54 protein-coding genes and 1 other RNA gene (1 of these 55 cut by a window edge) are annotated in these 57310 nt (G+C 67.9%); 32 read left to right on the top strand and 23 right to left on the bottom strand.

The window, feature by feature from the left end:
* A protein-coding gene (locus tag ACIRA7_RS01655; protein ID WP_396219049.1) for a TonB-dependent receptor domain-containing protein crosses the window boundary here: on the top strand, window positions 1–1350 show its 3' portion. 1008 nt of this gene lie to the left of the window's left edge; only the last 1350 of its 2358 coding nucleotides appear in the window; its start codon lies beyond the left edge, outside the window; it ends in the stop codon at window positions 1348–1350.
* 160 nt (window positions 1351–1510) lie between these two features.
* Here the strand turns inward: ACIRA7_RS01655 and ACIRA7_RS01650 are convergent, their stop codons facing one another.
* From ACIRA7_RS01650 to ACIRA7_RS01640, 3 genes are all read right to left on the bottom strand, one after another.
* Window positions 1511–3688, bottom strand: coding sequence for an alpha/beta hydrolase family protein (locus ACIRA7_RS01650; protein WP_396219048.1), 2178 nt, complete (start codon window positions 3686–3688; stop codon window positions 1511–1513).
* Window positions 3689–3748: 60 nt separating this feature from the next.
* Window positions 3749–4216 (bottom strand): hypothetical protein, encoded by a 468-nt coding sequence (locus tag ACIRA7_RS01645; protein ID WP_396219047.1) that lies wholly within the window; start codon window positions 4214–4216, stop codon window positions 3749–3751.
* A 137-nt stretch (window positions 4217–4353) separates the two neighbouring features.
* Window positions 4354–5160: a DUF2490 domain-containing protein gene (locus ACIRA7_RS01640; protein WP_396219046.1), complete on the bottom strand. Its 807-nt coding sequence runs from the start codon at window positions 5158–5160 to the stop codon at window positions 4354–4356.
* 104 nt (window positions 5161–5264) lie between these two features.
* Between ACIRA7_RS01640 and ACIRA7_RS01635 the strand changes: the two genes are divergently transcribed.
* The 8 genes from ACIRA7_RS01635 (at window position 5265) to ACIRA7_RS01600 (ending at window position 12843) form a co-directional block, all read left to right on the top strand.
* Window positions 5265–5723 (top strand): hypothetical protein, encoded by a 459-nt coding sequence (locus ACIRA7_RS01635; protein WP_396219045.1) that lies wholly within the window; start codon window positions 5265–5267, stop codon window positions 5721–5723.
* Between the two features lie 167 nt (window positions 5724–5890).
* Window positions 5891–7057, top strand: a complete 1167-nt coding sequence (locus ACIRA7_RS01630; protein WP_396219044.1) for an NAD(P)/FAD-dependent oxidoreductase — start codon at window positions 5891–5893, stop codon at window positions 7055–7057.
* Window positions 7058–7069: 12 nt separating this feature from the next.
* Window positions 7070–7984 carry a hypothetical protein gene (locus tag ACIRA7_RS01625; RefSeq protein WP_396219043.1) on the top strand — a complete coding sequence of 305 codons (915 nt, stop codon included), beginning with the start codon at window positions 7070–7072 and terminating at the stop codon, window positions 7982–7984.
* A complete protein-coding gene (locus ACIRA7_RS01620; protein ID WP_396219042.1) occupies window positions 7981–8430 on the top strand; it encodes a DUF1499 domain-containing protein in 450 nt (149 codons plus the stop codon). Before ACIRA7_RS01625 ends, ACIRA7_RS01620 begins: the two co-directional genes overlap by 4 nt.
* Window positions 8431–8444: 14 nt before the next feature.
* Window positions 8445–8930: a GNAT family N-acetyltransferase gene (locus ACIRA7_RS01615; protein ID WP_396219041.1), complete on the top strand. Its 486-nt coding sequence runs from the start codon at window positions 8445–8447 to the stop codon at window positions 8928–8930.
* Between the two features lie 2 nt (window positions 8931–8932).
* Window positions 8933–9811 carry a sugar phosphate isomerase/epimerase family protein gene (locus tag ACIRA7_RS01610; RefSeq protein WP_396219040.1) on the top strand — a complete coding sequence of 293 codons (879 nt, stop codon included), beginning with the start codon at window positions 8933–8935 and terminating at the stop codon, window positions 9809–9811.
* 181 nt (window positions 9812–9992) lie between these two features.
* Window positions 9993–11582, top strand: coding sequence for a 4-coumarate--CoA ligase family protein (locus ACIRA7_RS01605; protein WP_396219039.1), 1590 nt, complete (start codon window positions 9993–9995; stop codon window positions 11580–11582).
* Between the two features lie 22 nt (window positions 11583–11604).
* The gene (locus tag ACIRA7_RS01600) at window positions 11605–12843 is read left to right on the top strand and encodes a Gfo/Idh/MocA family protein (protein WP_396219038.1); all 1239 of its coding nucleotides are present in this window, start codon (window positions 11605–11607) and stop codon (window positions 12841–12843) included.
* A 1-nt stretch (window position 12844) separates the two neighbouring features.
* Here ACIRA7_RS01600 and ACIRA7_RS01595 read toward each other — a convergent pair whose 3' ends face one another.
* From ACIRA7_RS01595 to ACIRA7_RS01585, 3 genes are read right to left on the bottom strand one after another with little or no spacing between them, the layout of a single operon-like run.
* Window positions 12845–14467 (bottom strand): beta-N-acetylhexosaminidase, encoded by a 1623-nt coding sequence (locus ACIRA7_RS01595; protein ID WP_396219037.1) that lies wholly within the window; start codon window positions 14465–14467, stop codon window positions 12845–12847.
* A gap of 13 nt (window positions 14468–14480) precedes the next feature.
* A complete protein-coding gene (locus ACIRA7_RS01590; protein ID WP_396219036.1) occupies window positions 14481–15140 on the bottom strand; it encodes a copper homeostasis protein CutC in 660 nt (219 codons plus the stop codon).
* A gap of 9 nt (window positions 15141–15149) precedes the next feature.
* A complete protein-coding gene (locus ACIRA7_RS01585) occupies window positions 15150–16373 on the bottom strand; it encodes a nucleoside permease (RefSeq protein ID WP_396219035.1) in 1224 nt (407 codons plus the stop codon).
* Window positions 16374–16511: 138 nt separating this feature from the next.
* On the opposite strand from ACIRA7_RS01585, the gene ACIRA7_RS01580 reads away from it, so the two are divergent.
* Window positions 16512–16898 (top strand): rhodanese-like domain-containing protein, encoded by a 387-nt coding sequence (locus tag ACIRA7_RS01580; RefSeq protein ID WP_396219034.1) that lies wholly within the window; start codon window positions 16512–16514, stop codon window positions 16896–16898.
* A gap of 85 nt (window positions 16899–16983) precedes the next feature.
* Entirely contained in the window at window positions 16984–17526 is a 543-nt protein-coding gene (locus ACIRA7_RS01575) for a YfiT family bacillithiol transferase (RefSeq protein WP_396219033.1), read from the top strand.
* Between the two features lie 9 nt (window positions 17527–17535).
* Here ACIRA7_RS01575 and ACIRA7_RS01570 read toward each other — a convergent pair whose 3' ends face one another.
* On the bottom strand, window positions 17536–19614 hold the full coding sequence (locus tag ACIRA7_RS01570; RefSeq protein ID WP_396219032.1) for a WD40/YVTN/BNR-like repeat-containing protein: 2079 nt from the start codon (window positions 19612–19614) through the stop codon (window positions 17536–17538).
* Between the two features lie 110 nt (window positions 19615–19724).
* Between ACIRA7_RS01570 and ACIRA7_RS01565 the strand changes: the two genes are divergently transcribed.
* A complete protein-coding gene (locus ACIRA7_RS01565; RefSeq protein ID WP_396219031.1) occupies window positions 19725–21692 on the top strand; it encodes a M28 family peptidase in 1968 nt (655 codons plus the stop codon).
* Window positions 21689–22603: an Ig-like domain-containing protein gene (locus ACIRA7_RS01560; RefSeq protein ID WP_396219030.1), complete on the top strand. Its 915-nt coding sequence runs from the start codon at window positions 21689–21691 to the stop codon at window positions 22601–22603. The genes ACIRA7_RS01565 and ACIRA7_RS01560 overlap by 4 nt, the downstream gene beginning before the upstream one ends.
* 84 nt (window positions 22604–22687) lie before the next feature.
* On the opposite strand, the gene ACIRA7_RS01555 is transcribed toward ACIRA7_RS01560, so the two are convergent.
* From ACIRA7_RS01555 to ACIRA7_RS01490, 14 genes are all read right to left on the bottom strand, one after another.
* Window positions 22688–23998 carry a DUF1501 domain-containing protein gene (locus ACIRA7_RS01555; RefSeq protein WP_396219029.1) on the bottom strand — a complete coding sequence of 437 codons (1311 nt, stop codon included), beginning with the start codon at window positions 23996–23998 and terminating at the stop codon, window positions 22688–22690.
* 31 nt (window positions 23999–24029) lie between these two features.
* Window positions 24030–25589, bottom strand: coding sequence for a DUF1800 domain-containing protein (locus ACIRA7_RS01550; RefSeq protein ID WP_396219028.1), 1560 nt, complete (start codon window positions 25587–25589; stop codon window positions 24030–24032).
* Window positions 25590–25761: 172 nt separating this feature from the next.
* The gene (locus tag ACIRA7_RS01545; RefSeq protein ID WP_396219027.1) at window positions 25762–27048 is read right to left on the bottom strand and encodes a type II secretion system F family protein; all 1287 of its coding nucleotides are present in this window, start codon (window positions 27046–27048) and stop codon (window positions 25762–25764) included.
* A complete protein-coding gene (locus tag ACIRA7_RS01540) occupies window positions 27045–28577 on the bottom strand; it encodes a GspE/PulE family protein (RefSeq protein ID WP_396219026.1) in 1533 nt (510 codons plus the stop codon). Before ACIRA7_RS01540 ends, ACIRA7_RS01545 begins: the two co-directional genes overlap by 4 nt.
* Window positions 28574–30379, bottom strand: coding sequence for a secretin N-terminal domain-containing protein (locus tag ACIRA7_RS01535; protein WP_396219025.1), 1806 nt, complete (start codon window positions 30377–30379; stop codon window positions 28574–28576). Before ACIRA7_RS01535 ends, ACIRA7_RS01540 begins: the two co-directional genes overlap by 4 nt.
* Window positions 30376–30939 (bottom strand): hypothetical protein, encoded by a 564-nt coding sequence (locus tag ACIRA7_RS01530; RefSeq protein WP_396219024.1) that lies wholly within the window; start codon window positions 30937–30939, stop codon window positions 30376–30378. The genes ACIRA7_RS01535 and ACIRA7_RS01530 overlap by 4 nt, the downstream gene beginning before the upstream one ends.
* A complete protein-coding gene (locus ACIRA7_RS01525) occupies window positions 30936–31511 on the bottom strand; it encodes a GspMb/PilO family protein (RefSeq protein WP_396219023.1) in 576 nt (191 codons plus the stop codon). Before ACIRA7_RS01525 ends, ACIRA7_RS01530 begins: the two co-directional genes overlap by 4 nt.
* Entirely contained in the window at window positions 31508–32656 is a 1149-nt protein-coding gene (locus ACIRA7_RS01520; protein ID WP_396219022.1) for a PilN domain-containing protein, read from the bottom strand. The genes ACIRA7_RS01525 and ACIRA7_RS01520 overlap by 4 nt, the downstream gene beginning before the upstream one ends.
* The gene (locus ACIRA7_RS01515; RefSeq protein ID WP_396219021.1) at window positions 32653–33519 is read right to left on the bottom strand and encodes a hypothetical protein; all 867 of its coding nucleotides are present in this window, start codon (window positions 33517–33519) and stop codon (window positions 32653–32655) included. The genes ACIRA7_RS01520 and ACIRA7_RS01515 overlap by 4 nt, the downstream gene beginning before the upstream one ends.
* Window positions 33516–34133 (bottom strand): type II secretion system protein J, encoded by a 618-nt coding sequence (locus ACIRA7_RS01510; RefSeq protein ID WP_396219020.1) that lies wholly within the window; start codon window positions 34131–34133, stop codon window positions 33516–33518. Before ACIRA7_RS01510 ends, ACIRA7_RS01515 begins: the two co-directional genes overlap by 4 nt.
* On the bottom strand, window positions 34130–34423 hold the full coding sequence (locus ACIRA7_RS01505; RefSeq protein WP_396219019.1) for a hypothetical protein: 294 nt from the start codon (window positions 34421–34423) through the stop codon (window positions 34130–34132). Before ACIRA7_RS01505 ends, ACIRA7_RS01510 begins: the two co-directional genes overlap by 4 nt.
* On the bottom strand, window positions 34420–34854 hold the full coding sequence (locus tag ACIRA7_RS01500; RefSeq protein ID WP_396219018.1) for a prepilin-type N-terminal cleavage/methylation domain-containing protein: 435 nt from the start codon (window positions 34852–34854) through the stop codon (window positions 34420–34422). Before ACIRA7_RS01500 ends, ACIRA7_RS01505 begins: the two co-directional genes overlap by 4 nt.
* A gap of 65 nt (window positions 34855–34919) precedes the next feature.
* Entirely contained in the window at window positions 34920–35675 is a 756-nt protein-coding gene (locus ACIRA7_RS01495; RefSeq protein ID WP_396219017.1) for a hypothetical protein, read from the bottom strand.
* A gap of 81 nt (window positions 35676–35756) precedes the next feature.
* Complete coding sequence (locus tag ACIRA7_RS01490; RefSeq protein WP_396219016.1) at window positions 35757–37208, bottom strand: S41 family peptidase; 1452 nt, start codon at window positions 37206–37208, stop codon at window positions 35757–35759.
* Between the two features lie 218 nt (window positions 37209–37426).
* Between ACIRA7_RS01490 and tal the strand changes: the two genes are divergently transcribed.
* The 8 genes from tal to ACIRA7_RS01450 all read left to right on the top strand — a co-directional run bounded on the left by tal (window position 37427) and on the right by ACIRA7_RS01450 (window position 46554).
* Entirely contained in the window at window positions 37427–38587 is a 1161-nt protein-coding gene (gene tal / locus ACIRA7_RS01485) for a transaldolase (RefSeq protein ID WP_396219015.1), read from the top strand.
* A gap of 7 nt (window positions 38588–38594) precedes the next feature.
* Complete coding sequence (pyk, locus tag ACIRA7_RS01480) at window positions 38595–40079, top strand: pyruvate kinase (RefSeq protein WP_396219014.1); 1485 nt, start codon at window positions 38595–38597, stop codon at window positions 40077–40079.
* A 46-nt stretch (window positions 40080–40125) separates the two neighbouring features.
* Window positions 40126–40917, top strand: coding sequence for an MBL fold metallo-hydrolase (locus tag ACIRA7_RS01475; RefSeq protein ID WP_396219013.1), 792 nt, complete (start codon window positions 40126–40128; stop codon window positions 40915–40917).
* A gap of 50 nt (window positions 40918–40967) precedes the next feature.
* Entirely contained in the window at window positions 40968–42356 is a 1389-nt protein-coding gene (locus tag ACIRA7_RS01470; RefSeq protein ID WP_396219012.1) for a glucose-6-phosphate isomerase, read from the top strand.
* A gap of 181 nt (window positions 42357–42537) precedes the next feature.
* Window positions 42538–43956 carry a class II fructose-bisphosphate aldolase gene (locus tag ACIRA7_RS01465; protein ID WP_396219011.1) on the top strand — a complete coding sequence of 473 codons (1419 nt, stop codon included), beginning with the start codon at window positions 42538–42540 and terminating at the stop codon, window positions 43954–43956.
* Between the two features lie 90 nt (window positions 43957–44046).
* Entirely contained in the window at window positions 44047–44568 is a 522-nt protein-coding gene (locus tag ACIRA7_RS01460; protein WP_396219010.1) for a YtxH domain-containing protein, read from the top strand.
* Window positions 44504–45511: a YihY/virulence factor BrkB family protein gene (locus tag ACIRA7_RS01455; protein WP_396219009.1), complete on the top strand. Its 1008-nt coding sequence runs from the start codon at window positions 44504–44506 to the stop codon at window positions 45509–45511. Before ACIRA7_RS01460 ends, ACIRA7_RS01455 begins: the two co-directional genes overlap by 65 nt.
* Window positions 45508–46554 (top strand): threonine aldolase family protein, encoded by a 1047-nt coding sequence (locus ACIRA7_RS01450; RefSeq protein WP_396219008.1) that lies wholly within the window; start codon window positions 45508–45510, stop codon window positions 46552–46554. Before ACIRA7_RS01455 ends, ACIRA7_RS01450 begins: the two co-directional genes overlap by 4 nt.
* Window positions 46555–46631: 77 nt before the next feature.
* Here the strand turns inward: ACIRA7_RS01450 and ffs are convergent.
* Window positions 46632–46728: signal recognition particle sRNA small type (gene ffs, locus ACIRA7_RS01445), an RNA gene on the bottom strand.
* Window positions 46729–46794: 66 nt separating this feature from the next.
* On the opposite strand from ffs, the gene dnaX reads away from it, so the two are divergent.
* The 11 genes from dnaX to ACIRA7_RS01390 all read left to right on the top strand — a co-directional run bounded on the left by dnaX (window position 46795) and on the right by ACIRA7_RS01390 (window position 56723).
* The gene (dnaX, locus tag ACIRA7_RS01440) at window positions 46795–48633 is read left to right on the top strand and encodes a DNA polymerase III subunit gamma/tau (protein WP_396219007.1); all 1839 of its coding nucleotides are present in this window, start codon (window positions 46795–46797) and stop codon (window positions 48631–48633) included.
* Between the two features lie 16 nt (window positions 48634–48649).
* On the top strand, window positions 48650–48964 hold the full coding sequence (locus ACIRA7_RS01435) for a YbaB/EbfC family nucleoid-associated protein (protein WP_396219006.1): 315 nt from the start codon (window positions 48650–48652) through the stop codon (window positions 48962–48964).
* 10 nt (window positions 48965–48974) lie between these two features.
* Window positions 48975–49565: a recombination mediator RecR gene (recR, locus tag ACIRA7_RS01430; protein WP_396219005.1), complete on the top strand. Its 591-nt coding sequence runs from the start codon at window positions 48975–48977 to the stop codon at window positions 49563–49565.
* Window positions 49566–49804: 239 nt separating this feature from the next.
* Complete coding sequence (locus tag ACIRA7_RS01425; protein ID WP_396219004.1) at window positions 49805–50293, top strand: roadblock/LC7 domain-containing protein; 489 nt, start codon at window positions 49805–49807, stop codon at window positions 50291–50293.
* 13 nt (window positions 50294–50306) lie between these two features.
* A complete protein-coding gene (locus ACIRA7_RS01420) occupies window positions 50307–50984 on the top strand; it encodes a GTP-binding protein (protein ID WP_396219003.1) in 678 nt (225 codons plus the stop codon).
* Window positions 50985–51030: 46 nt separating this feature from the next.
* Window positions 51031–51705: a CDP-alcohol phosphatidyltransferase family protein gene (locus ACIRA7_RS01415; RefSeq protein ID WP_396219002.1), complete on the top strand. Its 675-nt coding sequence runs from the start codon at window positions 51031–51033 to the stop codon at window positions 51703–51705.
* Between the two features lie 54 nt (window positions 51706–51759).
* A complete protein-coding gene (locus tag ACIRA7_RS01410) occupies window positions 51760–53040 on the top strand; it encodes a competence/damage-inducible protein A (protein WP_396219001.1) in 1281 nt (426 codons plus the stop codon).
* A gap of 96 nt (window positions 53041–53136) precedes the next feature.
* Window positions 53137–53679, top strand: coding sequence for a nucleotide exchange factor GrpE (locus ACIRA7_RS01405; RefSeq protein WP_396219000.1), 543 nt, complete (start codon window positions 53137–53139; stop codon window positions 53677–53679).
* Between the two features lie 13 nt (window positions 53680–53692).
* Window positions 53693–54835, top strand: a complete 1143-nt coding sequence (locus ACIRA7_RS01400; RefSeq protein ID WP_396219055.1) for a DnaJ C-terminal domain-containing protein — start codon at window positions 53693–53695, stop codon at window positions 54833–54835.
* Window positions 54835–55383 (top strand): hypothetical protein, encoded by a 549-nt coding sequence (locus tag ACIRA7_RS01395; RefSeq protein WP_396218999.1) that lies wholly within the window; start codon window positions 54835–54837, stop codon window positions 55381–55383. The genes ACIRA7_RS01400 and ACIRA7_RS01395 overlap by 1 nt, the downstream gene beginning before the upstream one ends.
* Before the next feature lie 47 nt (window positions 55384–55430).
* A complete protein-coding gene (locus ACIRA7_RS01390; RefSeq protein ID WP_396218998.1) occupies window positions 55431–56723 on the top strand; it encodes a dicarboxylate/amino acid:cation symporter in 1293 nt (430 codons plus the stop codon).
* Between the two features lie 146 nt (window positions 56724–56869).
* On the opposite strand, the gene ACIRA7_RS01385 is transcribed toward ACIRA7_RS01390, so the two are convergent.
* The coding region (locus tag ACIRA7_RS01385; protein ID WP_396218997.1) for an aminomethyltransferase beta-barrel domain-containing protein at window positions 56870–57310 on the bottom strand (441 nt) is incomplete at its 5' end.

Raw genomic sequence — 57310 nt, 5'->3', positions numbered from 1 at the left:
ACGGTCACGTTCAACAATGACACCGACGAGAATCGTTTCGAGAACTCGCGCGTGGTGGCCCCGCAGCAGGACCAGTACTTCTCGGGGCTGATCTGGCAACGCACGCTGTCCAAGGGGCTGCTCACCACCACGCTGGGGCGCACCTTTACGCGTTACACCACCACGCAGAACGACTCCGGTGGTCCGGGCCGCCCGCCGTCGGTGGTCTTTGCGGCCAACACCACCGAGGGGGAGCAGTCATTGCGCACCGATCTGCAGTGGCAGCTCGCACCGCGCGTGGAGCTCGAGACCGGGGTGGTCGCCAAGTACGGCTCCGATCTGCGCTACGATCTCACGGTGCCCGGCGCCTTCCGTCGCGATGCGGCCTTTGTCGAACGGCCGTTGCGCCGCGATACGTCGTTCACCGCCACGCGCGGAGCGCTCTACACCCAGGCGACGTCGCGCCTTGGTGAGCGGCTGCGCCTCACGCTCGGTGTTCGCGGCGATTGGTACGGCTATCTCAGCAACGCCGTGCGCACCGCGCCCCGCGCGAGTGCCGTCTGGCAGCCCAGCGCGCGTACCACGGCATCGGTGTCGGTTGGGCGCTACTGGCAGCCGCCGCAGCTCATCTGGCTGGTGGGTGATACGACCAACGCGTCGCTCAGGCCCTTTGCCGCCGATCAGGTCATTGCCGGTATCACGCGCACGCTGCGCGACGATGTGAAGCTGCAGGTCGAAGTGTACGGCAAGCGCTATCGGCAGTATCCCGCGCGACGCTTCCGTCCGCAGGCGGTGCTGCAGCCGTCGGGCTTCGACGACGCCACGAATGACATTCCCTTCGGGCTCGAGCCGCTGGCCAATCTCGGTCGCGGCACCGTGATCGGCGCCGAGCTCCTGTTGCAGAAGAAACTCTCGCAGGTGCCCGTGTACGCATTGCTCACAGTCAGCGCCAACCGCACGCGGTTCGCCGCCGTGGATGGCGTGGAGCGTCCGGGCGCCTTCGACGCGCCGGTGGTGGCCAACGTGCTGCTGGGCTGGCGTCCGACCGCCAAGTGGGAGCTGTCCACGCGCCTGCGCACCGCCACGGGGCTGCCCACCACGCCCTTCGTGAGCACGGGTGTGCGCGAGGGCACGCTGGACTTCACCCGGTACAACGCCGGGGCGCGCTTGCCGCAGTTCTTCTCGCTCGACACGCGCATCGATCGACGCTGGCAGATCGGGAAGTCACAGCTGATCACCTATCTCGACGTGCAGAACGCCACCGCGCGCCAGAACGTGAGTGCGGTGGCATGGAACGCGCGGTTGCGATCGCCCGAGCGTCAGACGTCCATCGGCGTGTTGCCGAGCATCGGGATCGATTGGACGTTCTAGGTTTGGTGCGCTCAGCGGGCATCGCTGAAACGATCACGCGGAGAAGCAGAGAGCGCAGAGCACGCAGAGAAAAGCAAGACACTGCTTTTTCACTCTGCACCTCTGCGCTCTCTGCGTACTCAGCGTGATCTTTTCAGCGAACTCGCTAAACGCGGCGAGCCTACATCGTCGTCACCTTCGGCTTGGTACCGGCGTTCTTCACGTACTTGTCCAGCCACGCCACCCAGCGCGCCCACTGGTCGAGCACGGTTTCGCGGGCCACGGGGCCGTGGTCTTCGTACGGGTACATATAGAGCGATGCGGTCTTGCCGAGTCCCTGCAGGGCGTGGAACATCTTGATCGAGTTGATCGGATCGGTGCCCACATTCTGGTCTTCGGTGCTGTGGTACATCAGCAGCGCACCGTTCAGTTGATCGGCGTACAGGAACGGTGACATCTCGAGATACGTCTGGCGCCCCTGCCACAGGTCTCGGCGCTCGCTTTGGAATCCGTTCGGTGTGAGGGTGCGGTTGTACGCGCCATCGCCGGCGATGCCGGCCTTGAAGAACGGCGTGTGTACCATCGCGTTCACCGTGCTGAAGGCGCCGTAGCTGTGGCCGCCGATACCGAGGCGCTGGCGGTCCACGATGGCCAGCGTGTCGAGCGCATCGATGACGGCCGCCAGGTTGTTGCGCAGATCGACCACGTAGTTGTCGTTGGGCAGCTGTCCTTCGCTGGCGAAGATCGGGGCGTCGGGCTCGATCAGCGCGTAGCCCTGCGTCACGATAAACGCGAGTGAGCGCGGGCCGTAGGTCGGGAAGCGATTGGCCGCGCCGGCGCCTTGCGTGAGACTGCGGTTGTAGGCGTCCTGGTTGTCGTACTCGCGCGGATAGAACCAGAACATCGCGGGAAGGCGCGTGCCGTTCTTGTAGTCGGCCGGCAACGTGACCTTCACGTTGAACGAGTAGCCGTCGGCCCGTCGCGCCACGATGGTCTTGCGCACCGCCTTCGTGATCTCGGGCATCAGATCCACGTTGGTCGTGAGCTGCTTTACGTCGCGCGAGGCCAGCGTCAGCACGTACGACTGCGGCACCACCGTGGGCGACTCACGCTGAATCACCGCGCGCGTAAAGTCATCGTCGAGCGGGGCGTTGATCGTTTCGAACACATCGGCCGCGCTCTCGTAGATGCGGCTGCGCGTGCCGGTGCGGATCTCGATCTTCTCCACGAACGCGCGCGGCGTCTTGCCCGCGCTGTCGGGCGTGGTGCCCTGCGTGAACACGTACTTGCCATCGGTGGAGACCACGACCACCGGCACCCCACGGCGACCGGGGCGCGTGACCAGCTCCGACGTGCGCGCACCGCGACCGCCGGGGCCACCGGCAAGCGGCGCGACAGCCGGAGCGGCAGCCCGTGCCGTGCTGTCCGCCCCGCGGCCGCGCGCCCGCGGCGCCATCACGGTGAACTTGGCGTTGTTCTCGTCGAGGAAGATGGCGTGTTCGAAGGTGCCGCCCGTGCCCGTCTCACTCACGAACATGATCTTGCCGTTGTCGCTGAACTGCACGCTCGCAATGCGATTGGCCGTTTCATAGAGCGTCGTGCCGCCGGTCGAATCGAACGGCGCTTTCCAGTGCATGAGGCGATCGGCGCGCCGCGCGGCCGCGGCAGCAGTGGCGACGGAATCCGCTCGAGCCGCTCCAGCCGGCGCCGGCGCGATCTGCGCGTACAACAACCCGTCAGCAAACGGATGCCAGATGATGTTGCGCTTGCCGGTGTCCACGGGGGCGGCGCGTCCGGCGGCACCCACGCCTGTGGGAGCCGCCGCGCGCGGCTGCGGATCGGTGGGGTCGGCCGGCGCTTCGCCCTCGCGCAACGGGCGCTTCACCAGCTCACGCAGTACCGTGCCGGCGCTGTCGATCACCACGTCGCGCGTGCCGTAGCTCGCCACCGGCAGCAGGTACGAGAACGGCTTCTCCACGTACGTCACGCGGAAATACTGTCCATCGGGTGACGGATCGATGCTGCGAATCAATCCGGGCGCGCCAACCGGCCTTACCGCGCGCGTCTTCACGTTCACGACCGCCAGCTGTCCGGTGGTGTGGTATTCCAGCAGCGCCTTCTCGTACGCCGATACCAGCAGATCCGGATAGGTGCGCGTCTTGAGCTTGTTGTTCTCATTCAGGCGCACCATCGGACCAGTGGCCAGCTTCGGCTCGGTGGGTTCTGGGCCGCGTGCGTTGGGCACCAGCACCGTGACGATGGACGTGCCGTCGGCGGTCCATGCCGGCGCCGTGACGCTGGTCGACAACGTGGAACGCGTGGTCACCGCGCGTGACTTCCCGGTCGTGGCGTCAGCCACGTAGATCTGTGTGGCGTCGTCGAACAGGGCGAGAAACGCGAACTGCTTCCCGTCGGGTGACTATACCGGGCTGCTTACGCGCGCGCCCGCAGGGATCAGCACCGAAATCTTGCGGCCGCTCGCCCACTCGGTGATCTCGAAGCCGGCGCTGCTGCGCATCGTCAGCGCGCGATCGCGGTTGCCGCGATAGTCCACCTGGAAGCCGCCCAGATTGTGGTGCTCCTTGCCCACGTTTCGCAACGAGGGGAGCCCGTCTCCGACGGTGCGCAGGAAGAACTGCCGACTGCCGGGATTGGGCGCCGTGAAGTTCACATTCTGCTCGCGCGGCGCCGCGACCAAGCGCGCAATCGACGGCGGCGGTGTGACATAGCCTTCGTCGGCCAGCGGGTTGGGCTCTGCCGGCTTGGCGTCGGCGGTCTTCGGTCCCCGGTTTTGCGCGGAGACCGCGGCAAGCGGCAGGAACATCCCAGCCGTCAGGATTCGTGCCAGTAACGCGGAGCGTCGCGCAGCAACGGGAAGGATGCGCATCAGTGGGCTGCCTCGGGTGGGCGGTCGGATGTCAATCTGTGGGTCGCCACCGCATCGGCCGGAGCGACGCCCTCAGCCATGCTACGCGCCCCCCATCCGTAATGCAACGCATCGCCGAAACACTCCCCCGGCGAGACCTACCGCGCTCTCCCCGTGTGATTCAGCACGATCCAGAGCGTGCGATTGTTCTCGCTGGCGCGGGCGCGCGACACGGGGATCCACTGCTGCAGCCAGAGTACGTCGAGGCGCTTGGTGGTTGTCAGCGGCAATCCTGCCCCGAACGAAAAACGGTTCTGGTCGACCGCCACCCCGCGATCGGTGCGCGAGAGTCCCACGAACAGCTCGTTCTGCATGATCCCGATTACCGGCTGCGTGCGGAGCGTGAGCCCGCCCAGCGGCCGCGACCCGCGCAGCTGGTAGCGCGCGCGCAGCGCAAAGCGTGAAGCGCTCAGGGAATCCTGGCCCGACGCATCGGCGAGTACATCGGCCAGCCAGCGGTTCTCGAACCGGTAGCGCTGCATCACGTCGGTGCCACCAAGCTTCTGGTTGATCTGCGCGATGTAAAAGATCTGTCGGTCACGCAGCGGGCGCGCCGACGGCAGCTCGCCATAGGGCGCCGTGGCGACGTAGTTGACGCCCGCGCCCAGCCGAAACCCCGGGGTCAGGCGATACGTGATCGACCCGCGGGTGAGCAACTGCTGAGGATTCCGGCCCGCGTCGGTGCGACGCCATTGCACGTCGCCGAGAAACGCCCAGCGCGACGTGATCGGCTGATCGACGAACGTCGCCAGCCACAGATGGTCCTGACGAATAGTCCGCCAGGGTGTCGTGGATTGCGCCGTGGTGGCGCGCGGTCCGATCGCGCACAGGACCAGGACGAGCGTCGTGAGCGAGTGCCCGACGGCCCGAGGACGGCGCGGAGCGGGAGCGTGGTCGATGAGCATGCCGGAAGTATCGCGGGGGCGCCGACACCGGCGAAGTGGTGGCGATATCTTTCAGAAAGCCCACACCGTCTCACGCGCGCCCGCGGGCGCCTTCCAGGATTCGCATGACCGACCAGCCTTCCGATTTCGCTCACGACCGGCCGCCGTCGCACATCGAGGTGCCCGTGGCCACCGCGACCGACCTCCGGCGGCTCGACACCGTGCGGAACGACCTGCTCCGGGTGCATCGCGGCCTGCTCGAAGCCGAGCGCAACCGCTACGAGAAGCAGCATGGCCGGATCGCCAACAACAGCGTCTTCCTGCAGCTCGTCATCAACGATCCCTGGTTCGATTGGTTGCGCCCGATGGGTCAGATGGTACTCCTGATCGACGAGCGGACGTCGGACAAGAAGCAGCCACTGGGGACCGTCGAGGCGAACACACTGTTCGAGCAGTCGCTCGGGTTGCTCAAGGCCGACGCCGAGGGGGACACCTTCCAGCGGCTCTTCTTTCAGTCGCTCCAGAGTTCTCCGGAGCTGGCCGTGCTGGTGCGCCAGGTCGCCAAGGGCATCGCCGGTCTGTAGTCCCACCAGCGCACTGTCCCGCACGCGGCCATGCGCTGGGAGCCGGAACGCAACGACAGTGTCCGTGATCCGCTCATCGATGCGGCGGTGGGATTGCTGGGAGAGCGCAACGGCGTGTACCGTATCGCTCCTGCGTCTTCGCACGACACGCGCCATTGAGGTACGTCATGACGACCGAGACCACTGAGAACCAGCCCGTCTGGGACGACGGCTTCTGGACCGCCTTCCCGTCGCTGCAGGGCACCGTGACCACGGGTACCTGTGTGATCGGCCTCGGTGGGAGCGGTCTCACGGTGATCGAGGAGCTGCTGGCCCGCGGTGAAGCGGTGGTCGGGCTCGACGCCAGCGACGTGGCCGCCGGCGCGGCGGGTCGCAACGGCGGCTTCCTGCTGGCCGGTGCATACGACTTCTACCATGACGCCGTGCGCAAGCATGGTCGCGACCGCGCATTGGCGATCTATCACGCCACGCTCGTGGAGATGCAGCGCATCGCCGAGGCGGCCCCGGCCACCGTGCGCTTCGTGGGGTCGCGCCGCATCGCTGCCGACGAATGGGAAGTCGGTGATTGCCGAGCGCAGATGGAGGCCATGCAGGCCGACGGACTCGCCTGCGAGTGGTACGAGGCGGCCGATGGGGTGGGGCTCACTTTTCCCGAGGACGCGTCGTTCAATCCGCTCGCCCGTTGTCGCGTGCTGGCGCGGAAGGCCGCGCAGGCGGGCGCACAACTCTACGGGCACTCGCCGGTGACCGCGGTGCAGGGCACGCGCGTGGAGACCGCCGAGGGGACGGTGCACTGTCGGCGCGTGATCGTCGCCATCGATGGGCGGCTCGAGGTGATCCTGCCGGAATTGACCGGGCGCGTGCGGACGGCGCGTCTGCAGATGCTGGCCACCGCGCCGACCACCGAAATCACGGTGCCGTGCCCGATGTATTACCGCGAGGGCTACGAGTACTGGCAACAGTTGCCCTCCGGATCACTCACGATCGGCGGCTTCCGCGATCAGGGCGGACCGGGGGAGTGGAGCCTCGACGCCCGCCCCATGGCGCCGGTGCAGGAGTTGCTCGAAGCGTTCGTTCGCACCCATCTGGGCGTGTCGGCTCCCATTACGCACCGCTGGGCCGCCTGCGCCGGCTACACGGAAAGTGGCCTGCCGGTCCTGGAGCAGGTCCGTGAGGGTGTCTGGGCGCTGGGGGGATACTCGGGGACTGGCAATGTGATCGGGGCCCTCAGCGGCCGCGCGGTCGTCGCCGCGGCCCTCGATGACAATCCGGCGCCGGCTCGCGTGCTGCACGGCCCGCAATGGAGGGCAACGGTGACCGGTGGACGCGGCTAGATTGCTCCGCAGATGCTGACCCCCCAGCCTGCGGTCATGATTCCCGCCGTTCGTCGATTCGTCGAGGCGCTCGCGTTGAGTGCCGCCTGTGCCGCGACGTCGGTGCTGCCCGCCCAGACCACGCGCGGCGCCACGGGTGGCGCACAGGCCAACGCCGCAGCGGCGCCTCAGCCACCCGCGCAGAAGCTGCCCGAGTTCACGAAGGTGCCCACCACCTTCGAAGGGCTCTTCGCCGAACGCGAGTCTCGCGCGGTGGATGTGCTCGGCTATCTGCGCTGCCTCGAGGGCACCGTGAATGCGCTGCGCGCCGGCGCGCTCGGCGGCGTGGAGCGCGGCTGGTCGCTCACCTGCATCAAGCAGAACAACGAATGGCGCGGCATCTTCGGCGAACTCATCGACGGGCCGCCGGGCATGCGCGTGAAGGTGCAGTTCGCGCTCCGCAATCCGGGACCGACCCCCAACACGCGCAGTGGCATGGTCGTGCGCGATCCGGTCGATACGGCGATGGCCAGCGGCACCGCGCGCGCGTTGCTGCGCGGGCTGGCCGCCACCGCGCCGGGCAACGGGCTCGGCCAGTTCGTGCCGGTCACCCTGTCACAAAAGAACTTCACCGAAGTGTGGTTCGTGCCCTCGGCGAACAGCCCCGAGCGCGCGGTGATCGGCGGCGACTCGCTGATCCAGATGTCGCGTGACGGTATGCGCGAGCTCGGACACGCGTCGAGTACGCCGAAGATGCGCGTCGTCTCCATCCCGGTGGGCGGCACGACGTACACCCTGGAGAGCAGCGAGGTGCGCATCCCTCTGCTCACGGAGTTGATGTTGGCCCATCTTGCCATCGATGTGCTCCCGGAGGTGCGGGTGCGGACGCGTGAGTACGATGCGATCCTCACACGCGCCACCCGCACGTGGACCTTCGTCAAGCGATGATGCGCCCCCTCCTGCTGGCCTCGCTCGTGACCTCCCTCGTGACGATGGCGTGGCCTCCCTCTCTGCATACCGGTGCCGACCCGATGTTGCCCCCCTGTCCCGATACGCCGAATTGCGTGTCCACCGAAGCGACGCGTGCATCGCAGCGCGTACCAACGGTGCCGTTCCGTGATGCGCCGGCGGCGGCGCTCGCACGCGCCAAGTCGGCGCTGCTGGCCGAACCCCGCACGACGGTCACCATCGAGCGCGACGGTCATCTGCACGCCGAATGCCGAAGCTTCCTGTTCCGCTTTGTCGATGATGTCGACATCGTGGTCGATCCCGTGGCGCACGTGTACCACTTTCGGTCGGCCTCGCGCGTTGGGCGCAGCGATCTCGGCGTGAATCGCCAGCGTATCGCACGGATCTCGGCGCGTCTGGCGCTGCCCCCGGCCACCTCGGACTGACGGAGTCGCGCCCCATGTCGTTGGTACTCCGCGCCGCTGTTCAGGCTGACGTTCCCGTGATCCGGGAGCTCATCGAAGGATTGGCCGACTACGAGAAGCTGCGTCACGAGTGCATCGCGACCGACGCGTTGCTCGACGCGGCGCTGTTCGGGGCGCGACCGTATGCCGAGGTCGTGATCGCCGAGTGGCATGGCGCGTCGGCCGGTTTTGCGCTCTTCTTTCACAACTTCTCGACGTTTCTCGCGCGCCCCGGGATCTATCTCGAGGATCTGTTCGTGCGTCCGGCGTATCGCGGCCATGGAATCGGCAAGGCGCTGCTGCAGTATCTCGCGCAGCAGGCGGTGACGCGCGATTGCGGACGTCTCGAGTGGTCGGTGCTCGATTGGAACGTCGACGCCATCGGGTTTTACGAGAAGTTGGGCGCGCGCCCGCAGGATGAATGGACCGTGTACCGCGTCACGGGAGACACCCTGACGCATCTCGCCAACGGAGCACTCTGATCATGGAACCGTCTGCTGCCAGCGGGTCGCCGCTCTCGCGTCGCGAGGCCTTGCGACTGCTCGCTGCCGGTGTGGCCGGCAGCACCGTCTTGCCGGCGTTGGCAACGGCGTCGTCGTCTCACGCGAACGTGCCTCGCCGCATCGACCGCATTGGGCTGCAGTTGTACACCGTGCGAACGGCGTTGTCGAAGGATCTCGAGGGGACGATCGCGGCCGTGGCGGCGGCGGGCATCACGGAGCTCGAGTTCGCCGGCTACTACAACAAGACGCCCGCCTGGTGGTCAGCACTACTCAAAACGCACCACCTCACGGCACCGGCGACCCACGAAGCGCTCCCCCTCACCGATGACGGCTGGTCCGCCATTCTCGATCGGGCGAAGGGCGTGGGCCACGACATCGTGATCGTGCCGTTCGTGGGCCCGATGTATCGGGGCACGCGCGACAACTGGATGAAGCTGGCTGAACGCCTCAACACCGGCGCCCAGCAGGCAAAGGCGGCGGGGCTGCAGTTTGCGTATCACAACCACGACTTCGAGTTCGCGCCGGTCGGGGACACGACCGGCTACGAGATTCTCACGGCGAACACCGACGCGTCGCTCGTGAAGCTCGAGCTCGATATGTACTGGGCGGTGAAGGCGGGACGCGACCCGCTGGAGATCATGACGGCGCACAAGGGGCGCGTGATCTGCTGCCATGTGAAGGATGCGAGTGCCGCACCCGAGCGGACGATGCTCGATGTGGGCGCTGGCACCATCGACTTCAAGACGCTGCTGGCCAAGGGCCGCGCGCTCGGTCTCAAGCACTGGTTTATCGAACACGATCAGCCGGCCGATCCGCTGGCGTCGATCAGGGCCAGTGCCGCCGCCATGCTCCGGTACTGAGTGATGCATCGGGCCATGACGCGATTCACCGTCGGCATGCTGGCCGACCTCGTGATCATCGACGGCAACCCGGCGGCCGATATCAGTGGCATCCGTAAAGGGCACGGTTGGCTTGTGGTCGCCGCGTGAGGCTGTAGCTTCGTCACACGCACCTCCGTCCCCCCGCCTGTCGGAGCCATTCATGCACGAAGCCAAGATTCTCCGCAGTCCGCATCCAGACGTCGACATTCCCGACATGCCCCTCGTGCCGTTCGTGCTCGGGCGCGTGGCGGAGTTCCCCGATCATCCCGCGATCACCTGCGGTGTCTCGGGAAAGACCTATACCTATGCGCAGCTCGACGATGCCGTACGGCATGTCGCGGCTGGACTACACGCGCGTGGCATCCGGAAGGGCGACGTGGTCGGGATCGTAAGTCCCAACCTTCCCGACTTTCCGGTGGTGTTCTACGCGGCGGTCTCGATCGGCGCGATCGCGTCCACCGTCAATCCGATCGCGACCGCGGAAGAAATCGGCGCGCAGTTCGCCGACAGCGAAGCGGTACTGATCGTCACCATCCCCGAACTGTTCGAGAAGTGCGCGGCCGCCGCGCGGCTCGCCAGCACCGTGCGGGAGATCATCGTGTTCGGCGAGGCCGACGGCGCAACGCCGTTCCGGGAGCTGTTCGCGCACGGCAACACGCCACCCGTGGTAGAGATCGACCCGGTCACGGATGTGGCCGCGCTGCCGTACTCCAGCGGTACCTCGGGCATCCCGAAGGGCGTGATGCTCACGCATCGCAACCTCGTGGCCAATCTGCAGCAGATGCAGGCGATCACCGAGGTGATCGACAGCAACAGCCGCGCGCTGGGGGTGCTGCCGTTCTTTCATATCTACGGTATGGTCGTGGTGATGGGCGGCGCGCTACGAGAGGGCGCCTGCATCGTGTCCCTCCCGCGCTTCGACCTCGAGCAGGTGCTGAAAGTGCTCCAGGACCACAAGATTCGCATGGCCAACATCGTGCCGCCGATTCTGGTGGCGCTGGCAAAGCATCCGCTCGTGGCGAATTTCGACTTGTCGTCGCTCAAGTACCTGTTCAGCGGGGCGGCGCCGCTCGGGGCCGAGCTCGCCACGGCCTGCCAGGAACGTCTCGGGCTCAGGGTGCGGCAGGGGTACGGGCTCACCGAGACGAGCCCCGTCACGCACTTCCATCCCATGGACGACCGTCGCGTCGTGCTCGATTCGGTGGGACCGGCGGCGCCGAACACCGAATGTCGCCTGGTCGATCCCGCCACGGGCGATGACTGCGCGCCTGGCGAACGCGGCGAACTGTGGATACGCGGCCCGCAGGTGATGAAAGGCTACTTCAACAAGCCTGAGGCGACGGCCGCGTGTATCACGGAAGACGGCTGGTTCAAGACCGGCGATGTCGCCGTCGTGGATGAACTCGGCTGGTACAAGATCGTCGATCGCGTGAAAGAGCTCATCAAGTACAAAGGCATGCAGGTCGCGCCGGCGGAACTCGAAGCGTTGCTGCTCGGGAATCCTGCCGTGGCCGACGTCGCTGTGATTCCCGTGCCCGATCCCGACGCCGGGGAGATCCCGAAAGCCTTCGTCGTGCTGCGTGCGCCGCTCACCGCCGACGAGGTCATGGCGTTCGTCGCCGAACGCGTTTCGTCGTACAAAAAAGTGCGTCAGGTCGAGTTCGTCGACGCGATTCCGAAGTCGCCGTCAGGTAAGATTCTCCGTCGGCTGCTCGTCGAACAGGAACGGCAGCGCGCGCGCACCACTTAACTCTCACTCCACGCGCAACGTCATGGCTTCTCCCCGTCTCGGTATCGGATTCATCGGATCCGGTTTCAACACACGTTTCCATATGCAGGGCTTTCGGCAGGTGCGGGATGCCGACGTGCTCGGCGTGTGGAGCCCCAACGCGAAGAACGCCGCCTCGGCCGCGAAGTACGCCCGTGAGCTCGATGTCGGACACTGCAAGGCCTACAAGTCCATCACCGATATGGTGTGCGACCCCGACATCGACGCGATCTGGTTGAATGGGCCGAATCATGCGCGTATCGAGAATGTCGAAGAGGTGTGCGCGGCGGTCACGTCGGGCAAGGCCACGCTCAAGGGCATCGCCTGTGAGAAGCCGCTGGGGCGCACGGTGGCCGAAGCGAAGCACATTCTCAAGCTCGTGGAGAAGGCCGGCATCATGCACGGCTATCTCGAGAATCAGTACTTCTCGCCGCAGGTGAGCGTCGGCCACAACCTCATCTGGAAGCGTGGCGCCGCCAATACGGGCCGTCCGTATCTGGCCCGCGCCGCCGAAGAGCACAGCGGTCCGCATATGCCGTGGTTCTGGAACGGCGAGCAGCAGGGCGGTGGGGTGCTGAACGATATGATGTGCCACTCGGTGCTCGTGGTGCGACAGCTGCTCACGCCGCCGGGCGAGTCGCTCACCACGCTCGTGCCCAAGCGCGTGACCGGTCACATCGCCTCGCTCAAGTGGTCGCGCAAGGAGTACGCGGCGCAGCTCAAGAAGACGATGGGCGTCGACTATCTCAAGAAGCCGTCCGAAGACTTCGCCAGCGTCACCATCGAATTTGAAACGCCCGATGGCGGCATGGCCATCGGTGAAGCCACCACCAGCTGGAGCTTCGTCGGACCCGGCCTGCGTCTCAGTGCCGAGTTGCTCGGCCCCGAGTACTCGATGAAGTGGAACTCGCTCGACTCGGGGCTCGACCTGTTCTTCTCGCGCGCCGTGAAGGGCAAGACGGGCGAGGACATTGTGGAAAAGCAGATGGCCGAGTCGGGGCAGATGCCCGTGGTGGTCAACGAAGCGATCGCCTACGGCTACGAGGCGGAAGACCGCCACTTCGTGCGCGCGTTCCTCGGCAAGGAGAAGCCGGCGCTCACGTGGCATGACGGACTCGATGTGGTGAAGCTGCTCATGACCGCATACATGAGCGCGGAGCAGGGAAAGACCATCGAATTCCCGCCCCGCCACATCGACAAGTTTGTGCCGCAGGTAGCCCAGGGCACGTGGAAGCCGCGGTAGTCTACTTTCGGTAGTTCACATCGAGGGCGTCCAGCCGCGCGAGGTGCGTGGGCAGGCGCCCTCTGAAGTCTGCGAAGTCCCGTCGCGTCTTCGCACTCCACAGTACCTCCGACAAGGCGACCATGCGTGGATACGCCATGTACTCCATGTGCTTGGCGTTGGGAATGTACTCGGACCACAGCTGCGCCTGCGCACCGAGCACATGCTTCGCTTCGGTGGCGGTGAGTTGCGGCGGCACCGGCTCGAAGGCGTACACACTGTCGATCGGCGTGAAGCCACCAATGGCCAGCGGCTCCGTGGCCTTGTCGCGCGACTGGTAATGATCGAAGTACGTGTGACTGCCCGGCGCCATCACGACATCGTGGTTGGCCTTGGCGGCCGCAATGCCGCCGTCCATGCCGCGCCATGACATCACTGTCGCGTTCTCGGCGAGACCGCCCTCGAGGATCTCGTCCCAGCCGATCATGCGTCGGCCGCGCGCCGTGAGGAACGTGTCCATCTGCCGGATGAACCAGCTCTGCATTTCGTGCTCGTCCTTGAGGCCGAGCGCCTTGATGCGCGCCTGAATCTGCGGGTTCGCCTTCCACTGCGCCTTGCCCGCTTCGTCGCCGCCGATGTGGATGTACGGGCCCGGGAAGAGGGCGAGTACCTCGGTCAGCACATCCTGCATGAACGCCACCGTGCTGTCGGTGGGGTTCAAAATGAAATCGCTCACGCCCCACACCTGCAGCACGCCGGGGCTCGAGTCGGGCCGGCTGGAGAGGCGCGGGTAGGCGTGAATCGCCGCTTGCGAATGCCCCGGCATTTCGATCTCCGGCACCACCGTGATCATCCGCTCGGCGGCGTACGCCACCACTTCGCGCACATCATCCTGCGTGTAGAAGCCACAATGCCGCTTGCCGTCGAAGTTGCTTGGCTTGGGATTCGTGATGTACGGACCAATCAGCGTCTGCTCCCGGCAGGAGCCAAGCTCGGTCAGCAACGGATACTTCTTGATCTCGATGCGCCATCCCTGGTCTTCGGTGAGGTGCCAGTGAAAGCGATTCATCTTGTGACGCGCGAGCAGGTTGATGTACTTCTTGACGAATTCCTTCGACTCGAAGTGACGCGCGACGTCGAGATGCGACCCACGCCACGCGAAGCGCGGCGCATCTTCCACGTGCACGGCGGCGGCGCGCCACGTGGTGTTGCCCAGAGGAGCGTCGCGGTAGATGGCGACCGGCAGCAGCTGCTTGAGCGTTTCGAGCCCGTAGAAGGCGCCGGCCGGTTCGCTGGCCTTGATCACCACGCCCGTGGCCGACACGTCGAGCGTGTACGCCTCGGGGCCAAGGGTCGGCGTGCGAACCAAGGCGATGCCTCCAGAGGCGGCGCTGCCCGCCGTGGCGCGACGCACGACCGTGAGATCAAAGCCGGTGGGATTGGCCACATCCCGCGCGAACCGACGCGCCACGGTGGTGAATGCCGGGTCGGCATGCACCACCGTACGGGCCGTGAGCGTGAAGGTGCCACTTCGCGGTGTGAGCACGACCGGACGCGGAATGATTGCGTACGTGCTGCTGTCGGCGGGCATCGCGTGGGCGGCCGTGGGCAGCGCCAGCAGCGCCGCCAGAATCAGATGACGCATGTCGTTCCTTCGGCTAATGGGTGGCCAATGCCTGCACGACGTCGCGAACGATCGTGGGATCGGTGCCACGCGCGTGCACCTCACGCACGTGGCTCTGCTCGATGAGGCGCTGTACGTTCTCGGCGCGTACGGTTCCACCGGCCAGCACGACCAGCCGGTCGCCCGCGTGCGCCTGCAACGCCTGCAACCGGGACGCGCCGTCCAGGGCGGTGCGGCTGTGTCCCGACGTGAGGATGTAGTCCACGTCGAGCGTCAGCAGCTGCTCCAGCGCCTCGAGCGCGTCCGGCGTGCGATCGAATGCCCGATGGAACGTCACCTTCATCGGGCGGGAGAGGGCTGCCAGCTCGGCAACCTGCCGGGTGTCGATCGTGTGGTCGCCGTGCAGCGGCCCGAACACGACGCCGTTCACCCCCAGCGCCTTCGCGGCAATGATGTCGTTGCACATCACGTCCATGTCGTCTTCGTCGTACGAGAAGCTGTGAGTGTGTGGACGGATCATCACATGCAGCGGGATGGTGAGCTCATCCCGGCAGCGCGCGATCAAGCCAAGCGACGGTGTCGTGCCGCCATCTCCCGGACCGCACAATTCCACCCGGCCGGCACCGAATTGCTGTGCCGCGCGTGCTGTCTGCACCGAATCGCAGCACGCTTCCACCAACGGTAGCGGAGTCATACGCGGCCCTCAGTGTGCGGCCGCCGCCGCGCGATCGACACTGGCGGACGGACGGAAGAGCAACAGAAACACCGCGAACACCGCCACGGCCCCGATCGCGGCCACCTGCCACACCTGCAGCCAGTCGTGCGTGGCCGCACCGGCCGTACTGCTGGCATAGCGGTTCACGACACTGCCCGAGACCGACGCGCCCACGAAGTAGCCTACCCCGTTCGTCACGAGGTTGAGGAAACCCTGAGCAGCCGCCCGCACCTTCGGACCCGCCACTTCGTCGGTGTAGATCTGGCCGGCCACGAAGAAGAAGTCGTAGCACACGCCATGCAGCAGGATGCCCGCGTAGATGAGCCACATGCCTGCGCCCGCGTCGCCACGGCTGAAGGCGAAGTAGCGCACCCCCCACGCCAGCATGCCGATCAGCATGATCCACTTGATGCCGAGCTTCCGCAGCGCAAAGGGCAGGAGGAGCATGAACCCCACTTCCGATGCCTGACCGAAGGACATGATGCCCGCGGCGTTCGGCACGCCGATCTCGTTCATGAACGGGTTGGCGAACGCGTAATAAAACTGCAGCGGGACGCACAACAGGAACGAGCCGAGCACGAAAATCACGAAGTCGGGGCGCTTCAGCAGCTGCAAGGCGTCGAGGCCGATGGCGTCACGCATGCTGAACGGCGCACCGGCCGCGCGCGGCGGCGTATGCGGCAGCATGAATGCGAACAGGCCCAGCGCGATCGATCCGGCGGCCGAGATCTGCATCGGCACCGCGAGCTTGTCGGCGTGCAGCACGAAGCCCACCAGAATGCCCGAGGACACGATCCACCCCACGGTGCCGAACACGCGGATGATCGGGAAGTCGCGCGTGGAATCCTTCACATTGTGCAGCGAGATCGAGTTGGTGAGCGACAGCGTGGGCATGTAGCAGAACGCATACGCCAGCAGCATCGGGTAGAAGCTGCTCCACTCGGTTTGCTGCGACATGAGATACATGAGCACGGCGCCGATGAGGTGCAGTGCCGCGAGCAACTTCTCGCTGGCGAAGAACCGGTCGGCCACGATGCCCATGAAAAACGGCGACACGATGGCCGCGATGGCCGTTGCGCCGTAGGCCGCGCCAATTTGCGTGTCCGTGAAGTGCAGCGTTTGGCCGAGATACGTGCCCATGGTGACGAACCATGATCCCCAGACGAAGTACTGGAGGAACATCATGATTGACAGGCGTCCCTTCGTTCCCATTATGGCAGCTCCCAGAGGCGGATATATCGGAATACGATGCGGCCGGCGTGGTCGTCCGGGCGATGCAGCCCCGGGTGGCGCGAACAAAAGTGTATGGTCGGCGCTGGATATGCGGAAGGTACGAGGCCAGCTTGCAGGATGGACCATTCCCCCGGATTTCTCGCCCACGTCGAGGGCCGTCGCCCCCACGTGCACGAAGTGTCGATCCCCGACACGCTCGCTACGCTTCAGGCCAACCCCGCCGCCGTCCTGATCGACGTGCGCGAAGACCGTGAATGGAACGCTGGTCATGCGACGGCGGCGATCCACGTGGCGCGCGGTGTGATTGAGCGTGACATCGAGAAGCTCGTGCCTGACCCGTCCACGCCGCTGTACCTGTACTGCGGCGGCGGCTTTCGCTCCATCCTCTCGGCTGACTCGCTGCAGCAGATGGGATATACCAACGTGCATTCCGTGATCGGTGGATGGCGTGGCTGGCAGGAGCAGGGCGCCCCAACGATCGTGCCCGGTACCGACACGCCGTAGGGGCGCACCACACCGGTGCTCGCCTCCCTCCTGTCCACGGTCGGCACGTGCCGTGTCCATTTCCGCCTTTCCCCGGAGTCCCGCTATGTCCGGCACACCTGACGTCGCTCACGACGCACAGCGCTTCCCGATCGGTCGCTTTCAACGACAGGCTGAGTTCTCCGCCGAACAGCGCGCCGAGCATATCGCGCGGATCGCGGCGCAGCCCGCCAATCTCGCGGCGGCCATGAGCGGTCTCCACGCGGACGATTATGCGGCGCCGTATCGCGCCGGTGGCTGGACGGTGCGGCAGCTCGTGCATCACATGGCGGACAGCCATGCCAACGCGTATATCCGCGTGAAGCTGGCGCTGACCGAGCACGAGCCCACGATCAAGCCGTACGACCAGGACGCCTGGGTTGCGCTCGCCGACAGCGAACTCGTGTCGCCGCTCGTGTCGCTTGCGATGTTCACCGCGATTCATGAACGGCTCGTGGCGGTGCTGCAGTCGCTCGAACCGGCGCACTTCGCGCGCACGCTGCTGCATCCGGAGAACGGCCCCATGACCATCGATCAGCTCGTGGGGCTGTATGCGTGGCACGGCGATCACCACGTGCGCCACATTCAGCTGTATCGCGAGTCGCGCTGAGCGTCGCGCCTACGGCTGACCTTCCACGATGCGCGCCCCTTCACCGACGAGCGCGAGCCCGGCGGTGCCGGGGATGCCGAACATCGCGTAGATGAATCCGCGCGCCGGGGTGGTGAGGGTCTGCCACCCCGCGCCGGTGAATCGCAGCACCGTGCCACTGTCGCCCGCGGCGTACACTTCGGTCGGGCTACGCCCCCAGAGCGTGCGAAGGTCGCGAGTGGTCGGGGCGGGGAACCGCTCCCACGCCACGCCATCGTAGCGCAGCGCGGTGCCCGAATCGCCTACCACGAACACATCATTCGCGCTCGTCCCCCACACCGCGCGCAGCCGACTGGTGGACGGCACGATCAATGACTGCCACCGGCCCCCGTCGAAACGAAGCACGGTACCGCCGTCTCCCACCGCATACACGTTGGCCGGATCGGTACCCCACACGCCGCGCAGGAATTGTTGCGTCCCGCTTTGTTGTGGCGACCAGCCAGAGCCGTTGGAGCGGAGAATCGTCCCGCGTTCCCCCACGATCACGTGCTGCCCACCGCCGCTCCACACGGCCCGCAGGAGCCCCGTGGTGGGCGCCGACTCGCGCACCCACGTGGTGCCGTCGTAGCGGAGTACCGAACCGGTGTCGCCCACCGCAACGATGTCGGTCGCACCGTTCCCGCTGATGCCGTAGAGATCGTTCACCGAAGGGACCGGCTCCTGCCGCCACACAATACCGGCGCGACGAAACACGGTGCCGCCGAAGCCGACGGCGAACATCGCACCGCCGCCGGCCCCGTACGCCGAGAGCAGGGCGGGGTCGGACAGCTCCGTGGTGGCCGTGGCCGCTGCGCCGGTGCCACGTAGTGTGATCACCGTGCCCCACCAGCCGGCGAGTCGCAACGTGCCGTCACCGCGCGGGGCGATGGCCCGCAGGTTCTGTCCCGAGCCGATCGACAGCGCCCGCCAGGTGGTGCCGTCGAAGTGATACGTCGTCCCGCCGTTGCCAACGGCGTACACATCGTTGAACGCGCGACCGCGCATCGCAAAGAGATTGGCCCGCCCCGGCGCGGTCACCGGGCTCCACTGCACGCCGTCGAAGCGGAGGATGGTGCCGGAGATGCCGACCGCGAACACGTTCCCCACGCTCGTCCCCCACACGTCGAACAGCGGGTTCGCATTCGGGGTGGCCATCCGCTGCCAGCTCGTGCCGTTCCAGCGCAGGATCACGCCGTTATTGCCGACCACGAAGACGTTCGTCGCGTTCGCCCCCCAGATCCCCCAGAGGTCCTCGGTGACCGGCGTGGGCTGCGCCGTCCACGTGGTGCCGTCGAAATGCAGGATGGTGCCGCGGTCGCCGGCAATGAACACATCATTGGCGGCGAGTCCCCAGACTTCCAGCAGCGTCGCGGTCGTCCCGCTCGACACCGCCGCGAAGCGCACGCCGTCGCCGTGGTACAGCACGCCGCCGGCCCCGACGATCCAGATATCCGTCGGCGACGAGCCCCACACACCAGTCAGCGTTTCCGTGGTGTTCAGCGAAATCACTTCCCACGGGCCGTTTGAACGCGACCGCAGCATGATGCCGCCCTGTCCTACGGCATAACTGCTTCCCGCGCCATCGTCCCAGAGCCCGAGGATCGTGATATCGGAGAACCCCGGACGCGCGATCCGCCACTCGACAACGCCCGGGGTCGAACCGCTCACGCCAACCTGCACGACCGCGCTCAGCGCGCCCACCGTGGCCGTGACTCGCGCCGTGCCCGGCGCCACCGCACGGATGACCCCCGCGGCGTCCACTGCGGCCGTAGCGGGCGCATCGCTGCGCCACGTGACGGCCGGGTTGGCGACCAGCTTTCCGGCGCTGTCGCGGGCAACCAGCTCGATGACGCGCTGCTGACCCGCCTGCAGGTTGAGCGAGGCGGGCGACGCCGTCAGGCTCCGGATCGCCGGCCCGGGTGGGGGGGACGGCGGCACCACAGTCGGGCCGGAGTCGCGGCAGGCTGCCAGTGTGGGCAGCGCCGCGCCAAGCGCGACCAGCCACAGGCCACGTCGCCCCGAGTGAAACAGCCGACGGACGAACCCCGAGCGATGCGAAGAAGGCCCCATAGTGTGACGGACGCTAGCCGCTCGCGCTATGCGGACGCAACGGCCAGTCCGTAGCTTTCCGCCGTTGCTCCCCGATCCGTCCTGCGCGCACTCCTCTCCCGTTGACGCGAATGACCACTGTTGCTCCGTTTCGCCGTGGGTTCCTCGTCCCGATGCTGCTGCTCGGGCTTGCGTCGGTGGCACCATCCGCCGCGATCGCACAGGTCGCCTCGTCCCGCCCGGCACCGGCCGACCCCGATGTGTATCTGCTGCCGCTGGTGGGACGTGGTGATGCGCTCAAGATCGGCGTGCCGGCCAACGTGTCGCGCCGCGCCGGCTACGACAATCAGCCAGCGTTCCAGAAGGACTCGCGCGCGTTGTACTTCACCTCGAATCGCGGCGATGGTCAGAGCGACATCTATCGCCACGATTTCAGCACGGGACTCACCGCACCGCTGCGTGCCACGAAGCCGGAGAGTGAGTACTCGGCCATGCCGACGCTCGACGGTAAGTCGGTCACGGTGATCCGGGTGGAGGCCGACTCCACGCAGCGGCTGGCCCAGTTTCCGACGGACGGCGCGGCACCGACGGTGCTCTTTCCGGCCATCAAGCCCGTTGGGTACTTCGCGCAGGCCGACGACAGCACGTGGGTCATGTTCGTGTTGGGATCACCGGCCACGCTGCAGCTGGCCCGCTCGGGTGCCGGACGCGAACAGACGACCGGCGAGGTCATCGCCAGCAATGTAGGACGGTCGCTGCATCGTATTCCCGGCACCGCGCACGTGAGCTACGTGCAAAAGGGTGGGGCCGCGTGGTACGTGATGCAACTCGATCCCGTCTCGCGGCGCGTCGATACGCTGGTCGCGCTGCCGAAGGGCAGTGAGGACGTGGCCTGGGTGGACAGTACCACGCTGGTCGTGGGGAGTGGCACGCAGCTCATGCGGTGGCGCCGTGGCACCACGGCGTGGATGTCGCTCGGCGATCTGGCGTTCGCCCATCTCGCGAATATCACGCGATTGGCGGTGAGTCCGAACGGGCAGTGGCTCGCCCTCGTGGCCGAGCCGCGCGAACGCACCGCGATGCCGTCGGTGGCCGCGGCCAGGATGCCGGTCGATCGCATCGACGCGGCGTCGGTGAAGCGCAACATCGGCATCCTCGCCGCCGACTCGATGGAAGGACGCATGACCGGGTCGCGCGGACAGGAGCGCGCCGCCGTGTGGCTCGAGCAGCAGTATCGCGCGGCCGGTCTGACCCCCGCGGGAGACTCGGGCACCTTCCGTCAGCACATTCCGCTGCGAATCGCGCAGGGGCCGGCTAATGCCCCGGGGCGTACGCGTCCTGCCCCCGTTGCCTCATGGGCGGCCTGGGATTCGCTCCCCGCCGAGCAGCGTCTGCGTACGTCGAACGTGGCGGCCATGATCCGCGGCAGCGACCCGGTGCTGCGCGACGAAGTGGTGCTGGTGACCGCCCACTACGATCACATCGGCATCCGCGAGCCGGTCGATGGGGACTCGATCAACAACGGGGCCGATGACGATGCCTCGGGGAACGTCGCGCTCATCGAGATGGCCAAGGCGCTCATGAAGGGGTCACGCCCCAAGCGCACGATTCTGTTCATGTCGATCACCGGTGAAGAGGTGGGCGGGTTCGGCACCAGCTGGTACATCCGCCACCCATTGTTGCCTCTCGAGCACACGGTAGTCGATCTCAACGTGGAAATGATCGCGCATGTCGATTCGCTCGCCGGTGGTTTCGGCAAGGCGTGGCTGACCGGCTACGAACGGTCCACGTTGGGTGACCTGCTGGCGGACAACGGCATTCCGCTCGTGCCTGACCCGCGGCCGGGGCAGAACTTCTTCTCGCGCAGCGACAATGTGGCGTTTGCACGCATCGGTATCCCGGCGCATTCGCTCTCCTCGTACAATCTCGTGACTCCGTACCATTCTCCGAAGGATGAGGCGTCGATCGTGAACATTGAACACATGGTCCAAGTCATCTCGGCCACCACGAAGGCGGTGCGCCTGCTGTCGGACGGCCCCAAGCCCAGCTGGCATCCGGGCGGTCGCCCTGATGCGCCGGCGCCGCGGACGCCGCGATGAGTTCGCGCCTGAAGACGTACACCCGCAGGATCGCGTTCGCCGGTATCGCGCTGCTGGCAGCATGTGATGACAAATCGATGGATGTCACGCCGCCGCCGCCCGCCGTGGTGGTCGCGCGGCTCGAGCTGTCGGCCGCCACGACCGCGCTCACGTTGCAGCAAACCGTGCAGGTATCCGCCGCGGCGCGCACCGCGAGCGGTGCCGTGGTGGGCAGCGCACAGCCGGCGTGGAGTTCGACGGCGCCGGGCGTCGCCACCGTGAACGCGTCAGGGCTCGTGACCGGTGTCGCCCCTGGTTCCGCCACGATCCGGGCGACCGTGGGGTCGGTCAGCGGTACGCTCGATGTCACGGTCACGTCGGCGGCGGGTGTGCTGGCCACCGTCGTGGTGAGTGCGCAGGATCTCACTATTCAGCTCGGCCAGCTCACCCAGGCCACCGTCAGCGGCCGCGACGCGCTGGGAGGCCCGGCGGCCCTCGGGACACGCGTGGTCACGTGGAGCTCCAGCAACCCCGCGATCGCCACGATCAACGCCGCCGGTGTCGTCACAGGCGTCGGCGTGGGCACGGTCAATCTACAGGCGTCGGTCGCCGACGGCGCCGCACCGAGAACCGGGAGTATCCCGTTGATCGTGACGGGCATTCCCAACGCCCCGACCACCGCCGACGTGTTCATGCCGGGGCTGGTGTTCAGCCCCACGGAAACGGTGGTGAAGCTGGGAGGCACCGTGCGCTTCGTGTTCCCGCCGTTGGCCCACGACGTGATCTGGGACCCGCGACTCGCCGGCTCACCAGCCGACATCAACGTCACCAGCAGCGTCATCGTGGCCCGCTCGTTTCCGGCCGTCGGTGTCTTTCCGTTCAAGTGCACCTTGCACCCGGGCATGGACGGCACGGTCATCGTCAGCCCGTAGCGCTGTACCGCTCCTCGCGGCGCGACGCACGAAGGGCGCACCCGGATATCGGATGCGCCCTTCATTCGTTCCAGCCCGGTCGCGCTATGCTTTCGTGACGTTCCGGAAGCGTGGCGTGTAGTCGGGGAAAATCACCGACAGATTGTTGTTGCCAAGCCGGTTCTGCACGATCTCGGCAAAGATGTCGCGATGGTCGAGCGTGACGCGAAGATCCTGTCCGTTCTCGAGGTTCTCGCGCGCGAGTCCCGGCCAGCCGTTCGTGAGCACGCGACCACCGTTGATCTTCTTGCCCATCGCGAATGCCACGTTGCCACGGCCGTGATCGGTGCCGCGGTTGCCGTTCTCGCGGGCGTTGCGTCCGAATTCGGAGACGATCACGACGGTCACGCCATACGCTGTCGTCCCCTGAATGACGTCGGCGTGAAACGCCGCCAGCGCTCTCGAGAGGTCGAGCATTCGGGTGTGCATGGCGCCGCCGTCCAGCGTGATGACCGGGCCCTGATTGACGTGCGTGTCCCAACCACCGTTGAACGCGTGGATCGCCTCGATGCCCACATCGGCTTTGATCAGCGCGGCCGTGGAGCGCAACGCCTGCCCGAATCCGCTGTTCGGATACACCGCGCCGTTGGACGCGGCGTATCCGGTGAAGTTGATCCGTTGCAGCAGCGCGATCGTGTTCGTGGCGTCGAGGGCATTCGCCGCCACCGGGTTCACGCTGCTGGCATGGTTGGCGGCAAGCCACTGCGCTCGCGCGGAGGCCGTGGCGCCGCTACCGCCGATGGTGAAATTGGCGGGATTCGGAATCGGCAGCGACTTCGGTCCGCCCGACAGCGTTTGCGGAAGACCACCGGTGAAGCTCAGGCCACGCAACGGGGCGTTGGCGCGCAGCGGCGCGCTCGTTGCCAGATGCCGGCCAAGCCAGCCGCCACCGATGCGCGGATCACGTGGCTTGCCCACCTCGATGTACCGCTGCGCATCGAAGTGCGAACGGGAGTTGTCGACCGATCCCGTCGCGTGCGCCACCAGCAGGTCGCCGTTGGTGTACGCCGGCATCAACGGCGCCATGCCCGGCGAGAAGCCGAAAAAGTTGTCGAGCGCCACAGCCTTGGGGCCCGTGCCAGCGGCATCAGGGCGCGCGATGGCGATGTTCGGCCGCCCCGTGTAGTAGTCAGGGTCACCGAACGGCACCACCAGCGACATGCCGTCGATGCCACCGCTCAGGAACACCGACACGATGATGTCGCGGCTGCCGTTCGAGCTCTGCGCCAACACCACCTTCGGGAGCCACGTGGGGAGCAGGGCGCTCACACCCACACCGCCGGCCAACGTCAGGAAATCGCGACGCGCCAGTTGCTGGTACTCCCGGCACCCGCCTTCGGTCGATTCATCACTCATCTGGCGACTCGGCTCACGTGGAAAGAGGGCATCAGAACCACTGGTACTCCTGCGAACAGCCGGCCAGCGAGATCGCCTCGCGCACCATCGCGTCGTTGTAGGCGCCGCTACGCAGGTAGGTAAGGAGCTGCGTGCGCAGCGCGGGGGAGATCTCCCCACCGAACATCCGCGACGCGATTTGCGCCACGACGCCGTCGGCGGTGTCGGGGGATCGGAAGCGCATCGAATCCACGCGGGTGGTGGTCGTGCTGACCTGCGTCGACAGATACTGCATGTACGACCACCGCGTGATCACCAGCCCGCTCCACCAGTCGACGCGATCGGGATAACCGTTGGGCTGTTCCCACATGAACACGGGCATGCCCATCTGGTCGGCGCGCTGACGGGCGGCCCGGATGTTCACGACCTCGGCGCCCATGCCACGCAGCGCCGAAACGGCGAGGTGGAAGGGACGCTTGTACTTCGCCGGCGCCGCCATGAGGTTCTTGCCCGAGAGGATCGTGCGGATCATCGCCTTGATGTCGCCGCCGGTCGCCAGGTACGTCGCCGCCGTGGCGTCCACGACCGCCTGCGGCGGCTCGTATGCCAACAGCCAGCGGGCCATCTTGAGTGAGATGTACGCGGCCGTGCTCGGGTGCTCCACCAGCATCTGGATGGCCGCGTCGCCTTCGGCTTTCATCTGCACGTCTGTGGCCGTCGTCGGCATGGCCGGGAACGAGCGGCCCATGAACGTCTTCGCGTTGCGATCGTGGAACGTGCGGTTGAACGCAAACGTCCCGGCGCCGGCCGTGGTCCAGCCGGTGAGAATCCGGGAAAGTTCCGCCACGTCAGTCTGCGTGTAGCCGCCATTCACGCCGAGCGTGTGGAGCTCCATGATCTCGCGCGCGTAATTCTGGTTGGGCGTCGGTGTGCGACTCAGGTTCTGGTCGAGATACCGAAGCATCGCCGGGCTCTGTGACGTCGCACGTAGCAGCTCAGGGAACGTCCCCAGCGCATTCGGGCGGATCACATCGCGATCGTCCACGAGTTTGAGATAGCCGACCTTGTTCAGGCTGATCGTGAAGTGATCGGTCCAGAACTCCACCATCCGCTCGCGGAGCTGCGCCTTCGAGAACGCGGCGCGATACCACGTCGCGTCGGCCAGCTGATTGTTGAGCTCGTTGCCGTCCTGCGTCGGCAGCATCGCCAGCGGCATCTGCGTCATCGGCAGTCGCGCGGCGATGGTGCCCTCGATCGCGCTGTCGTCGATGGCCGACGCGCGCAACTGGTAGTCGAGGTAGCCGGAGTAGCCGAGCCGACGCGCCAGCGCGACTTCCTCGGGGGCCACGCCCATCGTGATGCGGCGAACGAGACGGAGCACCGGATCGCTCCACGCGGCCGACGCGTCACCGGCGGTGTTCGCCGGCTGTCCGCTCGGAAACGGGCTGCTGCCGCGGCTCTTGGGGCGCTGGGCCTCGAGCGTCTGCGCGGCAGCCAAGCCGACCGCCGCCGACGCGCCAACCGCAAAGAAGCGGCGACGGCTGGAGCGGTGGTCGCCGGGGGGCGCGTTCTCGCTCACGGGTTCCGGATGATCAGCGTCGGAAGTCGACATGTCGGTCGGCGGAAAGGACGGATGGTGGGAGCCTGAGGCGGCGTCGCGAACAGGGAGTCACCCTTAATGTTTAGGATGATCGGCGCTTCTGTCAACAAAAATTACGGCCGAGTCCGCATATCTTTAGGTAACACGTGAGCCGATGTGAGACTGCGGACTCGGGCGGTGACGGTCAGAAGCTGCTGGCGTTGATCCCGTAGATCGCCTGGAGGAGGGCCAGCGCGACGAACCCGACCACGCCGCCGAAACCAAGGATCATGACCGGCTCGATTAAGGCCACGGCGCCCGTGATCAGGCGCTGCACCTGGTCGGCGGACGCCGTGGCCGCGCGTCGGGCTAGCGGGGCCAGTGCGCCGCCCTGCTCGCCGGCTTCCAACAGGCGAATGGCCAAGGGGGGGAGCGAGCCCGCCAGCGCCTGTGAGACCGAGCCGCCGTCGCGCACCGCGGACTCGGCGCCGGCCAATCGCTCCGTGAGGGCGTCATTGCCCACCGTCCCGCGCGCCAGCGACATGGCCCGGAGCAGGGGGACCCCCGACTCGAGGGCCACCGCCAGCGTGCTGAGGTAGCCCGCCGCCGCTTGCTCACGTTCGAACCGGCCCACCACCGGCCACCCGAGGCGCGAGGCGTGCCAGCGCTTGCGCCGCGAGGCCTCCTGCAGCGACTGGCGCACCGCGCTGCCGGTCAGGAGCACGCCAACGACGAGGAGCCACCCGAGGCGCGAGAGCAGGGCACTCAGGCCGATCAGCAGCCGTGTGCTGGCTGGTACCGTGCCGCCGGCGTCCGCGATCAAGTCGGCGAAGCGCGGGACGACGACCACCAGAATCACCACCGTGCCCACGGTGGACGCCAGCGCCAGCAGGGTGGGATACACCAGCGCGGCCCGCACGCGGGCGCGCAGCTGACTACGCGCTTCGAGCGCATCGGCGAGCCGGGCGAACGTGGCCCCCATGCTGCCCGATGCCTCGGCGGCGGCCAGCAGCGGGGCGTAGGCGCGCGGCAGCGCCTCCTCGCGGGCGGCCGCCCCCGAGAGCGATTCGCCACGTATCACGGCCGCCTGCAACCCCCCGAAAACCCGTCGCCAGCGCGCATCCGTCTCGCCGGAGGCGGCGAACGCCAGCGCGCGCTCCAGCGGCACCCCCGACTCCAGCAGCGTCGCGATCGACCGCGTCAGGATCGCCAGCGACTCCTCGCCGTCGGTGGTGCGGCGTGTCAGCCGATCCAGCCACCGCGCCGACGCCACTGCGCTCGGGGTGCCGGCCCCGGACGCGGGCGGCGCCTCGGCGCCCGCGCCGGAACTCGGCTCGAGATCGATCACCCACAGCGCGCGCCGACGCAGCAGGTCCACCGCCGCATCCGCCGACGCCGCCTCAACCTCACCACGTGTCAGGGTACCCTGGGCATCGGCCGCCTGGTAGCGCCATCGCGTCACCCCGAGTCCGGCCGCCGAGCGGTCGCTCACGCGCCGTCATCCTCGCTGACCATGCGCACGACCTCGTCGATCGTCGTCTCGCCCGCCGCCACGCTGCGCCAGCCATCGTCGCGCAGCGACCGTACGCCGCGGGCGCGCACCATCGCCCGCAACTCGACCAGCGACGCGCCCTGGGTGAAGGCACCGCGCAGGGCATCGTCGAGCACGAGCAGCTCGGCGATCGCCACCCGGCCGCGGAAACCGGTGCCGGCGCACGTCGTACACCCGGCCCCCTCCCGCACCTGCGTGATGGGCACGTCCGACTCCGCGACTCGCGCTCGTTCCAGCTCCGTGAGCGGGCGCCAGGCCCCACACGACCCGCACACGCGGCGGACCAACCGCTGCGCCAGCACGCCCTGCAACGTGGCGCTCAGCAGATACGGCGGAACGCCCATCTCCTGCAAGCGCGCCAAGGCCGCGGTGGCATCGGTCGTATGCACCGTGCTCAGCACCAGGTGGCCGGTGAGCGCCGCCTGCACCGCGATATCGGCCGTCTCGGTGTCACGCATCTCCCCCACCAGAATCACGTCGGGATCATGACGCAGAATCGCCCGCAGCGCATTCGGGAAGCCGAAACCGGCGCGCGTATTCACGGGCAGCTGCACGATACCATCGAGCCGGTATTCCACCGGATCCTCCACCGTGACCACCTTCACCCCGGGCGTGCTGCGTTCACGCAGTGCGGCGTAGAGCGTCGTGGTCTTCCCCGATCCGGTCGGACCACTCACCAGCAGCAACCCCGACGGGCGCTGCAACAGCGTACGCCACCGGCCCAGCACGTCGGCCCGCAGCCCCAGCATCTCGAGCGATGACGGTTGCTCGGCGTGGCCGCCATCCAGCAGCCGCAGCACCACGCTCTCGCCGTGCAAGGCGGGCAACGTCGAAATACGGATGTCGAGCTCCCGGTCGCCCACCCGCACCCGGGCACGACCGTCCTGCGGCAGGCGACGCTCCGCGATATCCAACCCGGCCAATACCTTGAGTCGGGAAATGACCGCCGTGCGGAAGTCGGCGCCCAACTGTTGCGCGTCACGCAGTACGCCATCCAGTCTCATGCGCACCCGCAGTCCATCGGGGCGAGACTCCACGTGCACATCGCTGGCGCCGGCTCGCGAGGCCTCGGCCAACATGGCGTTCACCACCTGGATCACCGGTTCACGCGAGGCCAGCGCCCGCAGGTCGTCCAGCGACTCCGTGCGTTCGCCGCGCAGCAGGTCGCCGGCACCGGCGGCGTTCGTCGTGGGCGGCTCCAGTCGGGGCGCCGACAGGATCGCCGCACGAATGTCCCCCGCACCAAACGGCACCGCCTGCACATCGGCGTGGAAGGCCCGCTCCAGTGCATCCTGCACGGTGGTCGGGATCACCCCGTCGGCCGCGACCACGAGGATGCCGTTCCCCAGCTCGAGGGGTAGTACGGCGTGCTCTTCCAGCCACCGCGCGGGTAAGCCCGCTGCCAGTGTGCCGGCGGCCGCCGCCCGCAGGTCACGGGCATCCCCGCTCGCGCGGGCCTCGCCGCTCATTCGGGCGGCTTCCGGGTGAGGGGCGTGCCGTCGAGCACGCCCGGCGAACGGTCGTCGAGGCGCTTCCGCACGCGCTCGCGGATCGCATCGGCCTCGGCGTCGGTGCGCACGAGGTACGGTGTCACGAAAATCGCGAGCTCGGTACGCTGACGCGTGATGGACTGCCGCTTGAACAGCGCGCCCAGGAACGGGATGTCCTTGAGCAGCGGAAGCCCCTGTTCGAGCGTCTGACGCGTTTCCCCGATCAGCCCCGCGATCACCACCGTCTGTCCATCGCGAAGAATCGCCCGCGTAGACGCTTCGCGCGTGGAAATCACCGGCGCACTCTGCGCCGCCGCGATCGTCTGCGCGGTGAGCGAACTCACCTCTTGCAGCAGCTGCACCGAGATGTAGCCGTCGTCGTTGATCGTCGGAATGATCGACAGCTTGGTGCCGACGTCCTGGTACTGAACCGCGCGGTCGATCGAGACATCGTTCCCCAATCGCGTCGAGGCCACGAAGGGCACCTTGCTGCCCACCAGAATCGACGCTTCGCGGTTGTTGGCGGCGATGATCTCCGGGGTGGACAGCACGCGCACGTCGCTGGTGGACGCGAGCGTGCGGAGCATCATGCGCACCCCGGCCCCGTCGAGCCGCACCAGCCGCAGCAGTCCCGATGTCGAGCCCGTGTCGGGGATCTCCGGGTTGCCGAACTGTGCCCGCACGTCGCCACCACGATTGACCGCCGACCAGTCCACCCCGAACTCCGTGCCGCGGCCCAACGCGATTTCGGCCACGGTGACTTCGAACAGCACCTGCGCCGGACGCGTGTCGAGCGCGTCGATCGTTTCGCGCAGCAGCGGATAGTTCGGTGGGGCGGTCCGGATCACCAGCGCGTTGGTGGGTGCGTTGGCCACGATCGTGGTCCGCCCGACCAGCAGCCCCGCGGCGGAATCACGTGGGGCTCCCGCTGCCGCGCTGCCGTTGGCCGGGGCCGCCGCCGTCGCACCGCTCATGCCGCCCGAATTCCGCGACCGAAAGGTCTCCGCTTCGCGGGACCGGAACGAATCCAGCGCGCGCGACAGCGACCGGTCGGCCAGCGAACCGCCACCGGTGTTCGCCACCTGCGCACCGTACAGTTGACCGAGGGCGCCGGCCAGATCGTCGGCGGCCGCATATTTCAAATTGACCACATACGTGCGCAGTCCCGACTCGCCCGCCGGGGCGGCGTCGAGCGTGCGCAGCAGTTCGAGATAGCGCGCCACGTTCGCGCCGCGATCGGTGATCAGCAGGGCGTTCGAGCGCGTCACCGTCTCGATGCGCGCCCCTTTGCCCATCAGCGCCCGCAGCGCATCGGCGCCCTCGTCGGCGCGAATGGATTGCAGCGGCACCAACTGCGTCACCAGACCGAGGGGCGGCGGATCGGGAAACGCAAATCCGGTCCGCAGCGATCCGGTGGCCGGCGCCTTCGCCGTCGGCAGGACCTGCGCCACCGTCCCGCTGGGGACCAGCATCAGCTCATGCGATTCCAGCAGCGACTCGAGGATGCGCTCGAGCTCCGCCGTGGTCAGCGGCGCCGGCGTCGCGAACGTGACGCGCACATCGGGGATGTCGCTCATGAGCACCGTGCGTCCCAGCATCGTCGCCAGCGTGCGAATCACGTCGGCGAGCTTCGCGTTGGCGAAATCGAGCGTGTTGCCGCGCGAGGGCGCGACGGGGGCCTGGGCGTGGAGCGCCGGGATGCCGAGCGACAGCGTCGCCGGGGCGAGCAGGATGCCGAGCGCCCGGAGGCGCCAGGTTCGAGGAAGCGGTAGGACGATCACGGCACGTTCTCGCTGGAATCCGGCACGACGCGGGACAGGCGCAGGGTGCGCGTCCCGCTGGAACTTGAAATCACCACGCGATCACCGGCGATGCGTACGATGCGTACCCCGCCGAACGATTCCCCCACGCCGAGCAAGCGTGGCGGCTCGGACGCCGATCGCGCCTGCAGCAACGCGCGCGGGGTGCCTCCCACCGACACGATGCCGAACAGCTGCGGCCCGGCCTCACCGTCACCCGGCTCCGGCGCGTCCCCGCCAGGCACGGGCACCGGCACCATCTGCGCGGATTCCGAACCCGGCGCCACAAAGCGTGCGGTTGGCTCCCTGCGGCTGGCGCTGAACGTGTTGGTGCGGACGATCACGCGCGCCAGCGAATCGATCATGGCGGCCGCGCGCTCCGACGGGCCCGCCTGGGCGCCGACGGGTGTGGTGATGTGTACCGTCTCCGGGGTGACCGCCGTAGAGGCCGGCCACACCAGCAACACCGCAGCGATTACGCCGCACGCCGCCGACATCACGTCGAGCACCCGATACCCGCGCCACCCGTTCATCGCGCTCATTCCATCACCATCGGTGCACGAACGCCGAGCGTGACGCGCAGCACATCGGGGGCGCCGCGCAGCGCCGGATTGATCTGCACCGTGAGTCGCTCAACCATGGTGACACGTGGCGCTGTCGCCAGTTGCGCCAGCAGTGCCGCCAAGCCGTGAATGTCGCCATAGGCCGACAGGGTGGCGGTCAGGTCGCCCTCACTCGTGAGGTCGGGGCCGACATCCACCCGATCGACCACCAGCCCACTGGCATCGGCCGCGCCCTGCAACAGCGTTTGCAGCGCACTGGCCCCCAACGCACTGGAGCGCGCATGAATCACGCGCCGTACGCCACCGGCCAGCGACGCCTCCGCTGATGCCGCGGCGGCCTCCATCGCACCCGCCTGCTGTTGCAGCCCCTGCAGGTGCGCCACCTGCGCGCGGACGCGATCGAGCTGCATTTCCCGCGCCCGCCAGCGCGTTAGGGCGGGCACGACGCCGTACGTGATCAGCAACGACAACGCGAGCACCAGCACGCCGCCAATCACGACGCGCCGCTCCCGCGCGGTCGCCCGTCCGGTGGTCACCGGCCCGCTCGTCATTGGCCACCTCGCGCAGCGGGGGACGGGCCACCCGTCTGGAAGCTGATCGAGAACGAACTGCGGGAGCGACCGTTCTCGAGATAGCGCAGGCTCGGCGCGGCCGTGCGCACCCCGACGAACTGGGCATCGGCATCGAGCAGTGGCACCAACGCCGCGGCGTCGTTCGCGCTCCCATCGATGCGCCACTCGGCGCCATTCCACTCGAGTCGCTGCACGAAGGCGTCTCGGGGCAGCAGTGCGCCCAGCCGCGCCAGCACCGCCGGTGGGGCGTCGGGGCGCGCGGCGCGAGTGTCAGCCGCGGCGATCGCCGCGCGCTCCGCCTGCGCGCGCAGCAGTCGTTCCTGCGCGCCGCGGGCGTCGGCCGTGGCCAGTTCCAGCGTCTGCGCTTCGCGCTGCAGCGTGAGGAACTGGCGTTCGCGCCAGCGATCGACGCTCCACGCCAGCATCACGAGGGCGGCTGCCGCGACGGTCGCCGATTGCCACCACCGTCGCGCCCGCTGGCGCTGCATGCGCTCGCGCATCGTGGCGTCGAGCAATTGCTGATCGAGCCGGCCGGCCGATGCCCGCCACGCGCCGCCGGCCACGTCGGCGATGGTGAGCACCCGATCGGTTTCGGTGGGACGGCCGCGCGTGCGGCGGGCGTCCTGCACCCGCTGGTCGCGAATCGTGAACTGACCGCTCGATCCGGCACCGGCTTCCACGGCCCATCGGCCGTCGAGGCCGCCTTGCACCGCCGCTTCCCCCACCGTCACGACCGCGCGCACCGGACTCCACGCCGAGAGGGCGTCGATCCATGACGTCAGCAGGCGGCTCGGCACGGCGAAGGCCACGCGGCCGTCGGTGGCCACCGCCGCCGGCTCGCGCAACGCGAAGTACCGGTCGCTGTCGCGCTGCAGCATGCGCACGCGCACGTCGTTCGATACGGGCGGCAGCTGCGGCTCGGCGATCTCGAGCAATCCGAGGCCGACGATCACCACCAGCGACGTCGGTGTGCCGAACTCCGCGCGCAGCGCCTCCACCAGCGGTCCCGGTTCGTCGGGGTTCCACGTCGTGCGACGCGCCACGCGGTCGGCGGTCGCGGCCCCGTCGCGAGGCAGCGCGTACACGACGTCGGCTTCCAGCAGGAGACACAGCGGGCGGCTCATCGATCCTGCTCCCGCCACCGCACGAGGCGCAGTTCGGTGCCAGTCACGTCGTACACCGCCTGAATCTCCCGGGTCAGCACGTGGTCGCGACGCCAGCCGCGCGAGATCAGCAGCAGTCGGGACGGGCGATCCACCAGCGTGCCGCTGGCGGCCGCCAGCACGCGCCGAGAGGCGCCGCGGCGATTCACCCGCCCGTCGCCGTCGACCGTGAGATCGGCGGCCAGCGCATCGAGCCACTCCGCGGTCATACCGGGCACCGTGAGCAGCTCGTCGAGGGACGTGAACGGCTGCATGGCGCGCGTCGTCGGCGCGCGCCCGAGCAGCGCGGCCCCCATCGAATCGCGTTGGAGGCGCTGCCGTCGCGCCTCGCTGCTCGCGCCCGTGGCCTCGGCCGTCTCGTTGTCGGCTCCGCGCACGCGCGCGTCGATGGCCGCCGCCACCCGACGTGCGTCGCCCGGTGGAGCGACCGTGGCCAGCAACGTCGCCAGCCCGTCGGCGCCCGCCGTGTTCACATCGAGGCGCGCGCTGACATCGACCACGGCCGTGGCAAAAACCCCGTCGCCGACGGTGTCCTGCACCACGGGCCCATTGGCGGTGGTGAGCGCGTCGAACGCCCGATCCATCCGCGCCGAGTCGACGCCGGCATCGCGAAGACGCGCTTCGATGCGCGCGCGCGCCGCCAGGATACCACTTTCGGCCATGGCCCGCGCCGTGGCCTGCGAGCGCCGGTTGTCCACGACCGACGCGGCCTGGCGCGCCTGGCTGCTGGCGATGGCGGTGACGCTCGCGAGCACCGCGATGGTGGCCAGTGCCACCAGCAGGGCGGCGCCGCGTCGCCCGCGCCGGGTTGAGGTGCGGGTCATGAGCGCGGCCGCTCCAAGGGCGCCAACACGACGCGCAGGGCGGTCGACGCGGGGGCGGAGAGCGGCGCTGCCGACCCGGAGACCCGCTGCCACGAGAGTTCGATCGCGCGAGGGCGGTCCTGCGCGATCGGCCAGTCGGCGCGCCATGCGGATGAAGCCAGCGCCGTGGCGTACTCCAACACGCGCACGTCGAATCGTTCCACCGGCGACAGCGTCGCGGTCAGCGGCACCGCCCCGGCGTCGCCCCCCGTCGGCGTGGCACGCACGACCAGCGTCGAATCCTGTAGCGCGACCTCCACCACCCACACCCCTCCGGTACCGTACGGCTCGCGGACACCCGTCGACAGAAAGCGGAGCACCGGCGTCCCGCCCGCGCGATCGACCACCAGCAACGGCTGGTCGACCTGTTCGGCTCGCGGTGCGTGGCGCAGCATATCGGTGAGCAGCGCCCGCACGCGGCTCTCCGCCTCCGTGCGGGCTTCGTGCGTCTGGATGCGCGCGGCGGTGCTGCGGGCGGCCGTCAACGCCATCCCCGCCGTCGTGAGCGCGAGCCCCGTGACGGTGATCGCCACGATGACCTCGAGCAGGGTGAAGCCAGCGCGCGGGCGCGTCACGGTGCGCGCTCCACGACGCGCGTGAGCCGGAAGCGCGCATCGCCGGCCATCGGCACCTCGACTTCGAGGATGTCCAGGCCGTCGCGCCACGGACGGCGCGCCACGCGCGTGGCGCTCGACGCGACGCCGCCACTGCTCACCGTGGCCAGTTCGGCTTCGGCCCGCGCGACCGCCTCGGTCCAGGCCGCGCTGGTCCGCTGCAAGGCCGCCGCACCGCGGGTCGCATCCAGGCAAACCACGGCCGTGACCGCGATCAGCAGGCTGGCGAGGATCGACTCGAGCAGCGTCATGGCGCCGCACCGAGCGCACCAGCGGCCGTTGGCTGGTAGCGGCAGGCCAGCATGTCGAACGAGGCACCGGCCTCGGCACCGGCAGAGACGCCGGCGTCGGCACCCGGACGACAGGTCCCGAGCGCATCGATCCGCAGCGAGACGGTCGCCACGGGCGGGGCGATCCGCCCGGTGTCCAGGATCGCGGCGCCGTCACGGGCCGCCAGCACCCACACGCCGTCGGTGTCCACGCGCAGACGCAATTCCTCACCGCGTCGGATGGCATCACGCCGTGCCGTCTGCGTCAGACGTTCGAGCGCGTTTCCTGCGGCCGCGCGCGGCGCCCGCCATGCCAACGGCACCATCGTGGTGGTGATCGCGAGAATCACGAGCACCACCAGCAGTTCCAACAAGGTCAGTCCCGCGCGGGGATGGGGCAGAAGGGCACGCACAGCGGCTCAATCTCGGACGCAATCGAGGGAAGTCAACACGAATGCTCCCTCGGTTGCGGACGCGCTCACTTCTTGATCAACGGCTTGACCGCCTCAGGGATGTCGAACGCCGTGGCCGGCGCCCCGTTGATCACCACGTTGGTGATCGTCATGATCAACTTGTTGGGACCCATATTCACTTCGGTTTTCGTGGGGAACTTCAGGCCGCCGAACACCTTGTAGTCGGAGAGCAGCGACGAGACCTGCATGGTCCCCATCTGTGACTCCTGCACCGTCTCCGCGCCCACGATCAGCCCCGTGGCGACCGAGAAGTACTGCGTGGTTTCGCGGCCGGAATCCTTGCGGACCAATTTGACCTTGTAGCTCTTCTCGCCGTTGAAATCGGCCACACCCAGATTCTCCATCGCCGAGAAGCGATCCGCCGGGTAGAGCATGTTGCCGTAGAAATCGGCGCCTTCGAGCGTCTGGGCGAGCTCCTTGTCGCCGAGCAGGCGAGGCCCCTGCATCGGGTTCGCGTCCCACGCGACCACGCCATTCGTGCCCTGCAACATCTCACCGACACCCGGGATCGTGCTCTTGGTGGCCATCTTGTTCGGCGCCGCCTGATACGCCTCTACCTCGGCCGTCAGCCCCACCGCCGGCACCTGCATCGTCGACGTCTGCTTGAGCGACGTGATCTGCATGATCGCGTCCTTGCCGCCAATCGCGGCCACGTACTTCGCGATCACGTCGGACGCCGAGGGCACCGCCTGCGCCGACACCGGTGCGGACGCCAGCAGCAGCGCCGCTGTCGCGAGCGCAGAAAAACGAAGAACCTTCATACGAGACATCTCCGAATGAGGAGGTGAGTGATCACGTGTTTGCATCGAACTACTTGGTCCCTACTCCGTACTGCCTACTCCCTACTTCACCGTCATCGGCCCAACCGCCCACGCCATCGCCGCCTCTAGCGCCGGGTCGCGCCCGGCCAGCAACGCCGCCCGGGTCAGCGGCACCACGCGGTCGGGCGTCACGCCCGCGCCCTCCAGCGGCTTGCCGGCCGGATTCAGGAAGTCGGCGATGGCATGATACAGAATATCGCCTCCTGGCAGCCGCTCGGGCACAGACGGCAGCGCTTGTCCCGACGTCTGTACCCCGAACACCTGTGCACGGCCCAGCGCCTGCAGGCCGCCGGCAAAGATTTCGGTTGTGCTGATCGACAGTTCATCCACCACGATCGCCAGCGGACCGCGGTACGGGGACACGCCCCGCGATCGCGTGTCCACCCGGCGCGGATTGGCGACGAACTTGAGCGTGGCGCCTCGCTGGACCATCGTGCCGATCGTAAACGTACTATCCAGAAAATGCCCCGCGATCCCCATGGCCATGCCACCGACGCCGCCGAAGTTGCCGCGGATGTCCAGGATGATGGCGTCGGCGTCGCGCAGCGAATCGACCGCGGCATCGAACTGCGGCGACAGGATCGGCATCCAGATGTTGAAACGGATGATGCCAACCGTCTTGCCGGCTGTCTTCACCCGCTCGAACGCGAGTTGCGCGGTCATGGCCGGCAGGTTGCCGAACTTGGCAACCACCCCGGGCTCCGGCGCGCGCACGATCCGCACCGTTCGCTCCGCGTTGCGCTCATCGGTAAACAGCACCGTGGCCGTGTCCCCCACGGCGCCGGCCAGCGCCTGGGTCCCGATGGCGTACGCCGTCAGGGCCTCGCGTCGCGGGTCGGGCTCCTGCGGCATCCGGGCCAGCCGCGCCGACAGCGGGCACCCGTTCACCGCCTGCACGCGCCAGCCGGTGCGCACGCCGGCCTGCGCCGCCGGCCCATCGCGATCGAGCTGGGCAATCACGAGCGTACCGTCCAGATAGCGCAGCTCGGCGCCGATCGACCCGCTGCGGTCGGGCGCCGCGGCACCACCGGAGCTGCTCCCCGTCGCGTCGGCGATCTCGCGCGGAATGATCGAGAAGTGCGACTGCTTCAGGCGGGCCACCATCTCCGACAGCACTGCCCGCAACTCCCCCGTCGAGGTCGCGGCCGCCGCCCTGGGGCGCAGTTCGGCCCGGAGCGCCGTCCAGTTCACGCCATTGTAGGTCGTGTCCCAGTGCGTGCGCCCGATGATGCTCCAGGCGCTGTCGAAGGTCACGAGCGGATCGGCAACCGGGGACGACGCCAGTGACGTCGTCCCCGTCCCGGCGGCGGGGCCACAGGCGGCCGGCAGGGCCATCGGCGACGCCGTGGACCGACCCGGCGCGGCGGACGCGACCGGGCTACGGCACGCCCCCGACAGGAACGCCGCCACGAGGAGCAGCGGGACCGTGGACCGGCCGGGCTGGATCAGACGTCGGAAATCGAAGGGGTGCACAGGGTCGGGAGCAGGGTGATCGGGTTCTCTGGAGAGATACGACCAGAGGGGAGCGGCGTTTCATCGATCGGCGTATTCTGAAGGCGGGAATGCGCCGGTGTCGTCTCGAAACAGCGACGATCCAACATCCGGCACCCCCCGGCCTCGCCGGGGAGTGGTGCAGCACATTACCATGAAAGGTTGTGCGGTCACTCTACGTTCGCGCCTCATCCAATACCATGTCTACTCGTCTCCACGCGCTGCACTCGGCCGGACAGTCCCTCTGGCTCGACTATATCGATCGGGCCATGCTCTCCAATGGCGATCTGTCCCGACGGATCCGCGAGGACGCCTTGACCGGGCAGACGTCCAACCCCACGATCTTCGAGAAGGCCCTCGCCGAAGGCGCCGCCTACGACGCACAGCTGGCGACGGTCGATGCGTCCCGGTCCGATCGCGAGGCCTTCGAACTGGTCGCCACGACCGACGTGCGCGACGCCTGCGACGCCTTCCGGACGGTGTACGAAGACACCAACGCGATCGACGGCTATGTCTCGCTCGAAGTGTCGCCGGATTTGGCGCGTGATGCGGCCGGTACGGTGGCTGAGGCCCGGCGCCTGTGGCAGATCGTCGATCGCCCGAATCTGATGATCAAGGTCCCGGGCACCCCCGAGGGCGCCGAGGCCATCCGCCAGCTCATCGCCGACGGCATCAACGTCAACGTCACGCTGCTCTTCTCGATCGACGCGCACGCTCGCGTCATCGAAGCCTTCATCGCCGGCCTCGAAGACCGCGCCGCCGCGGGTAAGCCGGTGGATCGGATCGCCTCTGTGGCCAGCTTCTTCATCAGCCGCGTCGATTCCGCGATCGACAAGCAGCTCGGTGCCATGGCCGCCGCGAATCCGGCGGCTGCCGACACGCTCACCGCCCTGCAAGGGCGCGCGGCCATCGCCAACGCGAAGCTTGCGTATCGCCTGTTCACCGCCAGCTTCGCCAGCGCACGCTGGGCAGCGCTGGCTGCCCTGGGCGCTCAGGTACAGCGTCCGCTCTGGGCCAGCACGAGTACCAAGAACCCGGCGTATCGCGACGTGATCTACGTCGAGGAGCTGATCGGCGCCGATACCGTGAACACGCTCCCGCCGGCCACCCTCGAAGCGTTCCGGGATCACGGCGAGGTACGCCCCTCGGTGACGGAGCAAGTGGCCGACGCCGAACGCGTCCTCGCCGCGCTCGAGTCGCAGGGGGTGTCGCTGCAGGCGGTGACCGATACGCTGCTCGTCGAAGGGTTGGCGTCGTTCGAGCATTCGTTCGTCACGTTGTTGTCCGGCTTGAACCGCAAGCGCGCCGCGCTCGCGAACACCGCGCCTTCCACCGGAGCTCCCGCTGTTGCCAGCCTCTGAGCCTGTCTTGACCATCCCGCGTACGGGGCCCGAGCGCGCCGCCGCGATGGCGCCCGAAGGCACCATCGCCTCGTCGTTCCGGCGGGTGCACGTCCCGCGCACGAAGATCGTGGGCACGCTCGGGCCGGCCAGCAACTCCGCCGAGGGCGTCCGTGCGCTGATCGAGGCCGGTCTCGATGTCGCGCGCATCAACTTCTCGCATGGCACGCATGCGCAGCACGCCCGGACGGTCGCCACGGTGCGTGAGGTGGCCGAGCAGCTCGGCCGCCCGGTCGCGATCCTCGGCGACTTGCAGGGCCCGCGCATCCGCATCGGCGTGCTCCCGGAAAAGCGCGAGCTCGAACCCGGTACGGCCGTCGTGCTGGTGCCCGAGGACATCGCGTCGGGCGACGAGATCCCGATCACCTACGCGGACCTCTGTCACGACGTGCTGCCAGGCAATCGCGTGCTGATCAACGACGGCCTCTTCGAGCTGGTCGTCACGCACGTGGAGGCGCCTCGCGTGACCGCGACCGTGGTGCACGGCGGACTCCTCTCCAGCAACAAGGGGATGAATCTCCCCGGCATCGCCGTCTCGGCGCCGTCGCTCACCGAGAAGGATCGCGCCGACCTCGCCTTCGCGGTGGAGCACGAGCTCGACGCGGTCGCCCTCAGCTTCGTGCGAAAGGCGCAGGACATCGAAGAGCTGCGTGCGCTGATTCCGAAGTCGATGCTGATCTGTGCGAAGATCGAGAAGGACGTTGCGTTGCAGAACATCGAAGAGATCATGAAGGCCACCGATGCCGTGATGGTGGCGCGCGGAGATCTCGGCGTGGAACTGCCGTACGAGCAGGTACCAAACGCGCAGAAGGACATCATCGCGCTCGCCAATCGTATGGGACGCCCGGTGATTACGGCCACGCAGATGCTCGAGTCGATGATCGACAATCCGCGCCCCACGCGCGCCGAAGCCAGCGATGTGGCCAACGCGATCCTCGACGGCACCGACGCGGTGATGCTCTCCGCCGAGACCGCGGCCGGGAGCTATCCGCGCCTCGCGGTGGAAGCGATGCGCCGCATCATCACGGAAATCGAGACGCACCCGCGTCCGGGTGCGGCCAATCGTGTCGACCGGCGCACGACAGCCGGCGTGAACACCGAAGAGGCCATCGCGGCGGCGACGGTCGCCGCCGTGCGGATGCTCGAGTCTCCGCTCGTGGTGGTGTTCACCAAGAGCGGCTTCACCGCGCGCATCGTGGCGTCGCACCGGCCCAGCGTCCCCATTCTTGCGCTCACCGACGAACCCCGAGTCTGCCGCCAGCTGTCGTTGGTGTGGGGTGTCGTGCCTCGTCTGGTGCCCACCGCGCGAGGTTACGATCACATGGTGGCCATGGCGCTGCGCGAGGCTCTCGACATGGGCCTCGTCACCAAGGGCGATCGTGTGCTGGTCACCGCCGGCGTGCCGTTCGACGTGCCCGGCACCACCAACCTGCTCAAGGTCGAGACAGTGTGACGTCACGTGCCGGAGCCGTGTCTCGGCGCGGTCGCCGATCACCGCCGTGACCGCCACGGTGCATCTCACGTTTCTGGGAACCGGCACCAGCTTCGGTGTGCCGCAGATCGGTTGCGGCTGTGCCGTGTGTCGATCCACCGATCCGCGCGACAAGCGCACGCGGTGTGGCGCCGTGATCGAGACCGGAAGCGGCACCAGGCTCCTCATCGATACGCCGCCCGAGCTGCGGCTGCAGCTCGTAGCGGCTGGCATCGACGAGATCGATGCCGTGTTGTACACGCACGAACACGCCGATCACATTCACGGCATCGATGATCTGCGCGCCTTTACCATCCGGCGCGCCACTGCGCTGCCTCTGTACGGCGAGGCGGCCACCCTCGATACCCTGCGCGCCCGGTTTCCGTACATCATGGACGAGCAGTTGCGTCCGTTGCCCGGCACCACCCGCCCTGAATGCACGTTGATGCCGATCCAGGCCGGCGTGCCGGTTACGGTCAAGGACACCGTAGTCCTGCCGATCGCTGTGCCCCATGGTCGCGCCTCGGTGGTCGGGTATCGCGTCGGTGACGTGGCCTACATCACCGACGCGAAAGAGTTGCCCGAGACGGCGCGCGCCGCGCTGGTCGGCGTGCGCGTGCTCGTGCTCAATGCGCTGCTGCGTCATCCGCATCCCACGCACCTGTCGATCGCCGAAGCCGTTGCCGTGGCGCAGGAGATCGGGGCCGAGCGCACCTTCTTCACCCACCTCACGCACGACACGGCGCACGCCGACCTCGCCGCCGAGCTGCCCGTCGGCATCGAGCCCGCGTACGACGGGCTGGTCGTGCGCATTCCGTAGCTCCGTCCATCGCCGGTTTCGATTTCACGCGCAGTCGGGAGTGTGTTGCCATGTCGTTGTCGCTCGATTTCACGAACATGATGGGAGCGGCGTTGCCGCACGGCGCCGGCATCACGGCGGCGCAGCTCACGGATGCGGCCGGTGCGTTCGCCACGGCGCACGCCCGCGTGCATGCCAGGCAGGCGGAGCTCGGGTTCCTCACGCTGCCGGTGAACGATACGCTGCGCGATGCCACGCTCGCGGTCGCCGAACAGGCCCGTGGCCGCTTCGATGACGTGCTGTTGTTGGGCATCGGCGGCTCCGCCCTCGGCCCGATTGCGCTGCGCACCGCGCTGCGGCCACCGGCGTGGAATGCGCTCGGGGCCGAGGCCCGCGGTGGCGCGCCCCGGCTGCACGTGCTCGACAACGTCGACCCGGCGACCATCGCCGCCACGGTGTCCCGCCTCGAGCTATCCCGGACGCTCGTGCTCGTGATTTCGAAGTCCGGCGGCACGGTGGAAACGATGGCGCAGTATCTCATCGTGCGCGATGCCCTGGCGCGCGCGGTCGGTGAAGACGCCGCGCGCCAGCACCTGATCTTCATCACCGATCCCGAGGTCGGTGCACTGCGCAAGATCGCGCGGGCCGAGGGTATCACCACGCTCGACGTGCCGGCCAATGTCGGGGGACGCTTCTCGGTGCTCTCGCCGGTGGGCATGCTGCCGGCGGCGCTGATCGGCATCGACGTGAAAGCGCTTCTGGCCGGCGCGGCCGACGTCATGACGCGCGCCGCCAGTGCCGATCTCGCCACGAATCTGCCCGGCACCTTTGCCGTGCTGCAGCACCTCGCCGATACCTGCCACGGCCGCTCCGTACAGGTGCTCATGCCGTATGCCGATCCGCTGCGCGATCTCGCGCTCTGGTTCGTGCAGCTCTGGGCAGAGTCCCTCGGCAAGCTGCGCCGCGATGGCACGCCCGTGGGCCCGACCCCGCTGCCGGCTGTGGGCGCCACCGATCAGCATTCCCAGGTGCAGCTGTTCATGGAGGGGCCGCTCGACAAGACGGTCACGTTCGTGACGGTCCGGGGGCGCGAGCAGGAGGGGCCGATTCCCGCGCGTCACGCCGATATCCCCGAACTCAGCTACCTCGCCGGGCATACGCTGGGTGAGCTCATCGACATCGAACAGCGCGCCACCGCCGGGGCTCTGGCGGCCCGCGGCCGGTTCAACGCCACGCTGGCCATCGACGCTGTGGACGCGTTCCATATCGGAGCGCTCATGCAGACCTTCGCGCTCGCCACGGCCTATGCCGGCGTGCTGTACGACGTGGACGCCTTCAACCAGCCGGGCGTGGAGCTGGGCAAGAACTTCGCGTACGCCATGCTCGGCCGGGCCGGGAGCGAGCAGGCGCGCGCCGAGTGGGACGCCCTCCCCAAGCCGGATCCGCGGTTCCGCGTCTGATCGGCGACTCGTGCACGAGCGACGAACGCCGGCCGATCTGACGGGGAAGGTCGGACTTGCCGCGCATGTCCCTGCAGTGGGAACTTTGTTTCGCCGACGCGGCGCGCTCCGGAAGGCCGGAGCCGCCACCCGATTCACCTCGACCCGCTCCGGCGCGCGCCGGGCAGGATTCACCACACGAATGTCCGATATGACGAAGCCCACGACGTCCCTGTTTGGCGGTGCGGTGACGGTGGAAGCAGGACGCGTCCAGCTGCACGACGCGTCCGTCCTGACCTCCGCGCACATGGATGCGCTCGTTCATCAGGCCGTCTTCGGGAACGAAGGCGAGCGCACCTTCGCCCGCTGGCTCGTGTGGGAGCTCGGTCAAACCGTCGGGGTGCGTGCGGCGTCGATCCATGAGCTGTACGTCGCGCGCGGGGCAGGCAAGTGCGGCGGCTTCACCGTGCCGGCGATGAACATCCGCGCGCTCACGTACGACACGACGCGCGCCATTTTCCGCACGGCCAACGCGCTGCAGGCCGGGGCGTTCATTCTCGAAATCGCCCGCTCCGAGATCGCGTACACCGAGCAGCGCCCCGACGAATACGTGTCGGTCATCCTCGCGGCCGCGCTGCGCGAAGGGTATCGCGGACCGGTGTTCATTCAAGGCGACCACTTCCAGGTCAACCACAAGAAGTTCGCGGTCGATCCGGTCACGGAAGTCAATGCGGTGAAGGCGCTCGTGACGGAAGCGGTCGCCGCCGGCTTCTACAACATCGACGTCGACACCTCGACCCTGGTCGATCTCTCCAAGGCAACGCTCGCCGAGCAGCAGCGCCTGAACTACGACGTGTGCGTGGATATCACCCGCTTCGTGCGCGCGGCCGAGCCGGCCGGTGTCACGATTTCCATCGGCGGCGAAATCGGCGAGGTCGGTACCGAGAACAGCACGCCCGAGGAGCTCGAAGCGTTCATGGATGGCTTCAACGCCACCCTCGATGCGCAGGCCCCCGGCACGGCCGGGCTGTCCAAGATCTCGGTGCAGTCTGGGACGTCGCACGGGGGGGTCGTGCTCGCCGACGGCTCCATCGCCGACGTGGCCCTCGATTTCGATACGCTTGAGACGCTCTCGAAGATCGGCCGAGATCGGTACGGGATGGCCGGCGCCGTTCAGCACGGCGCGTCCACCTTGCCCGACGCCGCCTTCAGCAACTTCCCGCGGCTCGAGACGGCAGAAATCCATCTCGCGACGAACTTCCAGACCATGATGTTCGAGCATATCCCGGCCGCGCTTCGGGCCGACATGTATGCATGGCTCGATGCCAACGCGAAGGACGAGCGCAAGGCGACGGACACCGACGAGCAGTTCTACTACAAGGCGCGCAAGAAGGCGATCGGACCGTTCAAGCGGCAGCTGTGGGCGCTCCCCGCGGAGGTGCGGGGCACGCTCGGCGCCGCGTACGACAAGAAGTTCACCTTTCTCTTCGAACAGCTCGGCATTGCCGGAACCCGTGCGATCGTCGAGCAGTTCGTGACGGTCCCCGAGCAGCATCGCCCGTTTCCGACGGGGGCCAGCACGGTCGTGGCCGCCCCGGACGACGCGGATCTTTCCGACTGAGTCGTCAGTATGCTCTTGTGAGTGGGGCGCGCCGCAACGGCGCGCCTTCCACTCGCGGTACGCAACTCATCACTGCTTGTGAGGTGTGACATGGCCCGGTACAACGAGTCCGACGATGACCGCGTGGTCGTGATCGAACGTGGGAATGGCGCCAGTGGCATCGGGACGTTTCTGCTGGGTCTCGCGATCGGCGCGGGGGCCGCGCTGCTCTTCGCCCCGACCAGTGGGGCCGAAACCCGGCGGCGTCTGCAGGAGGAGGCTCGGCGGGCTGGTCGCAAGGTGAAGGACATGACCGACGAGTTCGGCGAACAGGTCACCGATTCCGTCGAACGGACGCGCTCCCACTTCGACGAGCAGGTTGGCCGCGCGCGCGATGCGGTGTCCTCGCGCGTGCATGCCGTCGAGGAGGCCGTGTCGGCGGGTCTCGATGCGGCGTCGCAGGCGCGTGCCGACCTCGAGCACGCCGTCGCCGAAAGCAAGCGCGCCTACGCCGAGAGTCGCCGCGCACCGCGCGCGCAGGGCCGTCGCCAGGAACCGGACAACAGCCATGCGACCGACGACATGGTTGCTCGCTCCGGGGAGGAATCCGCTGGCACTTCGAGCGAAGGCTGAGACCATCTGGGACATTCTCCGACGCGTCTGGATTCAGGGCGCCGAGGACAATGTGCCGTTTCTGGCGGGCGGACTGGCCTTCAATGTCCTGCTCGCCTTGTTACCGTTCCTGCTGCTCCTGATTACCGGTCTCTCGTTCCTGCTGGGCAGCGAGACCACGCAAGCCGCGAACACCGTCATCGCCCTCGTCGATCGACTGCTCCCCAGGGGGACGACCGCCGCCGGCGACCTGCTGCGCAGCGTCGTCGACGACGTGCTCACGACGCGCGGTGCGGTGACCGTGTATTCCGCCATCGGGTTCGTCTGGTTCTCCACGCGACTTTTTGGCTCGCTGCGCAGCGTGCTGGCGCTGATCTTCGACGGCGCCGATCGCGGGATTGTGGCCGGAAAAATCTTCGACGTGGCCGCCACCATGGTGGCCACCGTCGCGATCGTGCTCTACGTCGTGATCTCGGCCTACGTCGATCTCGCCACGTCGCGGGGCCTCGCGCTGCTGGTGGAAACGGGCGTGCGCACCGAAGCGATGGGGATCGTGGGCAGCATCGTCGGACGGCTGGCGGCGCTCTCGGTCGTGTTTGTGCTCTTTTTCGCCATGTACCGTGGGCTGCCACGTTTACGCCCCGGCAGGCGCAACGCGGCGATCGGTGCGCTCGCGGCGTCGATCCTGTTCGAGATGGCGCGCCACCTGTTCGTGCTCATGGTGGCACATTTCGATCCCAGTTCGCTGTACACCGGCACGATTGCCGCCGTCGTCGCTGTCGTGTTCTGGACATATTACGGGGCGCTGCTGTTCCTGATCGGCGGTGAAGTCGCGCAGGCGTTCGATCTGCGACGGCGCGAGCTCGCGGCGCTGCAGCACGCCGAGGACGCGATCCGTGCCGCCGCGGCCACCACCCCCACACGCGCGAAACCGCCTCGTCGTCCTTCGCCCAAACGCCCGTGACCGAATTCGCCGTTCCCCTCCTCGATGTACGCAGTGACACCGTGACCAGACCGACCGCCGCCATGCGCCGAGCGATGGCTGACGCGGAGGTCGGTGACGATGTGCTCGACGGTGATCCGACGACGCGTCGCCTCGAGGCGGTGGTCGCGGAGCGGCTCGGTAAGGAGCGCGCGCTGTTCTTCCCGAGCGGCTCCATGGCCAACCAGACGGCGATCTGGGTGCAGAGTACGCCCGGCACCGAGATCCTCCTCGACGCCGATGCCCACATCATTCACTGGGAGATCGCCGCCGCCTCGGCGCTCTGCGGCGTTCAGGTGCGCCCGATCCGCGGGGCGGGGACCGTGTTCCGCGCCCCCGATCTGATCGCCGGGATCCGGGCGCCCTCGATCCATGCGATCGAGCCATCGATGGTGTGCCTCGAGAACACCCACAATGGGGCCGGTGGCGCCGTGACGCCGCTCGCGGAGCTCCGCGCCCTGTCGCAGGTCGCGCGTGACGCAAACCTGCCGGTCCACCTCGACGGGGCGCGCTTGTGGAACGCCGCCGTGGCCACCGGCACCTCCCTCGCCGAGTTCGCCGACGGTGCCGACACCGTCATGGTGTCCTTCTCCAAGGGACTCGGTGCTCCCGTGGGTGCCTGCCTCGTCGGATCGGCCGAGGTGATCACACGGGCACACCGGGTGCGGAAGCGCTTCGGCGGCGGCATGCGGCAGAGCGGCATCCTCGCGGCAGGCGCCCTGTACGGCGTGGAGCACCACCTCGACCGTCTCGCCGAGGATCACGAGGCCGCGAGGTATCTCGCGCATCTCGTCGATGGCGTCGGCGGCGCGAAGGTCATCAGCCCCGATACGAACATCGTCATGATCGACCTCCCCACTCCGCGCGCCGATGATGTCCTCGCACGCGCCGCGGCGCTCGGGGTTCGGCTGTCCAAGTGGCACCACAGCCGCGTGCGCGCCGTGGCCCACCTCGATGCGCCGATCGGGCGCGTCGCGGAGCACGGCCCGAAGATCGCCCAGGCCCTCGCCGAGGCGCTGGCCTAGCGCGCTATCGGCGCCACCACGGTGCGCAAAAAACGCACGGGAGGTCCGCTCTGTCGAGCGAATCCTCCCGTGCGCAATACTCCGGGCCTGACGAAGCGACGCCAGACTCCACGTGCCGCTGCTACCTTCGGGGTCCTGACGGATTTGGCGGGCTGTCGCCCTCCGGGACCCGGAGCCAGTCTAACGTAACCGACGGCCGCGCGAAGTGGTACCCGCTTCTCCGCCGTGTAGATTGGAAAGATGTCGCTCGCCCTCGCCCGCAAATATCGCCCTCGGAACTTCGCGACCGTGGCGGTGCAGTCACATGTCGCGAACACCCTCAAGGGGGCGATCGCCAGTGGACGGGTTGCGCACGGCTATCTGCTGTGCGGTCCGCGCGGGACCGGCAAGACCACGCTGGCCCGCGTGCTCGCCATGGCGCTCAACTGCGAAGAGCTCGCGGAGGCGCGACGGGTCAGCGGCACTCCCTCCGCCACCGAGTACAGTGACGCCATGGCGGCCGCGGGCGAGCCATGCGGACGCTGCACGAGCTGTCAGCGCATCTGGAGCGGCAGCGCGTCGCTCGATGTCGTCGAGATCGACGCGGCGTCGAACGGCGGCGTGGCCGACGCCCGCGAGCTGCGTGAGCGGGCCATGTACGCGCCGTCGGGCGATGATCGCTACAAGGTGTACATCATCGACGAAGCGCACATGCTCTCGCGCGATGCGTGGAACGCCCTGCTCAAGGTGCTCGAGGAGCCGCCCCCTCGCGTGGTGTTCGTCTTTGCCACCACCGAAGCGCAGAAAGTCCTGCCCACGGTGATCTCACGATTGCAGCGCTTCGACCTCAAGCGCATCGGCCCGGCTGAAATCCGTGAACGGCTCGCCGCCGTGCTCACCGAGGAAGGCATCCGCTTCGAATCCGACGCGTTGGGGATGATCGCCGGCGCCGCCGATGGCGGCCTGCGCGATGCGCTGTCGCTGACCGATCAGGTCTTGTCCCTCGGAGAAACCGCCGAGGTCACCGCCGAGCGCGTGCGCACCGCCCTCGGACTCGTGCCTGAAGAGGAATATCTGGCGCTGCTCGACATCATTGCCCAGCGTCGGGCCGTCGACGTGTTCGACGCGGTCCAGCGGCAGGTCGATGGTGGTGTGGATCTGATCCTGCTGCTGGCGGGCATCGGGCGCATGTTGCGGGCACAGCTCACGATTGCGCTGGGCGGGGGGCCGCCCGAGCTGTCCGACCGCATGCGCGTGGCGCTGCAGGAGCGAAAGGGACAGCTCTCGGCCGGCGACCTGCTGCGCATGCTGCACGCCCTCCTTGAGATCGAGCCGATGTATCGTCGCAGCGGCCAGCCCCAGCTGTTGCTCGAGACGCTGCTCGTGCGCTTTGCGCTGCTCGATCGCACCGTGGAGCTCGAGGAAGTGATCCGTGGTTTTGGCGCCGGCGGTCATGACGATCCGCCCGTCCGTCGCGTGGCGCATGAGCCGCGCGTGGCGTCAGCCCATGCGATGCCGCCGTCGCCACCGCCGGCGGTGGCCCCCGCCATCGCGCGGCAAGCGCCAAGCATGGTGGCGCCGCCGCGGTCGGCCACGCAGCAGGTGGCCGAATCCGCCGCCGCGGCGCAGATCGCTGAGCAGCGGCCCGCCCCCCGGGCCACGGCCACCGCGCCACGGGTGGGACCGCCCCCCTCGGTGGAACAGCTCTCGGCGCGCTGGGGAAGTGTGTGTGACGCGATCAAGGCGGCCGGACGTGGCATGCTGGCGCAGGCCGTGGCCCGGCTCGTGCCGGTGTCCGTCTCGGTGCACGGCAGCGTCGCCCTGACGTACGATCCCGCCGACGACACCTTCGCCCGCGCGGCCGACGGGGCCCGCCCCGACATCCTGACGGCACTGCAGGCATGCTTTGACGGCGTCACTGGGGTATCGGTGGTGTCCGCCGTGAACGCCAACACCCAAGCACCGGCCCGCGCGCCACGCGACACCACCAAGCGCCTCACCGCGCACGACGTGCAGCAGCAGCGCACCGAGCAGCTGTCGGCGAACGACCCGCTCCTCGAAGCTGCCGTCCGTGCGCTCGACCTCGAGTTACTCGACTAACGCCTCAGGAACAGTCATGGATTTGTTCAAGATGATGGGCCAGTTCAAGGACATGCAGTCGCGCATGCAGACCATGCAGGACGAGATGTCGCAGCGCACCTTCTCGGCGCTGGCCGGCGGCGGCATGGTCGTGGCCGATGTGGACGGCAAGATGCAGCTCAAGCGCATCAAGCTCGATCCGGCCGTGGTCAGCGGCAACGACATCGAGATGCTCGAGGATCTCATCGTGGTCGCAGTGGCCGAGGCGCAGAAGAAGGCGGCCGACGCGATGCAGATGGAACTCAGCAAAGTCACCGGCGGCATCGACCTGCCGTTCAAGCTTCCGTTCTGATCGGATCCCGTTGAGCGTCATCGACGACCTCACCAGTGAGTTGGCGCGGCTCCCCGGCATTGGCCGGAAGACCGCGCTGCGTCTCACGTATCACCTGCTGCGCCAGCCGCACGCGCAGAGTCGTCGGCTGGCCGAGGCGCTGGTCTTGCTGACCGAGCGCGTGCGGGCCTGTGACCGCTGCCATAATCTCACCGAGGCGCCGCTGTGCGCACTCTGTGCCGATCCGCGCCGCGATGCGACCATCATTTGCGTGGTCGAGGAAGCCTCCGACATCGCCTCGATCGAGCGGGCTGCGGAGTTCCGCGGGCTCTACCACGTGCTGGGCGGACGGCTGTCGCCGCTCGATGGCGTCGGGCCCGATGATCTGACCGTCGACGATCTGCTGGCCCGCATCGAACCCGAAGGGGTCACGGAGGTCATTCTGGCCACCAATCCGTCGCTCGAAGGGGAAGCCACCGCCCTGTACGTCCAGCGCCGACTGCTGCCTCGGGGGGTGCGCATTACCCGGATCGCCCGCGGCCTGCCAGTCGGCGGTGACCTAGAGTATGCCGACGGTGTGACGATCGCGCAGGCGCTGTCCGCCCGCCGGGAGATGCGGTGACACGTCGTGGTGGGTACGGCCGGTGCGTCGTCTCGCCGTGCGCGGTTACCTTCCGGCGCAGCCACGCGTTGATAGTGCGCGGACCCGGCGTGCCGATCGCTTGGGAACCATATCCGTTCGTGCGTCGCCGGGCCCGAGGGGTTCTGCGCCGCACCGTGCAGCTATTACGTTCGTAACGGCCCCGTATGCCCGCCAGGTGACGCTGGCGTGCGGATCCTTGTCCCTTCGACCCACCGTACATGTCTGTCGGCGCTGCCACCTGGTCGTTCACCGAGGACGACTTCGGGGCCATCACGATTACGCTGCAGCGGTTCCTCTACGATGCGAAGGCGCGGTGCGCCCTGCTCGTGGACCGGAGCGGACAACTGGTCGCCACGGTCGGCGAACCACCCAACTTCGACGCCACCGCGTTCGCCACCCTCACCGCCGCGGACTTCAGTGCCAACGACCAGTTGGCGCGGCTCATCGGTGAAAGCGACTTCAGCGTCCTGTTCCATCAGGGCGAGAAGGAGTCGATGTACCTCGCCGATATCGCTCGCCGCGTCATCCTCGTCGTGCTCTTCGACAACCGCACCACGCTCGGACTCGTCCGACTGCGAATGAAGCTGGCCGTCGACGAGCTCACGAAGACCTTCGATGGCGTCTTCTCGCGCGGTGGGTCTGCATCCACGCCGCCGCCAGGGTTCCTGGCTGGCGCCGAGGATGAGATCGATCGGCTCTTCCAATAAGGGGCCGACATCGATGTCCATGATCAATTACGCGTCCCGCGAGATCAACTGTAAGATCGTGTATTACGGTCCGGGGCTCGGCGGCAAGACAACCAATCTCGAGTACGTGTACGGTAAGGTCTCCCCGAGCACCCGTGGGAAGCTGATCTCGCTGGCCACCGAAACCGAGCGCACGCTGTTTTTCGACTTCCTGCCGGTCGACCTCGGGACCATCCGCGGGTTCCGCACGCGATTCCACCTGTACACGGTGCCCGGTCAGGTCTACTACAATGCGAGTCGCAAGCTCATCTTGAAGGGCGTGGATGGCGTGGTGTTCGTGGCCGACTCCCAGGTGGAGCGCGCCGAGGCCAACCTCGAGTCCATGCAGAACCTGTACGACAACATGGCGGCGTACGGGTACGATCTCACCCGCATGCCGTTCGTCATTCAGTACAACAAGCGCGATCTGCCCAACGCGGCGCCGCTCGCGGAGTTGCAGGACATGCTCAATCCTGGATGGGAAGTCACCGACCCCACACGAATGCGAGTGACGGCGGATCCCTTCGCGCCGGGCAAGCTGCTGGTGAGCCAGCTGCCAACCGGGGAGTGGGTGGAGCGGGTGCCGACCTTCGAAGCTGTCGCCGTAACCGGTGAGGGCGTGTTCGACACGCTGAAAGCCGTTTCCAAGCTAGTGCTCAAGACGCTCGCATGACCGCGAGCGCGGCGGTCACCAGCTCCCACCGCCTCTCGACCCTCCTGTGAACCTTCCGAACGCAATCACGCTGGGCCGGATCGCCCTGACGCCGCTGATTGCGTGGCTCCCGTTCACGACGTCGTGGACGGCGCGGCTTATCGCATTCCTGCTGTTCACGATCGCCGCCGTCACCGACTACTGGGACGGTCATCTCGCCCGGTCGCGCAATCTCGTCACCGACCTCGGGCGCCTGCTCGACCCGCTGGCGGACAAGCTGCTGCTGGTCGCCACGTTGGTCCCGATGTACTGGCTGCAGAAGCACTACACGCTCCTGGTGCCGGCCGGCACGATGCCGCAGCCCACGCCGCTGCTGTTCCAGACGCCGTTCGGCGGCGTATCGCTCCCTCTCTGGATCGTGCTCGTCGTACTCGGCCGAGAGGCGTTCATGACGGTGTTCCGCCAGATCGCCGCACGACGTGGTCTCGTGATCGCGGCCATCGGACCCGCCAAGTGGAAGACGACCTTTCAGAGCGTCTGGCTCGGCGCCGCCTACTTCTGGTTCTTCGCCGCCACGCTGGCCACACGCGAGGGGTGGGAAGGGGACCGCACGTGGCAGGCGTTCTCCTACTTCAACGGCTTCGTCGGCGTCACCAGCATGGTCGGTGCGGTGGTGCTCACCCTGTGGAGTCTGTGGCTGTACCTGCGTCGCTACGGGAAGCAGGTCGCGCGGATGGTCTGAGCGACCTCGAGCGGTGCTCACCGGAGCCGTTGTCGTTCGTAGTACTTTTCCTGCATGAACATCGAAATCGTCACGATCGGCGATGAGCTCCTTCTCGGCTTCACGATCGACACGAACGCCGCGCATCTCGCGCGCGAATTGGCCGCCCTGGGCGTGCGCATCGTCCGCCGTGCCTCTTGCGGCGATGAGGCCGGGTCCATCGCGGCGGCCGTGCGGGACGCCCTCGAACGCACGGGCGCCGTGATCACCACGGGCGGGCTTGGCCCCACCGCCGACGACATGACGAAACCGGCCATCGCCTCGATCTTCGGGCGCGGCATGGTCATGGATGCCGCCATTCTCTCGGCCCTCGAAGAACGGTGGCGCAAACGGTTCGGGCACGAGCTGCCGGCCAGCAATCACCAGCAGGCGATGGTGCCTGAGGGCTGCACGATTCTGCCCAATCGCCACGGCTCCGCTCCGGGCATCTGGCTGGAAGATGCCGAGCAGCGGTGGGTCGTCATGCTGCCCGGTGTGCCCCGCGAAATGCGCGGCATGCTCGCCGACACCGTCATTCCGCACCTGCGTGAACGACTGCCGGTGGGCGGTCCGGTCATCCGGACGCGCACGCTTCGTACCGTCAACATCGCCGAGTCGGCGCTGGCCGATAAGCTTGGCGAGCTGGCCCGCGGGGTGAATGGGCTGTCGTTGGCCTACCTCCCCGGCAGCGACGGCGTCGACCTGCGGCTCACGTCGTACACGATGCCGGAGGCGGAAGCTGAGGCCCGGCTCGCCGAGGCGGCGCGACTCGTGCGCGGCAAGGTGGGGCGCTTCATCTACGGCGAAGGCGACGATGATCTGGCCGCGCTCATGCTCGCCGAGTGTGCGACACGCGGCCTCACCCTCGCCGTGGCCGAAAGCTGCACCGGTGGCATGCTCGGCATGCGCCTGACCGCCGTGCCGGGCTCCAGCCGGGTCGTACAGGGCGGAACGATCGCGTACGCGAATGCCGTCAAGGTGCGCGAGCTCGGCGTCTCTCAGGGCGATCTGGACGCCCATGGCGCCGTGAGCGAACCCGTCGCGCGTGCCATGGCCACCGGGGCCCGCCTGCGCTTCGGCACGAACATCGGCATCGGTATCACCGGCATCGCCGGCCCCGAGGGTGGCACTCCCGAGAAGCCGGTGGGTACCGTCTGGGTGGCGGTCGATCTCGACGGTGAGGTTCATGCGGTTCGTGCCATCCTGCCGGGTGACCGATCGGAAATCCGGTATCGGGCGGCCCAGTTGGCGCTCGATCGGTTACGCCGCCTGTTCGAAAACGACCACGATGCCATCGGATGGACTGCCCGGGGCTGACGCGCACCCCCGTCCGTCCATTTCTTTGACGGACGCGTCTCGCGACGCCCACAAACTTTCGCCGCCGACTCACGTACGCATATCATGACCGACGCAATGTCTGACGCTCCGATGGACAACATGGATCCGATGGAAACGCAGGAAGCCGCTACGGTACAGGCACCGGTCGACGGCGGTGACGACCTGCAGCAGGCGCAGCGCGAGCTCGAGTCGCAGAAGGACAAGTACCTGCGACTCGCGGCCGAATACGACAACTTCCGCCGGCGCGCGGTGAAGGAGCGGCAGGAGGCCGGCTGGCGCGCGCAGGGGGAACTCGTGCGCGGTCTGCTCGATGGCCTCGACGACATCACGCGGTTTGCCGCCGTCGATCCCGGCACCGTCGATGCGAAGTCGGTGATCGATGGCATGCAGCTCGTGGAGAAGAAGCTCTTCAAGTCGCTCGCCGGACACGGCTTCGAGGTCATCGACCCCACTGGCCATCCCTTCGATCCGGCGAAGCACGAGGCCGTCAGCACCGCTCCCGCGTCGCAGCCCGAAGAGGACGGTGCCGTCGCGGTCTGCTTCCAGGTCGGGTATGTCATCAATGGCCACGTGCTCCGTCCGGCGCGCGTGGTGGTGAAGCAGTGGAACGGCGCCTGAGCGCGCTGTGAGCATGGCCAACGGCAAGGACTACTACCAGGTGCTCGGGGTCTCGTCCACGGCAACAGCCGACGAGATCAAAAAGCAGTACCGGCGACTGGCGAAGCAGCATCATCCCGACGCGAACCAGAACGACCCCAAGGCCGCCGAACGCTTCAAGGAGGTTTCCGAGGCCCACAACGTCCTCGGCGATCCGGAGAAGCGAAAGGAGTACGATGACATGCGGCGGTTGGGGGCGTTCGGCGGCATGAGCGGCTTCGGTGGGGCGCGTGCGTCCTCACGCCCGGGACCGTCGGGTGCCGCGCGTCCGGGGCAGCCGGGTGCCGGCACCTTCAACGACTTCGACGTCGGTGGCATCGGTGGGCTCGGCGATCTCTTCTCGTCGATGTTCGGCGGGACGGCCGGCGCTGGACGTCAGCGGGCACGCGGGCCGGAGCGGGGGCAGTCCATCGAGCAGACGGTGGACGTCCCGTTCCGGGTGGCCGCCGTCGGCGGTAAAGTACCCGTTGATATCGAGGTGAACGAAGAGTGCGCCACCTGTCACGGCAACGGCGCGGCACCGGGCGCACAGCTGCGTCCGTGCGGCGAATGCAGCGGGCGCGGCGTGATCTCGTTCGGGCAGGGCGGCTTCGCGGTGAATCGCCCGTGCCCGGTGTGCGCCGGCCGTGGCAACGTGCCCACGGAACGTTGTGCAACGTGCCGTGGTACCGGAGATACGCGCGTGTCGCGCAAGGTGCTCATCTCCGTGCCGTCCGGTGCGGAAACGGGCGCCAAGGTGCGGCTCAAAGGGCAGGGCGGCAAAGGCGCTGCCGGTGGTCAGGCGGGCGATCTCGTGATCACCTTTGCGGTGACCCCCGATCGCTTCTACAAGCGCGATGGACTCGACCTGGTCGCGACCGTGCCGATCAACATCGCGCAGGCCACGCTCGGCTCGCGCATCAGCGTCAAGACACTCGACGACAAGAAGGTCGCCATACGCATTCCGCCCGGCACGTCGGCGGGCAAGCGCTTCAAGATCACCGGGCAGGGGATCGAAAAGGACGGGAAAAAGGGCGACTTGCTGGTCGAGGTCACCATCACCGTGCCCGAGACGCTCACCGAAGCACAGGAGAAGGCGATGCGCGAATTTGCCGAAGCTGGCGGGATGAAGTTCTGATGCATGCCTCGCGCCGGCTCGCTTCGGCGATGGCGATGGCGGCGTGCACGAGCGCGTCGGCCGTGTGGGCTCGGATGGCGCAGGCGCAGGTGGCGCCCACGCCCGTCGGCGTGACGGCGCCCGTCACACCGAGCACGCCGGAGATGCGATGGCGTGTTGGGCAGTGCATGGGCGGCGTGACCTACGGCGCGCCGTTCAAGTGGGCGCTCTCGTACGGCGGCGGCATGGTCTACGAAGGAGATCGAATCGACCTCTGCGCGCTCGCCGTCGCCAAGGTCGGCCTGGGCGGCGCCGGTGCCTCGATCGGCCTCGCCAAGTCCTACGGCTCGTTGGGCACGGGCAGCGCCATCACCGGCGGCATCATCCGCACCTTCGGCGATCCCCTCAATGCCACGGCACGCCGCACCTATGTCGGCGGCGCCGTGCACCTCTGGCCGGTGCTCGTCCTGGGCGGGGAAATCGGCTACTACGTGCGGCTCGGTGATGCCGCCGGCGCCGCGTCGCGTGGCAAGAACGTGGTGACCTGGTCGGCCGGCTTCGGCTTCTAGTGCCGCGCTGCTCGCGGAGTCGTGCGCGCTGAAGTAGGTTCGCGCGCATGTCCGCTGCTCCAGCTTCCGCCGGCACACCCCGCCGCCATCCACTGCGATCGCAGGCCGTGCAGGTCACGCTCGGCCTCCTGCTTGGCCTCGCCTTCGGGATGTGGCTCTCGCATGACGCGTCGCCGTCCGCGTTCACGCGCGGACTGATCGCTGCGCTGGACGTCGTCGGCACCGCCTGGATCAACGCCGTGCGCATGACGGTCATTCCCCTCGTCGTGCCGCTCCTGATCGTTGGCGTGGCAGGTGGCGGTGACACCGGCACCACGGGTCGCGTGGGTGCCAAAGCCTTCGCGTGGATGCTGGGGCTCGCGATCGCCTGCGCGATCTTTTCTGCACTCGTGGCGCCGCCCTGGTTCGACACGCTGGTGCTTGATCCCGAGGCCACCGCACGGCTGCGGGCGACGGCATCGATCGACATCCCGCCCGCCGATGCGCTGTCGCTGCGCACGTGGATTCTCGGACTGATTCCGCTCAATCCCATCAAGGCCGCCGCCGACGGCACGCTGCTGCCGGTGGTGTTGTTCACGCTGCTCTACGCCTTCGCGCTGGGAAAAGTGAGCGACGGGCCGCGCGCCGCGCAGCTGGCGTTCTTTCGCGGTATGGCCGACACGATGCTGGTGGTCGTGCGCTGGATGCTGGCCATCGCGCCGATCGGCATTCTGGCGTTGGCCACCGTGCTGGGGCAGAAGCTGGGCACGTCGGTGCTGGGCGCGATCGGCTTCTACTTCATGGTCGTGATCGTGCTGCACGTGATCGCCACGGCCGCGCTGTACGGCGTCATGGGCGTGACGCGACGCGTGCCACTACGCGACTTCGCCCGTGCGCTGATCCCGTCGCAGGTGGTGGGCATGGGCACGCGCAGTTCACTGGCCGCGCTGCCGGCAATGGTGAAAGGTGCAACCGACGTATTGCACTTGCCGGCCACCGCCACCGGCTTCGTGCTGCCGCTGTGCGCGTCGGTCTTCAAGCTCACGAGCGCCATCTACTGGGTGGTCGGTGCGCTGTTCGTGGCCAAGCTGTATGGCATCGAGCTGCCGGTGTCGAGCATCGCCCTCGTGGCCGCCAGTAGCGTGGTGCTCAACTTCAGCACCCCCGGCATCCCGAGCGGCGGTATGCTGCTGCAGGTGCCGCTCTACACCAGCATCGGCCTGCCGGTGGAAGGCATCGGCATCATGATCGCGCTCGACACGCTCCCCGACATGTTCAAGACGCTGCTGAACGTCACCGCCGACATGCTGGTGGCCGTGATGACGGCGCCGTCGGGGGAGCTGGCGGCGAGGGCGGAGTGAGCCTGTTCGCCCGTTGAAACGTTCACGCAGAGTACGCAGAGGGGCAGAGGTCGCGGAGAACAAAAGTGTAGCTCTCTGCGTACCCTGCGCCCTCTGCGTCTCTGCGTGATCAGTTCAACGATCTCGCCGAAGCACGAACCACCAGCCTACGCCGCCAGAATCGGCAGTCGCCGACTCGGTGCCGTGCGCATGCCGCGCTCGATCACGCCACCACCCAGTACGATGTCGCCGTCGTAGATCACCAGCGACTGCCCCGGCGAGATCGCGTGCACTGGTTCATCCAGCGCGAGTTCGATCGCGTCACCCGACATCCGCACGATCGTGGCCGGTGCGGCGGCGGCGCGGTTGCGCACCTGCACCTGCACCTGCGCGCCGATTACCGGCGGCTCCACCAGCCAGTTGAGCTCACGCGCTTCGAGTCCGCGGCCCAGCAACGCCTCGCGCGGACCGATCACCACCGCGCGTTCGCCGGGGACGATCTCCACTACGAACATCGGCTCGGCGAATCCACCGGGCAGTCCCTTGCGCTGGCCGATGGTATAGCGCGCAAACCCCTGATGTTCGCCGATCACTTCGCCACTCACTAA

The organism is Gemmatimonas sp., from assembly GCF_044376735.1.
GTDB lineage: Bacteria > Gemmatimonadota > Gemmatimonadetes > Gemmatimonadales > Gemmatimonadaceae > Gemmatimonas.
This window is presented reverse-complemented; position numbering and strand designations above follow the sequence as displayed.

Excerpts from the sequence above, each read along its gene's own strand:
- ACIRA7_RS01645 (WP_396219047.1), bottom strand. The coding sequence starts at position 4,216 with ATGCGCATCCTTCCCGTTGCTGCGCGACGCTCCGCGTTACTGGCACGA.
- ACIRA7_RS01640 (WP_396219046.1), bottom strand. The coding sequence starts at position 5,160 with ATGCTCATCGACCACGCTCCCGCTCCGCGCCGTCCTCGGGCCGTCGGG.
- ACIRA7_RS01635 (WP_396219045.1), top strand. The coding sequence starts at position 5,265 with ATGACCGACCAGCCTTCCGATTTCGCTCACGACCGGCCGCCGTCGCAC.
- ACIRA7_RS01630 (WP_396219044.1), top strand. The coding sequence starts at position 5,891 with ATGACGACCGAGACCACTGAGAACCAGCCCGTCTGGGACGACGGCTTC.
- ACIRA7_RS01625 (WP_396219043.1), top strand. The coding sequence starts at position 7,070 with ATGCTGACCCCCCAGCCTGCGGTCATGATTCCCGCCGTTCGTCGATTC.
- ACIRA7_RS01620 (WP_396219042.1), top strand. The coding sequence starts at position 7,981 with ATGATGCGCCCCCTCCTGCTGGCCTCGCTCGTGACCTCCCTCGTGACG.
- ACIRA7_RS01615 (WP_396219041.1), top strand. The coding sequence starts at position 8,445 with ATGTCGTTGGTACTCCGCGCCGCTGTTCAGGCTGACGTTCCCGTGATC.
- ACIRA7_RS01610 (WP_396219040.1), top strand. The coding sequence starts at position 8,933 with ATGGAACCGTCTGCTGCCAGCGGGTCGCCGCTCTCGCGTCGCGAGGCC.
- ACIRA7_RS01605 (WP_396219039.1), top strand. The coding sequence starts at position 9,993 with ATGCACGAAGCCAAGATTCTCCGCAGTCCGCATCCAGACGTCGACATT.
- ACIRA7_RS01600 (WP_396219038.1), top strand. The coding sequence starts at position 11,605 with ATGGCTTCTCCCCGTCTCGGTATCGGATTCATCGGATCCGGTTTCAAC.
- ACIRA7_RS01595 (WP_396219037.1), bottom strand. The coding sequence starts at position 14,467 with ATGCGTCATCTGATTCTGGCGGCGCTGCTGGCGCTGCCCACGGCCGCC.
- ACIRA7_RS01590 (WP_396219036.1), bottom strand. The coding sequence starts at position 15,140 with ATGACTCCGCTACCGTTGGTGGAAGCGTGCTGCGATTCGGTGCAGACA.
- ACIRA7_RS01585 (WP_396219035.1), bottom strand. The coding sequence starts at position 16,373 with ATGGGAACGAAGGGACGCCTGTCAATCATGATGTTCCTCCAGTACTTC.
- ACIRA7_RS01580 (WP_396219034.1), top strand. The coding sequence starts at position 16,512 with ATGGACCATTCCCCCGGATTTCTCGCCCACGTCGAGGGCCGTCGCCCC.
- ACIRA7_RS01575 (WP_396219033.1), top strand. The coding sequence starts at position 16,984 with ATGTCCGGCACACCTGACGTCGCTCACGACGCACAGCGCTTCCCGATC.
- ACIRA7_RS01570 (WP_396219032.1), bottom strand. The coding sequence starts at position 19,614 with ATGGGGCCTTCTTCGCATCGCTCGGGGTTCGTCCGTCGGCTGTTTCAC.
- ACIRA7_RS01565 (WP_396219031.1), top strand. The coding sequence starts at position 19,725 with ATGACCACTGTTGCTCCGTTTCGCCGTGGGTTCCTCGTCCCGATGCTG.
- ACIRA7_RS01560 (WP_396219030.1), top strand. The coding sequence starts at position 21,689 with ATGAGTTCGCGCCTGAAGACGTACACCCGCAGGATCGCGTTCGCCGGT.
- ACIRA7_RS01555 (WP_396219029.1), bottom strand. The coding sequence starts at position 23,998 with ATGAGTGATGAATCGACCGAAGGCGGGTGCCGGGAGTACCAGCAACTG.
- ACIRA7_RS01550 (WP_396219028.1), bottom strand. The coding sequence starts at position 25,589 with ATGTCGACTTCCGACGCTGATCATCCGGAACCCGTGAGCGAGAACGCG.
- ACIRA7_RS01540 (WP_396219026.1), bottom strand. The coding sequence starts at position 28,577 with ATGAGCGGCGAGGCCCGCGCGAGCGGGGATGCCCGTGACCTGCGGGCG.
- ACIRA7_RS01530 (WP_396219024.1), bottom strand. The coding sequence starts at position 30,939 with ATGAGCGCGATGAACGGGTGGCGCGGGTATCGGGTGCTCGACGTGATG.
- ACIRA7_RS01525 (WP_396219023.1), bottom strand. The coding sequence starts at position 31,511 with ATGACGAGCGGGCCGGTGACCACCGGACGGGCGACCGCGCGGGAGCGG.
- ACIRA7_RS01520 (WP_396219022.1), bottom strand. The coding sequence starts at position 32,656 with ATGAGCCGCCCGCTGTGTCTCCTGCTGGAAGCCGACGTCGTGTACGCG.
- ACIRA7_RS01515 (WP_396219021.1), bottom strand. The coding sequence starts at position 33,519 with ATGACCCGCACCTCAACCCGGCGCGGGCGACGCGGCGCCGCCCTGCTG.
- ACIRA7_RS01505 (WP_396219019.1), bottom strand. The coding sequence starts at position 34,423 with ATGACGCTGCTCGAGTCGATCCTCGCCAGCCTGCTGATCGCGGTCACG.
- ACIRA7_RS01495 (WP_396219017.1), bottom strand. The coding sequence starts at position 35,675 with ATGAAGGTTCTTCGTTTTTCTGCGCTCGCGACAGCGGCGCTGCTGCTG.
- tal (WP_396219015.1), top strand. The coding sequence starts at position 37,427 with ATGTCTACTCGTCTCCACGCGCTGCACTCGGCCGGACAGTCCCTCTGG.
- ACIRA7_RS01470 (WP_396219012.1), top strand. The coding sequence starts at position 40,968 with ATGTCGTTGTCGCTCGATTTCACGAACATGATGGGAGCGGCGTTGCCG.
- ACIRA7_RS01465 (WP_396219011.1), top strand. The coding sequence starts at position 42,538 with ATGTCCGATATGACGAAGCCCACGACGTCCCTGTTTGGCGGTGCGGTG.
- ACIRA7_RS01460 (WP_396219010.1), top strand. The coding sequence starts at position 44,047 with ATGGCCCGGTACAACGAGTCCGACGATGACCGCGTGGTCGTGATCGAA.
- ACIRA7_RS01455 (WP_396219009.1), top strand. The coding sequence starts at position 44,504 with ATGCGACCGACGACATGGTTGCTCGCTCCGGGGAGGAATCCGCTGGCA.
- dnaX (WP_396219007.1), top strand. The coding sequence starts at position 46,795 with ATGTCGCTCGCCCTCGCCCGCAAATATCGCCCTCGGAACTTCGCGACC.
- ACIRA7_RS01435 (WP_396219006.1), top strand. The coding sequence starts at position 48,650 with ATGGATTTGTTCAAGATGATGGGCCAGTTCAAGGACATGCAGTCGCGC.
- ACIRA7_RS01425 (WP_396219004.1), top strand. The coding sequence starts at position 49,805 with ATGTCTGTCGGCGCTGCCACCTGGTCGTTCACCGAGGACGACTTCGGG.
- ACIRA7_RS01420 (WP_396219003.1), top strand. The coding sequence starts at position 50,307 with ATGTCCATGATCAATTACGCGTCCCGCGAGATCAACTGTAAGATCGTG.
- ACIRA7_RS01410 (WP_396219001.1), top strand. The coding sequence starts at position 51,760 with ATGAACATCGAAATCGTCACGATCGGCGATGAGCTCCTTCTCGGCTTC.
- ACIRA7_RS01405 (WP_396219000.1), top strand. The coding sequence starts at position 53,137 with ATGTCTGACGCTCCGATGGACAACATGGATCCGATGGAAACGCAGGAA.
- ACIRA7_RS01400 (WP_396219055.1), top strand. The coding sequence starts at position 53,693 with ATGGCCAACGGCAAGGACTACTACCAGGTGCTCGGGGTCTCGTCCACG.
- ACIRA7_RS01395 (WP_396218999.1), top strand. The coding sequence starts at position 54,835 with ATGCATGCCTCGCGCCGGCTCGCTTCGGCGATGGCGATGGCGGCGTGC.
- ACIRA7_RS01390 (WP_396218998.1), top strand. The coding sequence starts at position 55,431 with ATGTCCGCTGCTCCAGCTTCCGCCGGCACACCCCGCCGCCATCCACTG.